Here is a 48,692-nt window from a genome sequence, read left to right as displayed (position 1 = left end):
AATACTCGTATCATCCTGATACTCGCCTCTACGAGGCCATCTTCGCTATGCTCAGATGTTCAAATTTGTTCCAGACAAATTTGTCTGACGCCGTAACAAGACAACAGCATAACCTTGAGTGGCTTTTATAAGTCACTTTTTTATAAAAAACAACGCAAAAACCCCAAAAAATCGGTCAGGAAAGGTATTGATTTTATTGAAGTTTTTTCTTCTCATTTTTTTTGAATATAAACCTCTCCAGACCCTTTTTTTTACGATAATTTAAAATTCAATAAAATCAAAGTATTATAAAACAGCTTAAAAAAAGGGTTTTCAAAGCCAAAATTGTTGTTTATCTTTATATAACAAGATTTATCAAATCTTGAGTTCTACCTTAACGCCGTATAGGTGGTTTAGAAATTGTAACTGCTCGTTTAAGTTCATATAAAGATCCTTAACGCCGTATAGGTGGTTTAGAAATATTTACACGGTAGATGCTCATGTTGTTATAACCTTAACGCCGTATAGGCGGCAATAAAAAATAAAATTAATCACATAATTAAAAAAACAATCGGCTATGCTATCTGTTTTATTTCGGCGTCAGAATGTGCCGACAACAGAGCGAGGTTAGCACGCCAAACAGGACGTTTGGCGAGTTTGTGGTGCGTCGGGAACGCGTCCACAAACGGTGCGTTAAGACCGAGCGACAAATTTGTCTGGAACAAATTTGAACATCTGAGCAAAGCGAAGATGGCCTCGAAGAGGCGAGTATCAGGGATGATGCGAGTAATTGCGGAGGGGCGCCGAAGGCCACATTCTGCAGCCAAAGCGTGGGTTGTCAAGGAATTCGCTTAAATTCCCTTGGCTTGGACGTGTTCACAACAGCTATTTTATTCACAAAAAGTCAAAACGTCCGAAACCACCGCACCCAATTTATTCTATTCACCAAAACAAAAAAAACTAATTTTCCACTAAAAAATCGGTCAGGAAAGGTATTGATTTTATTGAAGTTTTTTCAAGGCATTTTTATCAAACAAAACCACCCCCCAAAAAATCCAAAGCAACGCACTCAACCTTCCAACAAATCTTTACAATAAATTAACAAAAAAAGTGGCAGATTATGCACCATCAAGTTATAATTTTCCTGCTTATTCAAGCAGGGAATCGCTCAAAAATAAAGCGAACGGATAGAAAAATCGATAAAAAACAATAAATTACTTGACAGGGAAATAAAAATGCATTACCATGGTTGGCATCTGGCATCTGGCATCTGGCCTGCCAAACCTATGCCCTAAATCTTATTGATTCGCACAGTGGTCAAAATAGAGCGCCACAGTTATTTTTATCATCGAAGTCATTTCGCGTAGCGAAATCGACGCCGTCATCGGCAAAATCTTCGGCAAAATTATCGCCGATATCCAAGTGGTTATTAAAACCGCCATTGTTATTCAAACCGCCGTTACTATTTAAGTTACCATTATTATCAAAATCGGCATTATTCTTAGCGCCATTGTTGTTATTGTCGTATACGCAGGATACAGAGGCGTTAACGGCTTATACCTCAAGGGCTATCGAGGGGAGTGCGCCGTATTTAACGTTTGATGGAGGGGTAACAAAATTAACGAATACAGACCGTTTATTGTCAATAAAGTTGCAGGATGGAACGGTATACACAAGGTCAACCAACCCATCCACACCAACAAATCCAATCAGGTTGCCATATGTGGGGAGTAACTTAGGTCATATAGAGACGATAGTACCGCCATCAAGGAGTTCAATCACGATGAATGATTTGGTGAGTCAGGGTTATTGGGGTGATGATGATGGAGACGGACAGGGAGTAGGTGGAGTAACGGCATCGGGGAGTATATCGGTGGCGTTTACCGATAAAAACGGTACTACGGTTAATCGTACTGATGCATTAGATATATGTAATGCCCCTTATAAGGTAACTTTAACAAGTACAGGTGGCACATTAAGTACGCAGTATGGGGTGCCAAGGAGTAGTAGTTTTAGTGGCGCTACGGTGGATTATTATATTAATCCAAATGACGATATCCGTATTTGTTCGGTCAGGCCGAATCTAAAGTATGGCACAAGCTACTTTGCAGGCCCATCTAACATATGGAATCCTGATAAGGGGTTTTTAGTTCAGTCAACGAGTCCATCATCTTACGAGTTAAACTTTCCTACTACAGGAGCAGATGGCTTGTATTTTGATTTGGATGTAGGGGGGTTAGATGTAGCTCAGTTAACTTGGTCTCCGGTCACACGTGGTGGAATAACAGCTACAGTATCGGTGGTAGCAGCTAATGATAGTTGGATTCCTAGTGTTGATAGAGGGAAACGGGTAGCACGGGTAAAATTGAGTGGTCCAAGGGCAAGTAGTAGTCAAATAAGCTCAGGTAATCCAGGTCGACTTACACGTCCATCTTTGCCACAGACGTTTGAGTTAGTCGGTAGGGATAGTAATGGTAATGGTAATGAGGTTCGTTACGGCTTTGTGTTAAAGCAGTGGTTCGTCCATCGTAATCAATGGAAACCTTATAATGACCAATTAGCATGGTGTAATAGTTTGGGTTATCGGATACCTAGGGTAAGGGATTTAACCAATGCGAAGTGTGGCGTTAGTCCTTTTTTCCCATGTGTAAATGGCATAGATGGTGCCAGTCCTTCGTCAGGTCAACGGCTCTACAAACGTCACATAGGAGCAGGCTTGCTCGCTGAGTGGGGGGTCATATACGACTACGCTGATGCGGGCTTCAAAGACCATTACTGGACGAGTGCCACTGACGGTCGTAGCCATCAACTTTATGTGTACTCTGCTAATGGTGATGTGCTGAACTCCAGCACCAGCATTTATGCTGTTTGCACCGCACCTTAGCTTTTAGTTCTTAATCCTTAGGGCGCGGAAGGGGGGTACGGTGCCTGAGAGGACAATATAAGAAAGAATAAAGCCCCCGCGTAAGTTGGGGCGTTTCCCTTAGGGTTGCGCCGTTGTGGCAAAGCCACAATAGCGCCGCCCCCCCGCCGCCGACGCAGAAAGCGAAGTTGCTGTTGATATTTTATTCACCCAAAACTAAATGCCCTAAACCAACGCATCTATCCTATTCTATCTACCAAACCTAAAAAAGGACATTATTTTTCTTCAAAAATCGGTCAGAAAAGGTATTGATTTTATTGAGTTTTTTATTTGATGTTTTTTTATAAAAACAAATATTTGCTTTAAAAGCTCTGTTATCGGTAATTACTTAAATAAACAATAAATTTTTACTTTTAGCGTTTTTTTTAATAAAAAAAACGTGATCTGCTTCAAATTTTGAGTATACTATGCGTCTCATAAAACCCTAGTTTTTTTGAGGATGTTAGTTTGAGTACTGATAAACTTGTGGATTCCTATTCCCCCGCACAAATGACACAAATTGCCGAAGACATTGGCAACTACAAAGTAAATAAACACCCATGTAGCACAATTTTATCTGCAATTCTTGCTGGTGTTTTTATCTCTATTGCTTTTGTTTTTTATATTACCGTTACAACTGGCACTGCAACCGTTGCGTTTGGTTTAGCCAAATTAGTTGGTGGTATCTGCTTTTCATTAGGATTAATGCTAGTTGTTTGTTGTGGCGCTGATCTTTTTACTTCAACAGTATTGACTATCTTACCAAGAATGACGCATAAAGTAAGTTGGTTAAAAATGTTCCGTAATTGGATTTTAGTCTATGTTGGTAACTTTATTGGTGCTATACTGTTTGTAATGATTATTTGGCTGTCAGGTCAGTATATGGTAGCTAACGGGCAGTGGGGATTGAATGTATTGCAAACTGCTGATCATAAGTTGCATCATACTTTTATTGAAGCTGTATTCCTTGGTTTTTTAGCTAACTTAATGGTTTGTTTGGCTGCATGGTTAAGTTATGCTGGTCGTAGCTTACTTGATAAGATGTTAATCATGGTTCTTCCTGTCGCTATGTTTGTTGCTAGTGGATTTGAGCATAGCATTGCAAATATGTTTATGATCCCGATGGGTATTATGATTAATAATTTTGCTTCCCCTGAATTTTGGCAAGCTGTTGGCGTAGCGCCAGATACATTTAAATCACTAACTGTTGAACATTTTATATTTAACAATTTAATTCCAGTTACAATCGGGAATATTTTAGGTGGTTTAGCAGTTGCGCTACCTTATTGGGCTTTATATTTACGTAAGCCACATTGATTTTATAATATTTGCCCTAATATGTAAGAGGGTAAATAGATATTTTTGTAAACCTGAGGTGAAAATTATGAGTAATTTAAACGAAGTACAAGCAGCTGCTTGGAAAGGATTTAAAGATGGTGATTGGCAAAGTAATGTCAATGTCCGCGATTTTATTCAAAAGAACTACACGCCATACGAGGGCGATGAGTCTTTCTTAGCTGGCGCAACAGAAGCTACTACTAAGTTATGGGATAAAGTAATGGAAGGCATTAAAATTGAAAATGCTACCCATGCTCCTGTGGATTTTGATACAAGTGTTATTTCGACAATTACTGCTCATGATGCAGGTTATATCGAAAAAGATTTAGAAAAAATTGTTGGTTTACAAACTGAAAAACCACTAAAACGTGCGATTATCCCGTTTGGTGGTATCAAAATGATCGAGAATTCTTGTAAAGCTTATAACAGAACACTTGATCCTTTAGTCAAAAAAATCTTCACTGAATATCGTAAAACTCACAACCAAGGTGTTTTCGATATCTATACTCCTGATATCCTTCGTTGTCGTAAATCTGGTGTTATCACTGGTCTTCCTGATGCTTACGGTCGTGGTCGTATCATTGGTGATTACCGTCGTGTGGCACTTTACGGTATTGATTATTTGATGCAAGACAAATTTGCACAATTCACTTCTTTACAAGCTGATTTTGAAAATGGCGTTGATTTAACTATGACTATGCAACGTCGTGAAGAAATCGCTGAACAACATCGTGCGCTTGGTCAAATTAAAGAAATGGCTGCTAAATATGGCTTTGATATTTCTGGACCAGCAAAAACTGCACAAGAAGCTGTTCAATGGACATATTTTGGTTATTTAGCTGCGGTTAAATCACAAAATGGTGCGGCAATGTCTTTAGGTCGTACTTCAACTTTCTTTGATATCTATTTCCAACGTGATCTTGCTGCAGGTTTAATCACTGAAAAAGACGCGCAAGAAATTGTTGACCATTTCGTGATGAAACTACGTATGGTTCGTTTCTTACGTACTCCTGAATATGATGAGTTATTCTCAGGCGATCCAATTTGGGCAACTGAATCTATCGCAGGTATGGGTGTTGATGGCCGTACATTAGTAACTAAGACTTCTTTCCGTTTCTTAAATACTTTATATACAATGGGTCCTTCACCAGAACCGAATATGACTATCCTTTGGTCTGAACAGTTACCAAGTGGATTTAAAGAGTTCGCATCAAAAGTATCAATCGATACTTCATCATTACAATATGAAAACGATGATTTAATGCGTCCAGACTTTAACAACGATGACTACGCTATCGCATGTTGTGTAAGCCCAATGATCGTTGGTAAACAAATGCAATTCTTTGGTGCGCGTGCTAACCTTGCTAAAACACTTCTATATGCAATCAATGGTGGTGTTGATGAAAAATTAAAAATGCAAGTAGGCCCTAAAGAAGACCCAATCACTGATGAATATTTAGATTTTGATACAGTGTTTGCTCGTTTAGATCACTTTATGGATTGGTTAGCAAAACAATATGTAACTGCATTAAATGCTATTCACTATATGCATGATAAATATAGCTACGAAGCGTCATTAATGGCATTACATGATCGTGATGTTATTCGTACTATGGCATGTGGTATTGCAGGTCTTTCTGTTGCTGCTGACTCACTTTCTGCAATTAAATATGCAAAAGTGAAAACCATTCGTGATGAAGATGGTTTAGCTACTGACTTTGAAATCGAAGGTGAATATCCACAATTCGGTAACAATGATCCACGAGTTGATGATATTGCTGTTGATTTAGTTGAACGTTTTATGAAGAAAATTCAAAAACTTAAAACTTATCGTAATGCTATCCCTACTCAATCAGTACTTACTATTACATCAAATGTTGTATACGGTAAGAAAACAGGTAATACACCTGATGGACGTCGTGCTGGTGCACCATTTGGACCAGGTGCTAACCCAATGCACGGTCGTGACCAAAAAGGTGCAGTTGCGTCATTAACATCTGTTGCAAAACTACCATTTGCTTACGCTAAAGATGGTATTTCATATACTTTCTCTATCGTTCCAAATGCGTTAGGTAAAGATGATGATGTGCGTAAACGTAATTTAGCTGGTTTAATGGATGGTTACTTCCATCACGAAGCGACAATTGAAGGTGGTCAACATCTAAATGTTAATGTGTTAAATCGTGAAACATTATTAGATGCAATGGAACACCCTGAAAAATATCCGCAATTAACCATTCGTGTTTCTGGATATGCAGTACGTTTTAACTCTTTAACTAAAGAGCAACAAAAAGACGTAATTAGTCGTACATTTACACAGTCTATTTAGTTAATTATTTTAACTTTATTGATAAATGGCGTCCTTATGGACGCTATTTTTTTATCATTTTTAATTAATGATAGTTATTGTGATAATAATTTAATTATTATGTGAATTTATTCTGTATAATTAAACAAGTTGAAAGAGATGCCTGATTAATGCAATCGGTGCATAAAAGACATCATTTAAGCTAAAATAAATTCAAAAGCAATGTGAGCAGTGATTAGAGCGTATCTATGGAACAACAAAATATTATTATGACAACAAAGCAGCCCATTAAGGGGCGTATCCATTCTTTTGAATCTTTTGGTACTGTTGATGGTCCAGGGATTCGTTTTATCGTTTTCTTTCAAGGTTGTCTTATGCGTTGTTTGTATTGTCATAATCGGGATACTTGGGACGTGAAAGCAGGGCGCGAAGTCACCGTTGATGAACTGATGAAAGAAATCGTTTCTTACAAAAGTTTTATTATGCCTAATGGTGGTGGTGTGACCGCATCAGGCGGTGAGGCAACATTACAGGCTGAGTTTGTGACAGAATGGTTTAAAGCTTGCCATCAAGAAGGTATTAGTACTTGTTTGGATACCAATGGATATGCAAGACAGTTGGACCATATAGTTGATGAACTTTTGGCTGTGACCGATTTGGTTATGCTTGACTTAAAACAAGTAAATGATGAAATTCATCAAAAATTAGTTGGTGTGCCAAATAAGCGAGTCCTTGAGTTTGCTAAACATTTGCATAAAATTAATAAACGAACATGGATCCGTTATGTTGTCGTTCCCGGTTGGACTGATGATGATAATTCCGCGCATTTGTTAGGTAAATTTATTGAAGGTATGGATAATATTGAGCGTGTAGAGTTGCTACCTTACCATAAATTAGGTGCTTATAAGTGGGATACCCTAGGTGATACATATAAATTGGAAGGGGTCGATGCTCCACCACGCGAAACGCTTGATAAAATACAATCTATTTTAGAAAGTTATGGTCATTATGTGACTTTTAGTAAATAAACCGTATAAATGAATAAATAGGCACTTGGTAAGGTGCCTATTTTTTAGTATCGTATTCGTTTACGTTTTATTGCTCGTAAAACAAAAATAGTCCCCTCTAAAGCGAGTACGCATACAGATAGCCAAATTAGTCCATATGAGGCAATGTATTTAGGAGACACTGTTTCATGCAAAAATAATACTGAAACAATGGTTAACAATACGGGCTCTACATAGCCGAGTAAACCAAATAATCCCAGTGGTAGTAGACGTCTTGCGAAGAAGTATATAGCAAAAGCAATGGCGGTTATAATTCCTAACATTGGAATATAAATAGGGAAATGAATAATATCTCCAATAATTTTGTCCGCATTATAATTTAACGAGAAGTAAAGAAGACAACCTATAAATATAAACAAGAAGTCTGAAAAGGTGCCCGCAATGCCTTCTATTTGCAATTTTCGCCTTGTGATGAAGTAGATGGGGTATCCTAAAGCTATAACGGCTGTTTCCCACGAAAATGCGCCTGTGGTTGCAATTTCGATTATTACGCCTAAAGCAGCTAACCCAACGGCTATTTTTTGTAAAAAACTGAGTTTTTCTTTGTAAAAGATCTGTCCTGAAATAACCATGGTTAATGGCAGTAAAAAATAGCCTAGCGATGCCGATAATCCATGTCCATTAAGTGGTGCCCAGATGAAAATCATCATTTGAATAGTCAGTAAAAAAGAAGAAAACATCAATCCTAATAAATAAAGCGGTTGCTGTTTTATTCGTATAAATAGGGCTGTTATTGCTGACCATTGTTTTTGGACGATAATCAATACAATAATTGCCGGAAATGAGGTTAATAGTCGCCAGCAAAAAATATCGATAACTGATAATGGTTGTAATAGTACAGGGTAGTAATAAAGCAAAGCAAAAAGGCATGATGAAAATATTAAAAGCGTGATGCCTTTTATCATCTCTTTTCCCCTTTTTTTGTTAATAAAAAAATAGCGCTAACTAATAAGTAGCGCTATTAACTACATAGGTCTGATTTCACTTAGCCAATGACTTCAACGCCGTTCATGTAAGGAACTAAAACTGATGGTACTTTAATTGTGCCATCTGCTTGTTGGTAGTTTTCCATAATGGCGACAAGTGTGCGCCCTACAGCTAATCCTGAACCGTTTAGGGTATGGACTAAATAAGTTTTGTTATCTGCTTTATTGCGATAACGAGCTTGCATTCTGCGTGCTTGGAAATCCCACATATTAGAACAAGACGAGATTTCACGATAAGTATTTTGCGCAGGTACCCATACTTCAAGATCATAAGTTTTACATGAACCAAAGCCCATATCCCCCGTACAAAGTACAATTTTACGATAAGGAAGTTCAAGTAGCTGTAGTACCTTTTCTGCATGCGCTGTAAGCTCTTCTAGTGCTTTCATTGATTCTTCTGGTTTAACGATTTGTACCAGTTCTACTTTATCAAACTGATGCATGCGGATTAAGCCTCGAGTATCTTTACCATAAGATCCAGCTTCTGAACGGAAGCATGGGGTATGGGCTGTCATTTTTAATGGTAATACACTTTCATCAAGAATTTCGTCACGCACTAGATTTGTTACAGGAACTTCAGCAGTTGGAATTAAAGCATAATTACTGCTTTCTGCTTCTTCATCTAATGGCTTGGTATGGAACAGATCACCAGCAAACTTAGGTAGTTGCCCTGTACCAAATAGTGTCGCTTGATTGACAAGGTACGGTACATAAATTTCGGCATAACCGTGTTGTTCGGTGTGTAAATCTAACATAAATTGAGTGATTGCTCGATGTAAGCGTGCAATTTGTGATTTCATCACCACAAAGCGTGCACCTGTTAGTTTTACGCCAGCTGCAAAATCAAGACCACCAAAACGTTCACCTAATGCGACATGGTCTTGAATAGGGAAATCAAATGTTCTTGGTGTGCCAAAGCGAGAAACTTCAACATTGTCATTTTCATCTTTACCATCTGGGACAGAGTCATCAGGCATATTAGGGATGGTTGAGGCAATGTCTTTAATTTTGTTTAGTAAGATGTCAAGCTCTGCTTTTGCGCTGTTAAGTTTTTCACCAAGTTTATTTACTTCTTCACGAACAGCGGTAATGTCTTCGCCTCGTGCTTTTGCTTCACCAATCGCTTTTGAACGAGCATTTCGTTCTGCTTGTAGGTTTTCGGTTTCAACTTGTAATACTTTACGTTTTTCTTCAAGATGACGAATAGTTTCAACATCTAATTTAAATCCACGACGAGCTAATTTTTTAGCAACAAGATCTAATTCATTTCGGAGTAAATTCGGGTCCAACATAAATAATGTCCATTATTAATTAGGGTATATCTTTCTACTTTGTCGTTATTCTAATATAGATAATAGAACATATAAATCAAAAAGTAGATTGATTTAGATATTAAATTTTGTGAGCTTAGTATACTAGAATTATATCGGGATTCAACCGAAATGGCGCACCCGAAGGGATTCGAACCCCTGACCGCTCGGTTCGAAGCCGAGTGCTCTATCCAGCTGAGCTACGGATGCGTGTAAGTTCGTTAAAAAGTGGTGCATCCGAAGGGATTCGAACCCCTGACCGCCCGGTTCGTAGCCGGGTACTCTATCCAGCTGAGCTACGGATGCGTTTTGAATTTTTTAAAATGGTGCATCCGAAGGGATTCGAACCCCTGACCGCCCGGTTCGTAGCCGGGTACTCTATCCAGCTGAGCTACGGATGCATATTTTAAATTTTTAAAATGGCGGTGAGAGAGGGATTCGAACCCTCGATGCAGCTTTTGACCGCATACTCCCTTAGCAGGGGAGCGCCTTCAGCCTCTCGGCCATCTCACCAAGACATTATGACTTCTTGAACAACAAAATCATAATGTGTGGCGCACATATTACTTTTTACAAAAAATAAGTCAAACATTTTTTTGCTTATGCGTGCTGGTTGTTTATTTACTGCCCAATATTACCCTTTGGGCTCGGGGAATTCATCATTTGAATCTTGTGTCTGATGAATTCTGTTATATATCTCTTCTCTATGAATAGAAACATCTTTAGGTGCATTAATACCAACTCTGACTTGATTGCCTTTTACGCCTAAGACGGTAATAACTACATCATCCCCAATTATTAGTGTTTCACCTACTCTCCTAGTTAAAATTAACATTAGATCTCCTAATATCAGTTAAGTATATATCCAAACTATTTTAAGATATAGCTTCGTCAGCCTCCATCCATAAGAATGTAAGACGGAATTTACAGAAAAACTCTAATATTTAATTAACAAACACTTGAGTATATATGGCTAACTTGCTTGTAATTTGTTACTGATTTCCTTTTTCACAGAAGACAACGCTTCTGGTAATGCCGAGAGATCCATTCCACCTGCTTGAGCAAAATCAGGCCGCCCACCACCTTTACCACCTATTTTCAATGCTAGCTGAGAAACTAGTTCACCAGCTTTAATATTTTTGATTAAATCATTAGTTACACCGGCAGCTAAATTGATTTTTCCATCGTTGACAGCCGCTAAAATAATTACAGCTGTTTTTAATTGATTTTTAAGATCATCAATCATAGTGCGTAATACTTTTGCTTCAATGTTATCAAGTTTGGCAATAAGTATATTGGTGTTGTTAATTTTTTCGCATTGGTTAAGTAATTGAGCACTTTCTTGACTAGCTTTTTGTGCTTTTAATTGTTCAATTGTTTTCTCAAGTTGTTTAGTTTGATCAAATAATTGTTCAATACGCGCTAAAACTGCAGACTTGTCACTTTTAACAATTTGTCCAATCTGAGTCAATAAATTTGATTCATTATGTATTAGATCCATTGCATTTTGCCCTGAGGTCGCTTCAATACGGCGTACACCAGATGCAATGCTTGATTCTGATACTATTTTAAATAAACCAATATCACCTGTTCTATCTACGTGAGTACCGCCACAAAGTTCGATTGAAAAATCGCCCATAGTAAGCACTCGTACTATATCGTCATATTTTTCACCAAATAGTGCCATAGCACCTTTGTTTTTTGCTTCCTCGATTGGCATAAGTTCAATATCAACCGGTAAATTACGACGAATTTGTCGGTTAACAAGGTTTTCTATTTCAATAATTTGTTCTTGCGTTATCGCTTGGTTATGTGAAAAGTCAAAACGCAGATAGTTATCATTGACTAAAGATCCTTTTTGATGAACATGATTACCTAAAATACGTTGTAATGCAGCTTGTAATAGATGTGTAGCTGAATGATTGCGACGAATTCGTTCACGTAGTTCAATGTCAATTGCCGCTGTAACTGTGTCTCCAACTTTTAAAGAGCCTTTAACGATGTTACCTATATGCCCAATACTTTTACCATATTTTTGGCTATCTAAAACAGTAAATTCAACATTCGCAGTTGTTAATAAGCCTTTATCACCAATTTGGCCACCAGATTCACCATAAAATGGTGTTTTGTCTAGAATGATAATGGCTTCATCGCCAGCATGAATACTTTCAATTTTTTGGCCATTTTTAAATATGGCAATAATTTTTCCTGAAGATTCAGTTGCTTGATAACCTAAAAATTCAGTTTTATCATCAAGTTTTATAACGTTGCTATAATCAACACTAAATGAACTCGATTCACGAGCACGCTTTCTTTGTTCTTCCATGCATTGATTAAAGCCTGCTTCATCAATAGTGATATTTTTTTCACGGCATACATCTGCGGTTAAATCTAGTGGAAAGCCGTAAGTATCATAAAGTTTAAATGCAACATCACCTGGTAATATTTTGTCTGTGATTTTTGTTAACTCTTGATCAAGTAAAAATAATCCACGTTCTAATGTTTTTAAAAATTGCTCTTCTTCTAATTTAAGCGCGTCTTCGACCAATTTACGGTTATTAGCTAATTCAACCGCTGCATTTTCCATTACATCAATTAATGGTTTTACAAGTTTGTAGAAAAATATGCCTTTTGCGCCAAGTATATGTCCATGTCGCACTGCCCGTCGAATTATTCGGCGTAACACATAACCTCGACCTTCGTTTGAAGGTAATACTCCATCCGAAATGAGGAAAGCACAAGAGCGGATATGATCAGCAATAACTCGTAGTGATTTATTTTCTAAATCTTTAGTTTGAATAATGTCTGCTGCATCTTTAATTAATTTCTTAAATAGATCTATTTCATAATTAGAATTAACATGTTGCAAAACAGCCGCAATACGTTCTAGTCCCATTCCTGTATCAACAGATGGTTTAGGTAATGGTTCCATCGTTCCATCAGGATGACGATTAAATTGCATAAAGACGATGTTCCAAATTTCGATAAATCTATCACCATCTTCTTCAGCACTACCTGGGGGCCCTCCCCAAATGTGATCACCATGATCGTAGAAAATTTCGGTACAAGGACCGCAAGGACCTGTATCACCCATTTGCCAGAAGTTATCAGATGCATATGGTGCACCTTTATTATCACCAATACGAATTATACGTTCTTTGGGAATTCCAATTTCTTTTTCCCAAATTGCATATGCTTCGTCATCTGTTTCATAAACAGTGACGGTAAGTTTATCTTTAGGTAGATTAAACCATTCTTTACTAGTTAATAATTCCCACGCAAAATGGATTGCATCACGCTTAAAATAGTCTCCGAAACTAAAGTTTCCTAACATTTCGAAAAAAGTATGATGTCGAGCTGTATAACCAACATTATCTAAATCATTATGTTTACCACCAGCACGGACACAACGTTGTGATGTTGTTGCTCTAGAGTAAGAACGTTTATCAACACCAAGAAATACATCTTTGAATTGATTCATTCCTGCATTAGTAAACAATAGCGTTGGGTCATTGTGTGGAACAAGGGAACTACTTGAGACAACTTCATGTCCTTTGCCACGAAAAAAGTCAAGAAAATTTTGACGAATTTCTGCAGTACTTTTCATTTATGCTTCCATATAAAACGATAGATTTTTAAACATATTAATATACTCGTTACAACTAAAGTTGAAAAGTAAATATTGTTACTATTGGAGTGGATCTAGTTAATTTTACAAGTAATAAGGAAAAATAAAAAAAGAATTAGTGAGCTTTATTTGTAATTATTTTTCTAATTTTTATATACTGCATTTTAGATACTCTCATTATTTAAGTCAATAAATCGTATGCGGTTTTAATATCATCCTGTGTATAACCTCTTGCGATCAGAAACTGAATACCTTTTTGTTTTTTATTATTATTTTGTGGTTTGATTTGTTTTAGCTTTTTTAGCAATTGTTCATGAGCAATACTTCCCCAGTTGATATCAGACATTTGTAATAGTTGATGGCTTAAATCAGTTGGTAAACCGCGTTGTTTAAGTTCTATTGCGATTTTATATTTTCCATAACCTTTATTGGCACGCATAACAATATACTTTTCAATGTATTGTTCATCATTGATCCACTTTTGATTGATACAATACCCAATAACATCTTGTATTTCAGTTTTTAGTTTAGTTAGTTGATCGTGATAATCTTCGTCTAGAGATGATAGTTTTTTAGCAAAAAAAAATGTTATTTTTTGAGATAGTTCATACGAAGAGTGATCACGCTGTGCAAGTAGTTGCACAGCTTTATTTAGAATTGATTTATTAAGGTTTTTATTCATTATTCAAAATTTCATCTTCTGATGAAATATCTTCTTCATCTGCTGCAAAAACAGCAGGGCTATTTAGTAGTAAATCGCGTAGCTTAGTTTCAAGTTCTTTTGCAATTTCAGGATGTTCTTGTAAAAATTTAATTGAATTAGCTTTTCCTTGACCAACTTTTTCACCATTGTAGCTATACCACGCACCAGCTTTGTCTACTAATTTGTTTTTAACTCCTAAATCAATTAGTTCACCTTCTTTCGAAATTCCACAACCATAGAGAATTTGGAATTCGGTTTGTCTAAATGGTGCTGCAACTTTGTTTTTAACTACTTTTACTCGAGTATCACTACCAATAATATCTTCACCTTCTTTGACTGAACCAATACGACGAATATCAAGACGAACAGAGGCATAAAATTTAAGCGCATTACCACCGGTTGTTGTTTCTGGATTGCCAAACATGACACCGATTTTCATACGAATTTGGTTGATAAATACAACTAAACAATTGGCATTTTTAATATTTGCAGTAAGTTTACGTAAAGCTTGTGACATTAAGCGAGCTTGTAATCCCATATGAGAATCGCCCATTTCACCTTCGATTTCAGCTTTTGGTGTTAAAGCTGCAACAGAGTCAACAATAATCACATCAACGGCGCCAGAGCGAACTAATGCATCACAAATTTCAAGTGCTTGTTCTCCTGTGTCAGGTTGTGATACTAATAAGTCATTGACTTGTACACCTAATTTAGCAGCATAAATAGGATCAAGTGCATGTTCAGCATCAATAAATGCGCAAGTTTTACCTTCTTTTTGAGCTTGTGCTATTACTGATAAAGTAAGCGTTGTTTTACCTGATGATTCTGGCCCAAAAATTTCAACGATCCGACCCATTGGTAAGCCACCAATACCTAATGCAATATCTAACCCTAAAGAACCAGTAGATACGGCATCCACATCTAACGTTTGAGTATCTCCCAAACGCATAATTGAACCTTTACCAAATTGTTTCTCGATTTGACTTAATGCAGCTGAAAGTGCGCGTTGTTTGTTTTCGTTCATATTATAAAATTCCAATGAGTGAGGATGTAGAATATTATACTGTATCGTTATACAGTATCAAGTTTTTTTTATATACGATAATCATTTAGTTAGTTATTACAATTTTCTTATGCTTTTTATAACTAACTCAGTTTTTATAATAACTGAAACTAACAAATGGTGATAAAATATTGGTATTCAAGATTAAATCTATTAGATTATCTTATTAATTTTTCAATTATGCTCTTTGACCAGATGTGTTTCTTATTAGTTGTTATTATTCTTCGACTAACTGTTTAAAATAATTTATTAGTTTTTGCGTTTCAATGTTATTCTAACTTGAATATTTTTGTTGATTAAAGATATCGAATAAAGGGAAATAATGGCCATTGATAAGCAACATTATGTTTTATGCTCACACTGTGATTTGGTCGTAGAATTATCTGATATAATGATAGGGCACAAAGCTGTTTGTCCTCGTTGTAATACAACATTAGTCAAAAATAATCATGATATGAAGTTTAGATCTGCCATGTATGCAGTTTGTTCGTTGATTATGATTGTTGTTGCTTTCGGTTTTATCTTTATTGATATTCGTCTTGTGGGTAATTTTATTGGCGTTAGTGTATTAGATATACCTAAAACCCTTTTTTTTGATAAATATGGTTATATTTCTGCACTTTTTATCTTATTTGTTTTGCTTTTTCCTATAGTAAATTTATTAATTATCACCTTACTTTGTTCTAAATTACGATTAACAAAGTACCGAAAGCGAGATTTACTTATTGTTTATGAAAAGTTTCAACATTGGTGTATGCCTGAAATCTTTCTTGTTGGGATTTTAGTCAGTTTTGTTAAATTAATGAGTTATGGCAGCATTGGTGTTACTAACTCGTTTTTTGCATTTTGCTTATTTGTCTTTTTTTATATCAAGTCGTTAGTTATTTTTTCACCAGAAATTATTTGGAACGAAATTCACCGTAATAATTTTTCTTCTAATACGTTAAAAGCAGGTAAAACCGGAATAAGTCAAAATTTAAAATTATGCAATTGTTGTCAGGCTATATTACCTATAAATTATAAAAAGTGTCCTCGGTGTAAACAAAAAAGTAAAATTAGAAATCGAGATAAAATACAATGGACTATAGCGTTATTGGTAACATCATTAATTCTTTATATTCCTGCTAATTTATTTGGTATTATGATAACTGTTGTTTTTGGTGCACCATCAACTTCAACCATTATTGATGGCGTTATTTATATGTGGCAATCAGGTGATGTTCCTGTTGCGCTTATTATTTTTATTGCAAGTGTTGTGATTCCGATTTTAAAAATTATTTCGCTTAGTTGGCTTTGTTATTTTGCACTAGCAGTAAAGCAAAAAAATAAGCGTAATTGCATAAAAATGAAAAAATTATATACTGCTGTTGAATTCATAGGTAAATGGTCAATGATAGATATATTTGTGGTTTCAGTTATTTGTTCTTTAGTTAGAAATCAACAAATGATGGGGGTTTACCCTGATATTGGTGTTACATTTTTTGCAAGTGTCGTTATTATCACAATGATTGCATCACAGAAATTTGATCCTCGTTTAATTTGGGATCGTCCGCAAAATAAAAAAATAGGTCAATAGGAACAATATGGCAACATCAAGTAAATTAGCAAAAATAACCAGAATTAGAGCTATTTCCGCAATATGGATTATTCCCATTGTTACAGCAATTGTCGGTCTTTGGATAATTTACTCTTATTTAGCCGATAGGGGAACCTCTTTCACTTTGCTTGCAAAAGATGCAAGTGGCATCGTTGCAGGGAAAACGACCATTAAAAACCGTAGTGTTGATGTTGGTATCGTTGATGAAGTTACTTTATCTGATGATTACAAGCAAGTGGTAATAAAAGGGCGTATTTATAATGATATGGAACCTCTATTAAAAAATGATTCAATTTTTTGGGTTGTTAAGCCTGAGATTGGGCGAGATGGGGTGACTGGATTAGGAACTATTTTATCAGGCGTTTATATAGAATTAGTTGCCGGAAACGATACGCACAGTTTTCAAAACAAACCTTTTACGCTTTCTGATACCCCACCATTGTCAGATCCAAGTATTAAAGGGATTCGCTTAAATTTAGAAAGTGAACAAAATGGTGTGATCCCAAGAGGAGCTTCTGTCATGTTTCATGGCTATCGTGTAGGTAATGTTGAAACTTCAGAATTTGATGTTGAAGCACGTAAAATGAAATATCAAGTTTTTATTACTAAACCTTACGATGTACTAGTAACACAAAATGTTCGTTTTTGGAAAGAAGGCGGGGTTAATTTAACTCTTTCTCCTCAAGGAGCAAATTTAGACGTTCCTTCTTTAGATGTCTTAATGTCAGGGGGGATTAGTTTTGATTTGCCTGAGGGGTCTAAATTAGGTGCACCTGCAGAACAAAACGCAGTTTATAAATTATATGAAGATAAAAAATCCATTAAAGATTCTCAATATACTGAATATAAAGAATTTCTTGTTATGCTTTCTGATTCAATATCTGGGTTATCAGAAGGCGTTCCTGTTGAATATCATGGTATTAGGCTAGGAACAGTATCTAAAGTGCCATTTTATACAGCTGAGATGTTAGAAAAATCTTCGATTTTAAATAAAAAAGTACCAATATTAATTAGGATTGAACCTGATCGTTTGTCTGAATTAGTTGATGAAAAAGTCGATATTGCGGCATTAATTATGAAAGAGCAAGAAAATGGATTAAGGGCTTCGTTAAAAACCTCAAATATGTTCACTGGTGCAATGTATATAGATCTTGATTTTTATCCTGATTTGAAAAATAAATATGACTCTAAAATGGCAAAACAGTTTGGTTACGACACAATTGAGGCGACTTCAACAGGAATTGCACAAATTCAATCCAAGGTGATGCAATTATTAGATAATTTTAATAGCTTGCCTCTTAACAATACTGTATCACAACTCAATCAATCGCTTGCTTCAAGCCAACATTTAATGGATTCATTAAATCAGGTTATGTCTAGTAAAGAAATGCAGAATATGCCGAAAGATTTACAAAAAACATTACGCTCATTAAATGAAACAATGAAGGGATTACAGCCAGGCTCCGAACTAAACAATCAAATAAAGGAAAGTTTACAAAAAGCCCAGCAAATGATGGACGAATTAACTCCATTACTTAATACACTTAACGATAAGAGTAATGCTTTGATCTTTTCTGCTCCTTCAAAGAAGGATCAAGAACCTAAAGCAAAAGGTAAAAAATAATGAATAAAATACATAGAAAATTGCTTATAGCTGTATTTATACCATTACTTGTTATATTAGTAAGTTGCTCAACTAACACTCCAAGTAAAAGCTATTTTCAACTAACTAGTAATTTACCGACCCCTGTATCGCAAAAAATAAAAACGACTAATGGTTTTATTTGGATTGAATCAGTCGATGTTGCGAGTTTTTTAAGTAAGTCGGGTATAGTATTACAAACAAACAATATTAAATATGAAACGGCAACCCAGCATTTATGGGCTTCAACACTATCTCAGCAACTTCAAGAGAGATTATCGCAAGATTTAACTGTTTTATTGCCTAATTATTTAGTATCAAGCCAGTCAATTACAGCGCCTACACTAACAGTAAAATTATTTATTGATGGTTTTCATGGCAGTTATACTGGCGATGCAGTCATCAAAGGACGATGGGTGATCACTGACTGTAAAAATAATATTGAAACAAAATCATTTGAGCGCTATGTTCCTTTAGAATCCAATGGATATAGTGCTTTAGTTAAAGCACTATCAAAAGGTTGGCAAGATGAAGAACTGGACTTTGCTGGTTCAATAAAACATTAGTGTTATAATCATACTCCGTCAGAATTTTGACGGAGTATTTTAAATCAATTATTTTAATTGCAACTTAAATTGACTAAAAACTTCATCATCAATCGTTATCCATTTGCGAACACTATTGATAAATGCAATTTTATCAGCATTGATAAGATCGTCTTTTAAAATCGTTTTTTCTAACAATTGATTATGATCTAAATAAAATTGCCGCATGGTGCCTGCAAGTAATCCACACTCTTTTTTAGGCGTAATCCATTGATCGTTAATTAGTAGAGCAAGATTACCATTAACAAATTCAGTTATTTCATTGTATTGATTAAAATTAATATATTCTTTTCCAGTAGTTAAATCAGGAAAGTGCTTACGATTTGATGTTTTATGATACAAATAGATATTTTGATTATGAACACACTTTGTTGCTAATCGAATTTCATTAATTTTTATTGATGTGTTAATTATATTCTCGCTAATGGTATATAACCCATTTTTTTGCAGTAACACTCTGACTTTGTAGGTATTTACAATATTTTGAGTGGCTGTATTTGCTAACTTAATAAGTTGTAACTTAATCGCATTAATATCACATTTAAAATCAAAATAATCAGCTGATTGTGCAAGCCGACTTAAATGTTCATTCAATAATAAAAATTGTCCTTTTTCTAGCAATAGCGATTCAATAATATATTTTGGTGAAGAAGTAGTGCGACTTAAAATTGCTATTTTAGCTAAGATTTCGTTATATTCATCTTTTGATGTTGAGTCCCAAGTGATTCCCCCACCAACACCATAACGCATTTTTTGATTATGTATGGTTAATGTGCGAATTGGGATATTAAATACAGCTTTATTCATATATGGTCCAATATAACCAATTGTTCCACAGTAAACACCACGTGGTGAATTTTCAGTATCTGCAATAATTTGCATGGTACTTGTTTTAGGCGCACCAGTGATTGAACCACAAGGAAAAAGAGCTTGAAAAATTTTAAATAAATTAATATCTTCATTTAATTCTCCCTGAATTGTTGACGTTAATTGCCAAACGGTGGGATATTTTTCGGCTGAAAACAGTTTGGGTACAGTCACTGATCCTGGTTTCGAAATTCGACTTAAGTCATTACGTAATAAATCAACAATCATCATGTTTTCAGCTTGGTTTTTTTCAGAAAATAAAAATTTTAATTGTTGCTTATCTTGTTGATTAGTTAAGCCCCGAGCAGTGGTCCCTTTCATTGGTTTTGTGGTAATGATTTTATTATCTAATTTAAAAAATAATTCTGGTGAAATCGATAAAATATAATAATCGTCAAACTCAATGTAGGCGCAATAATCAGCTTGATTATTTTTTTGTAGAAAATAGTAATAATCAATAGCATTTTCATTAAATGGGGCGGTAAATTGAATAGTATAATTAGTTTGATAAGTATTGCCGAGTTCGATTTGTGATCGAATAAAATCAATCTTTTTATTATATTCCTCAATTGATGTATCGCTTATCAAAGCAAAACTTGGTGGTATATAATCACTTATTTCTATCTGTTTTTGTTCAACAATAGAAAATTTATCAAAAATACCAAATAACAATAGTGGCAACTCATGATTTTGTTTTGTTTTATTTTCACTATTGAAGCCCATTGCACTTTCATAAGCCAGATATCCGACTGCATAATAGCCTTGTTGTGTGAATTTTTCTATTTCATCCAATTGTTGTTTAATTGAAGAATAGTCATTTGTAGCAAAAACTTTTATTGGATTGCAAAAACATTTGTGTTGACCTTCAAAGTCGATATGAATTTTCATTTTAGTATTACTCATGGACAAAATTATCAATCATTTGTAAACCAAATTCGGTTTTAATTGCTTCAGGGTGAAATTGAACTGACTCTATAGGTAGCATTTTATGACGTAATCCCATAATCAATCCTTGATTGTTTCTAGCTGTTACAATCAGTTGAGAGTCTTTTGGTAAAAGATTATCACAAGCAATTAATGAATGATAACGAACTACCGAAAGCGGGCTTTTGATTCCTTTAAAAATTCCTTGACCATCATGGGTTATTTCATCGACTTTTCCATGCATAGGTGTTGGTGCTTTGATGATTTTATAACCATAAGATTGAGCAATCGCTTGATGGCCTAAACAAACTCCTAATATTGGGCAAACACGACTAAATTCGGCAATTGTAGCAAGTGATATTCCAGCATTGATTGGAGAGCTAGGACCAGGTGAGATGATAATCTTAGAAAATTCGAGCTTTTTTATTTGTTCAATTGTCATTTCATCATTTTTTATTACTTTTACTTTTGCACCAACTTGGCACAAGTAATCGTTAATATTGAATGTAAAAGAATCATAATTATCTATTAATAATATCAAAATACAGTCCGTTAATTACATAGAGTATTGTTTTAAAAATACTGGCACCTGTAACAGTCAAATTCCAGCCGTAACAGAATGTATTATACCGTCAATGCAATTAAAAGAAGATATTATTGCTAGTTTATGATCTTTTATTTCCTTGTTTATACTAAGACACAGAGTTTTCTTAAATGTTTTTATAAAAAGCCTCTTTTTTTGTGACAGATTTCATAAAAGTATACAACTCTACTTGTATGGTAGTATTTGGATTGTTATTTTGATAACACCAAATTCCACAAAAGAGGTATTGAATGAAAATTGTAAAAGCAGAAGTTTTTGTATGTAGTCCAGGAAGAAACTTTGTCACATTAAAAATTACTACCGATGAAGGAGTATACGGTTTAGGAGATGCAACACTAAATGGGCGTGAATTATCGGTTGCTTCTTATCTAAAAGATCACCTTTGCCCACAGCTAATTGGTCGCGATCCGCAACAAATCGAAGATATCTTCCAGTATTTTTATAAAGGAGCTTATTGGCGCCGCGGTCCTGTTACCATGTCTGCAATTTCGGCAATTGATATGGCACTTTGGGATATTAAAGGTAAGTTAGCAAACATGCCATTATATCAACTACTCGGAGGTGCATCACGAACAGGCGTAATGGTGTATTGCCACACAACTGGTGCCAGTATTGATGAAGCACTTGATGATTACGCTAAACATAAAGAAATGGGTTTTAAAGCTATTCGTGTGCAATGTGGTATTCCCGGTATGAAAACGACTTATGGTCAAAGTAAAGGGAAAAACCTTGCTTATGAACCCGCAACACGGGGAAATTATCCTGAAGAGCAATTTTGGGCAACAGAGAAGTATCTTGATTTTATGCCTAAATTGTTTGAAGCCGTGCGGAATAAATTTGGTTTTAATGAACATTTACTACATGATATGCATCACCGTTTAACACCAATAGAAGCGGCTCGTTTTGGCAAAAGTATTGAAGATTATCGACTATTTTGGATGGAAGATCCAACTCCTGCTGAAAACCAAGAATGTTTCCGTTTAATTCGTCAACATACTGTAACACCAATTGCTGTCGGTGAAGTATTCAATAGTATTTGGGATTGTAAACAACTGATCCAAGAACAATTAATTGATTATATTCGAACCACCATTACCCATGCAGGTGGTATTACCCATATGCGTCGTATTGCAGATTTTGCTGCTCTTTATCAAGTGAGAACAGGTTCTCACGGACCATCTGATTTATCCCCAATCTGCCATGCAGCTGCACTACATTTTGATATGTGGGTGCCTAATTTTGGTGTGCAAGAATTTATGGGGTATTCACAGCAAATGTTGGAAGTTTTTTCTCCGAATTGGACTTTTAACGATGGTTATATGCATCCAAGTGACAAACCAGGATTAGGTATCGATTTTGACGAAAAACTAGCTGAAAAATACCCATACAACCCAGCATATTTACCGATTGCTCGTCTTGAAGATGGCACATTGTGGAATTGGTAAATTTATAGGAGGTTATATAAAAAGTATTGTGGCTAAACAGCAATATGATTAAAAATTTATATTTATTAAATGGTTATATAAAAATGTTTTATGATTTTTAGTCGCAATTCAAAAATTAATATTTGTCTAGAAGAAATTATAAATATTCTAATTTAGGTATATATGGTGTTACCTCATCATGCATAGCTAGAGAGAATATTATTTAATTATAATGAGGTAATAATAAATGTCTTTTATCCATGAAAATTTTCTTTTAAATAACAGGATTGCTCAAAAATTATACCATGAATTTGCCAAATCATTACCTATTATTGATTATCATTGTCACTTGGATCCTAAAGAAATTGCCGAGAATAAAAAATTTGACTCAATATATGATTTATGGTTAGCAGGTGATCATTATAAATGGCGGGCAATGAGAGCAAATGGTGTCGATGAAGCCTTTATTACCGGTAGCGCTTCACCGCTAGAGAAATTTAAAGTATGGAGTGAAACTGTTGAAAATACCATAGGTAACCCTTTATACCATTGGAGTCACCTTGAACTTGCTAACTATTTTGGTATTAAAGATACACTCAATAAAAAAAATTATTATGAAATATGGAATCAATGTAACCATATTTTAAAAGAACAAAACTACACAACTCAACGATTAATTAGTCTTTCTAATGTTGAAATCATTTGTACTACTGATTCGCCTTTAGACTCTCTGCAATATCATGACGAGATAAAACAACAGCATCATTTCAAAACACAAGTTTTACCAACATTTAGACCTGACGAAGCATTAGATGCAGATGGTGAAAAATTTATTTTATTTGTCCAAACTCTTGAGCAAAGTGCATTAATTAAAATCAATAACTTCCATGATTACTTAGCAGCATTGGAAAATCGCGTTGAGTATTTCCATCAAAAAGGTTGTCGATTGTCTGACCATGGGTTAATGAATATTGAGTTTTATCCAAGTGATTTAGCTACCCAGAACATATTATTTGAGAAAAAAATGAATAATATTGTTTTAAATAAAATTGAAGAAATTCAATATAAATCGGCAGTGTTAATTGCATTAGCTGGATTCTATTATAAAAGAAATTGGACAATGCAAATTCATTTTGGCGTTATTCGTAACAACAATAAAGTCATGCTCAATAAAGTTGGTATCAATTCTGGATTTGATTCTATATGCGATCAACAAAATTTAGCCATAAATTTAAATCAATTATTAAATAAGATGAATGAATTAGATTCATTGCCTAACACTATTATCTATAACTTGGATCCAAGTGTTAATGATATTGTTGCATCAACCATTGCTAATTTTCAAAAATCAGGTTTAGTAAAATCCAATATGCAATTTGGAGCAGGTTGGTGGTTTAGTGATACTAAAAGGGGAATGTTAAGGCAGCTTACTACTCTTGCGGATCATGGGCTATTAATAAATTTTGTTGGCATGCTAACTGACTCAAGAAGCTTTGTTTCTTATACCCGCCATGAATACTTCCGACGGATTTTATGTAATTTAATTGGTAAGTGGGTAACTGATGGAGAGATACCTCATGATGATAAATTACTAGAAAAACTTATTACCGGTATTTGTTACAAAAATGCGCTTTCCTACTTCAGATTTTGAGATTGAATCTAGATATTACTTTGTTTAAAAAAATCTAAAGATAGATTTAATTATTAAATTAAGGATACAAAATATGGATACAAAAATAAACAATAAAAGAAAGGTCACACTACCTATCGCAATAGGTTATGGTTTAACAGACATAATGGGAGGAGGTGCCTTTACCATTATTGGTGCGTGGTTACTCTTTTTTTATACTACTTTTGTTGGATTAACACCATTAGAAGCTGCATCTATTGTAGCCATTGCACGTATTGTGGATGCGGTTGTTAGTTTATTTATGGGAAGTTTTACTGATCATTTCTATAAATATAAATTAGGACAAAAATTTGGTAGAAGAAGATTTTTCTTACTAATTGGTTCTCCATTAATGTTACTTTACGTTTTATTATGGGTTACGGGGATGAATTATTGGTTTTATTTAGTTGTATATTTAGTTTTTGAAATTGTAGCCGCAATTGTCCTTATTCCTTGGGAAACACTTCCATCTGAAATGACTAAAGATTATAACGCTCGAACTAAACTATCAACAGGAAGAATGTTTCTTTCTGCTTGTGGTACTTTTTTAGCCACTTTTGTACCTGGCATTTTAATCAATTATTTTGGAGAAAATAATGCATACGCCTATTTTATTAATGGTTTGTTATTTGCGGTTATATTTGCAATCTGTGTATTTATTTCCTATAAAGTCACTTGGGAAAGAGAACCAACTGCTGAAATGTTAGAACACTTGAAAAAAGTATCCGTCAAGAAAACGTTTGCAGAAAAATTAGTTATTATTAAAAAATTATTTTCCGAATACATTTCCACTTTCAACATAAAAGCATTTCGTCGTCATTTGGCTATTTATTTATTTTCTTTTACAGCAAAAGATGTTTTTAATACTGTATTTGTCTTTTTTTGCGTATATTGTTTGGTTGTACCTTCATCTATTGCCGCAGCGCTATTGTCCCTAAGTATTATTGGATTACCAATAACATTAATTGCAGGGTTTGCTATGGTAAAATATGGACCAGGTAAATTATACACATTTTCTTATTCGACAATGATTATGTGTATCGTTGGTTTTTATTGTATTTATATATTTAACCCTGAATCAAAAATTTTGCTACTTTATGTTTTTGCAGTTTGCTATCAAGCTGGACGATGTATTCTTGAATTTACTCCTTGGAACGTATTCCCTTTTATTCCAGATGTGGATGAAATTTTAACTCGACAAAGACGAGAAGGATTGTATGCAGCTGTAATGACATTTGGTAGAAAAACAACTGTCGCTGTCGCAACATTTGTAGTAGGTTTAATTTTACAAAAAGGTGGATTTATCCAAGGAAGTATAGTTCAAAGTGAGCAAGCAATTACCACAATAGGACTATTATTTTTATGTGGTACAGCGGGATTATTATTTATTGCTTTAATTTTTGCACTTACATTTAAATTAAATAAGCAAACTCATGCAATTTTGGTTAATGAAATTGAAAGATTAAAAGATAATGGTTCAAAAGAAGATGTAACTGATGAAACAAGAAGAGTGATTGAAGATTTAACTGGTCACAACTACGAAGATGTGTGGCGAAAAATCTAATTATTAAATTAAATGGAAAATACAATGAAACTATCAGCAAAAACTATATCACAACTACCTAAAGAGGTAGTTGTACCAAACTATGATAGAAATAAGCTTAAAACTAAAATTGTCCATCTTGGTTTTGGTGCATTTCATCGAGCCCATCAAGCGGTTTTTACCGATATTTTAGCGGCTAAATATGGTAGTGATTGGGGATATTGTGAAGTCAATTTAATCGGTGGTGAAAAGCAAATTGAAGATTTAAAACAGCAAGATTGCTTATTTAGTGTTTGTGAAATGGCTTATGACAATTGGTCAACTCGAGTTGTTGGTGTCGCTAAAGAGGCATTGCATGCCGATATAGACGGTATTGCCAAAATACTAGAAGTTATGACACGCCCTGAAATTGCCATTGTGTCAATAACCGTTACCGAAAAAGGTTATTGCTATTTACCAGCAACGGCATCAATTGATACTAATAATACGCTAATTAAACACGATATTGAAAACCCAACTAAACCAAAAACTGTTCCTGGGGTAATTGTTGAAGCATTATACTTACGTAAAGAAAAAGGGTTAAAACCTTTTACTGTTATGTCTTGTGATAATATGCCAGAAAATGGTCATGTAACGCGGAATGTTGTTTTGGCTTTAGCAAAACAGCGTGATCCAAATTTGGCTAATTGGATAGAACAAAATGTAACGTTTCCTTCGACAATGGTTGATCGAATAGTGCCAGCAGTAACTCCTGAAACTATGGTAAAAATACAAAACCAACTCGGAGGTATAGAAGATCCTGCTGGTGTTGCAGGCGAACCTTTTAAGCAATGGGTGATCGAAGACAATTTTGTTGCTGGTCGACCTGATTGGCAAAAAGCTGGCGCTGAACTAGTTAGTGATGTTTTGCCTTATGAAGAAATGAAATTACGGATGTTAAATGGTAGTCACTCATTTCTAGCTTATTTAGGCTATTTAGCTGGATATTTACATATAGACGAATGTATGCAAGATCTTTTTTATGTTAAAGCTGCAAGGCATTTGATGATAAATGAACAGGCAAGCACACTACGAGTAAAAGGTGTTGATTTACAGGCTTATGCCGATTCGTTGCTTGATCGTTACCGTAATACAGGTTTAAAACATCGTACTTGGCAAATAGCCATGGATGGCACTTTAAAGTTACCTCAGCGTATGCTTGATTCAGTCCGTTTTCATTTAGCAAATAATACACCATTTGATTGCTTAGCTTTAGGTATTGCAGCTTGGATGCGGTATGTAAGCGGCACAGATGATGCAGGTAAGGTGATTGAAATAAGTGATCCAATTGCTCATAAGTTAAAAGAGCTAGTAGCAAATAGCCAAGATAATCAAGAACGAGTAAAATCGTTATTGTCATTATCACATGTATTTGGCGATGATCTACCTAACAATCAATATTTTGTTGAGCAGGTGACTAAAGCTTATTTATCTTTGCGGGATATTGGTGCTAAACAGTCAGTAAAACGGTTAGAAAAAATTTTTTAAAGCATTACTAATAAAACTAACATAATTAATAAAAGCAAAGTGTAATTGTCTGCAATGGCGTTACACTTTTCACTTGTACCTCAATTTAGCCCAAACAATCTTTTTTATATTGATAGCCATTTATCAAAAAAACTTTTCTTATATTTAAAAATCCCCTACTATTCTTCATAATTTAATTTTTACCTAAGATGATATATGTTTAAATCTGCCGACTTAAATATTTCAGAACCCGTTAATCAACAAATTTACCGTAAATTAAGAAAAGCTATTATTACTTGTCAAGTATTGCCTGGTGTTTTACTTTCAGAAAAAGAAATTTCTAGCCAATTTAATGTTTCAAGGCAACCGGTCAGAGAAGCATTTATTAAGTTAGCCGAAGCAGGACTTGTACAAATTCTTCCCCAACGAGGAACATTTGTCACTAAAATTTCGGTAAAAAAAGTGATGGATGGGCAATTTATTCGAGATGCTGTTGAGTGTGCAATTATTAGACAAACCGCATTAAAAATTAATGACTCAGATATTTTATTACTGCAAAAAAACATTGATGAACAAAAAGAGGCCAATAAACATAAAAATATTCAATCTTTTCTAGAAAAAGATGATGAATTCCACCAAATTTTAATGAACGTAATAGACTGCCAAATGGCATGGGAAACGGTTGAAAATATTAAAGCTATGATGGATCGCGTAAGATTTCTTTCATTAGAAGAAATTTCGCCTCCCGAAGATCTTGTTAAACAGCATGAAAAAATCTTAGTAGCTTTAAAAAATCATGATCCAGATCTTGCAGTAATAGCTCAACATGAACATTTATCGGCTATTTTGGAGACTATAAAAATAGTATCAAAACAGAAGAATGAATGGTTTGTTGATTAATCTTCATTAACGATCTGAATTATTATTTTGAATATTTTCTGTAACTATGCCACTTGTTATTGTAGTTTACTCAGATGTAGGCAATTATTTATTTTTACGTAAATACCCCAAAACACGAAAGTTATCTATTTTCCAAATTCCATCTTTAAATATGAGAGGATAAGTGGCACGGCTGCTTTTGTTGGGGCCAGGATTTTGTTGAATAATTTCAATTTCGTTATCGCTAACTTTGCTAATAATGGCAACATGACCATATCTTGACCAACCAAAAACAATAATATCTTCAACTTGTGGTTTAGTTGGTGAACCATTATGAAATTGTAATAAATTACGTTTAGGATTAAGTTGACCATCAGGAATTGATTCATCGAAGTAATTTTTAGCATGACCATAACTATCTGGCATTTTATGATTAAAACGCTGATAATAATAGCGCTTAATAAATTCAACGCATTGATATTTTTGCCCTAAATTATAACCGTCTTGAGTTAGATTACGCCCACTCACATTACCAGTACTGCCATTATAATAAACATCAACACCATTGAATTGATCAACAACTGTGCCTATTTTATCTTTATCAACTTGCATATCAAGATACACATATTGATAAAAAGCATAACCACTAAATACAGATAAAATGATGAAGAAAAAAAATAGTGTTTTTTTGTATTTGAATAATATTATATTTTTCATTATTAGAATTTATTTTCCTATTATATTGTTATAAATATTTTCCTATTAAAAACAAAATCATGCTGCTTGAACCTGAGGATCTATTAAGCTATTTTTATTAATCTATGTATTTGGGGATAATATTATTTAATAACTTATTAATTATATTACATTTTACGTAAATAACCTAAAACGCCAAAACCTTCTATTGTCCATTTTCCATCTTTAAAAATTAAAGGAAACGTTGCTCTACTGTTTGCATTTGGTCCCGAATTTTGTTGCACAATTTCAATTTCGTTATCAGTCACGTTACTTACAATGGCAACATGTCCATAACTTGTCCAGTTAAGAACAATGATATCTTCAACTTTTGGTTTTGTTGGGGAACCATTGTGGAATTGTAATAAATTGCGTTGTCGATTAATTTTGCCATCAGCAACTAATGGATCGAAGAAATCTTTTGCATGTCCATAACTATTAGGCATTTTGTGATTGAAGCGTTGATAATAATAACGTTTTATAAATTCAACACATTGATATTTAAGGCCTAAGTTATAGCCGTCTTTAGCAATATTTCTTCCACTTACATTATAAATACTGCCGTTATAATAGACTTTCACCCCATTAAATTCATCGATGACATTTCCAATTTTTTGTTCATTAATTTCAATATTGGCAAAAGTACATGAATTAAGTGTATAGTAGCTTAATACTGACAATAGCCAAATTCCAAAAAAAACTTTTTTATATTTCAACAACATGTTTATTTCCATTACTTTAATTATATATTATTAATTATAATTGTTTATTTTTATTAAAAAATAGAATTTAATCAATAATAAAAACATTATTATTCATATATGTAAAATTAAGCTTACAATTTGAAACAAAAATGGGAATTATAAAGTGATTAAAAAAATTAAAATAGATGTTAGTGGCTTTGTTCAAGGTGTTGGATTTCGATTTTTTACTTATCAACAAGCTCAAAAGCTTGGTTTAGTCGGCTATGTTCGAAATTTAGATAATGGTAATGTTGAAATTATTGCACAAGGTGATAGTTTACAAATAGCGAAGTTAACACAATGGATCGAAAATGGTGGTCCTGTTTCGTCGCGAATTTCATATGTCAATATTTGTGAATTATCGCCACAAAACGATTTAACTTCTTTTAATGTTCGATATTAATTTGACAAAAAATAAAGTAAAATACATAAAATCTTGAACGTTATAAATAATAACATTCTTATTAATGTGATTAACATATGTTATGAATAAAAAAAATCTGATTTGTCTTTTACTTCTTATTATTGTTATCGGTGCTTATTTTAATTATCAAAAGGGAGATGAGCCTGCAAACCTATCTACTCAAAATACATTAGATAAGCCGATTTATCAAAGTGATGATATGTTAACCGATATTTATGACTTATCAGGTGAACTTATTTATAAAATTGATTCTAGTCATGTTAGGCATTTTGATGATTCAGGCAATACTGAATTTGATTTACCCAATTTTACATTTTATGATCAAGAACATTTAGCTACATGGCATATTAAAGCAAAAAAAGCGACGCTAACGAATGATAAACATCTTTATCTTTATCAGGATGTTCAGTTAGATAATTTGACGCAAGACGCTCAATTAAAACAAGTAAAAACAGACAATGCAGTGATAGATTTAACTTCACAGCTAGTTACATCAAAAGATCCTGTCATCATTAACGGGGTGGGATTTTATTCAACAGGTATTGGATTGGCCAGCGATTTGCATACCAAAACGGCTAATATACTTGAAAATGTAAAAACATATTATAATACTGAGGCAAAATAAAACATGGGTTCGTTAAAACAAATTGTTTTTTCATTAATTTTATTATTACCTATCTCTTTGAGTAGTTTTGCGAATGAGCCTTCTAAGCAATCGACAGACACTACTAAAGAAGAACATAAAATATTTGCTGATAATAAGCCTATTACGATTGATGCAAATAACCAACAAATTGATATTGAAAATAATACAATTACATTTATTGGTAATGTTATTATTGTTCAAGACGGGTTAACCATAAATGCTGATAAAGTTGTTATTACCGACATGCAGGATACGGAAAAACAGAAAATTACAGCTTATGGTAATCCTGTAAACTATAAGCAAATTTTGCCAGAAAAAAATAAAATTGTAACGGGTCATTCTGCTCAAGTGATTTACGATGTAAAACAAAATAATGTTGTTTTACAAGGTAATGCAGAGTTATTTCAGCAAGACAACCATATTGTTAGTGAACTGATTACTTATGATGTCAAAAAACAGCAAATACTTGCACAGCCGGGTAAAAATGGGCGAGTAAAAAGCACTATCATCCCAAATCAAGTTAAAGGGATGAACAAATAAAATGTCAATTTTAAAAGCAGAAAACCTAGCCAAAGTATACAAAAAACGACGTGTAGTTGAAGATGTTAGCTTAACAGTTAATTCAGGTGAAATTGTCGGACTCTTAGGACCAAATGGTGCGGGAAAAACCACCACTTTTTATATGGTGGTTGGTATAGTGACATTAAATGCAGGTAAAATTTACCTTGATGATCATGATATCAGCATTTTACCTTTACACGAACGGGCTCAAAAAGGTATTGGTTATTTACCGCAAGAAGCGTCTATTTTTAGAAAACTGTCTGTAATTGATAACATTATGGCAATTTTAGAAACACGCAAAGATATTGATAAAAATGAAAAAATCGATCGTGCTGAAGAATTACTTGAAGAGTTCCATATTACACATATTCGTGACAGTATAGGGCAATCTTTATCGGGGGGTGAAAGACGGCGAGTTGAAATTGCCAGAGCATTAGCGGCTAATCCAAAATTTATTTTGCTTGATGAGCCTTTTGCTGGTGTGGATCCTATTTCAGTCATTGATATCAAAAGTATTATCAAACATTTGCGTGATCGTGGATTGGGTGTATTAATAACAGATCACAATGTGCGTGAAACATTAGATGTTTGTGAACGCGCTTATATTGTCAATAAAGGACATTTAATTGCTGAAGGTTCGCCTAGTGATATCTTAAGTAATGAATATGTAAAACGAGTCTACTTAGGAAATGAATTTAGGTTATGATAAAACCAAGTTTGCAACTGAAAGTTTCGCAACAACTTTCGATGACACCACAATTACAATTGGCGATTCGATTACTCCAGTTGTCAACTTTAGAACTTCAACAAGAGATTCAAACTGCTTTAGAAAATAACCCATTACTTGAAGTTGCCGATCAATATGACGAAATTAACGTTGAACAAAACAATGAAATTGAACATCTTGACACACGTGAAGCTCTAGATAGTCAGGAAATACCCGATAATATTCCACTTGATGCATCGTTAGATGATATTTATACAGCAGGAACTCCCTCTGGAACAAGTTCAGATTACCGTAATGATGAATTACCTATTTATCAAGGTGAAACTCACGAAACATTACATGATTATTTAGAATGGCAATTAGAGCTAACGCCTTTTAGTGATGCAGATAAAGCAATAGCCATTTCAATTATAGAGGCGATTGATGAACGAGGCTATTTGACGGTTTCATTAGATGAAATTTTAGAAGAACAGGGTAATGATGAAATTGAAATTGCCGAAGTTGAAGCTGTATTAAAACGAATTTGGCATTTTGACCCCATTGGTGTTGGTGCAAGATCATTACAAGAATGTTTATCTATTCAAATTCAAAATTTATCCCCTCCACCGCTTGTTAGTCAAATAATTAATCAATATTTAGATTTATTAGCGAGTCGTGATTATAGAACCTTAAAAAAAGTATTAAATGCTAGTGATGAACAGTTAAAAGAAGCGGTCAATTTTATTCAACATTTACACCCTTATCCTGGCGAATCAGTAAATACTACGCCACCAGATTATGTTCTACCTGATGTGTTAGTCAAAAAATTGAATGGAAAATGGATTGTTGAATTGAATAATGACACAATGCCTAATCTACGTATTAATCAGCAGTACGCAGCAATGGAAAAGGTAGTAAATGAAAGTGATAGTCAATATATTCGCTCACATTTGCAAGAGGCCAATTGGTTTATTAAAAGTATCGAAAATCGCAATGAAACCTTATTAAAAGTTAGTCAGTTCATTGTTGAGCATCAACAAGCATTTTTTGAGAATGGTGCAGAACATATGAAGCCGATGATTTTATCTGATGTAGCTACTGCTATTGAAATGCATGAATCGACGATTTCTCGCGTAACAACTCAAAAATATCTACAATGCCCGAATGGAATCTATGAACTTAAATTTTTCTTTTCAAGTCATGTTAATACAGATTCTGGTGGTGAAGCTTCATCTACAGCTATTCGTGCTTTAATTAAAAAATACATATCAACAGAAGATAGTAAAAAGCCTTTAAGTGATAGTAAATTGGTATCAATGCTTGAAGAACAAGGTATTATAATTGCAAGAAGAACTGTCGCTAAATATCGTGAGGCGTTATCCATTCCACCATCAAGCCAACGTAAACAGCTTTAAATGTAAAGCTGTTTATAACAACAGATCATTTTAAATGACTTTTTCAGTTTCAATAATCATCATATCTGTAGTAAAAGAACCATCTGCTTGAAGTTCAAAATATTTTTTTGTATCGTCGGCTGCTGTTTTTTGGTAAATTCGTATTGCCTCGATTAACTGTTCAGGAGTACGCATCCGTTTAACCCATGTATCAAAAGAAAGTGTTAAACGATGGCGGGCTATATTATTAATGACGAAACCGGCTTCAGTTAAAAAAGTTAACCACTCACCGGGAGTATAGTCGCGAACATGTGAGGTGTCACGCATGGCTTCAACGGTTTGTAGCCAAATATCTAATACAGGATGACCTGGTGATACAACATCCATAATAATTAATTTACCGCCAGCTTTAGTTATTCGATGGAGCTGCCGAATACTTTTGCCTACATCATGCCAATGATGAGCAGAATAACGACTGACAACAATATCAAATTGATTATCAGCAAAAGGGGGATATTCAGCATAACCTTGCTTAACGGTTATATTTTGTAAATCACGGTCTTTAGCTGTTTGCGCTACAATCGATAACATTTCATCTGAAAGATCATAGGCTGTAACATGTTTAACATGTTTTGCTGCAATAAAACTGACATGACCTGCACCACATCCCATATCAAGTAGATTTGCTTCTGAATGTGGAATAAGGAAGTTAGATAAATATTCAAGATCTGGACCTTGAGCATGTACTTGACTGGTCAAATAAGCATTGGCTTGTTCACCAAACTGTTGTTTCACATTGTCATGATGTGTTGCCATTGTTGATGTTCCTTATTATCGGACGCAAATATGCGTCCAAAATTTAAAGTTAAGCTAAAAATGAAGGAATTTTATGTTCAAAATTACTAATCGCATCTTCATGTTGTAGAGTTAAGCCAATATTATCTAATCCATTTAACAAACAATGACGCTTAAAAGCATCAATTTTAAATGAATATTGTTTATTACCAGCAATAACGACTTCATTGACCAAATCAATGGTAAATTCAATACCTTCATTGGCTTCAACGATTTTGAATAATTCATCAACATCTTCTTCTGATAAATTGACCAACAATAACTGATTGTTAAATGAGTTATTGTAAAAAATATCGGCAAAGCTTGAACCGATAATCGTTTTAAACCCATAATCAGCAAGCGCCCAAGGGGCATGTTCACGCGATGATCCACAACCAAAATTTTCACGCGTAAGTAAAATGCTAGCACCTTTGTAGCGTGGTTTATTTAAAATAAATTCAGGATTAGGTTGCTCGCCAGCATCATCTAAAAAACGCCATTCATGAAAAGCATGTTTACCAAATCCAGTGCGTGTGACTTTTTGTAAAAACTGTTTTGGAATGATCGCATCTGTATCGACATTAGCCGCATCTAAAGGAACAACTAATCCGGTATGTTTTGTAAATTTAGCCATGACAAGTCTCCTTAAAATGGTTTACGAATATCAGTAAAATGACCAGTAATTGCTGCTGCTGCGGCCATTGCTGGGCTAACTAAATGGGTTCTTGCATCGCGCCCTTGGCGACCTTCAAAGTTACGGTTACTGGTTGAAGCACAGCGATCTCCTGGTGCTAATTTATCATCATTCATCGCAAGGCACATTGAACACCCCGGTAAGCGCCACTCAAAACCTGCTTCGATAAAAATTTTATCTAATCCTTCTGCTTCGGCTTGTTCTTTCACCGGTCCTGAACCTGGAACAACTAAAGCTTGCACACCATCAGCTACTTTACGACCTTTAGCAATTTGTGCTGCAGCTCGTAAATCCTCAATACGTGAATTTGTACATGAACCGATAAATACTTTATTAATTTTAATATCAGACATGTTTGTTCCTGCTGTTAATCCCATATAAGCAAGTGCTCGCTCTGCTGAGTTTTTTTCAATAGGATCAGCAAATTCATTTGGGTTTGGTACTTTTGCATCAATTGATGTAACTTGTCCAGGATTAGTTCCCCAAGTGACTTGTGGGGCGATATCTTTTCCTTCTAGTGTAATAACAGAATCAAACTGGGCACCTTCATCAGTTTTTAGCGTCTTCCAATAGGCAACAGCTTTATCAAAATCTTCACCTTTAGGTGAAAATTGACGACCTTTTAGGTATTCAAACGTAACCTCATCTGGTGCAATAATACCGGCTTTCGCCCCCATTTCAATTGCCATATTACATAATGTCATGCGTCCTTCCATGGATAATGATGTAATAGCATCACCACAAAACTCAACCACATGACCTGTACCACCAGCACTAGTGGTTTTACCAATAATGGCTAATATAATGTCTTTGGCCGTAATACCGTCAGCGACTTGCCCTTTAACTTCAATTTTCATGGTTTTAGCACGACCTTGTTTTAAAGTCTGAGTAGCTAACACATGTTCCACTTCGGAAGTTCCAATACCAAAAGCTAAGGCTCCAAATGCACCATGAGTGGCAGTATGAGAATCACCACATACAATCGTCATGCCCGGTAAAGTCATACCTTGTTCTGGTCCTACAACATGCACAATTCCTCGTAATGGGCTTTGCAAATCATATAACGAAACACCAAACTCTTTGGCATTTTTTGCCAGTTCAGTTAACTGAATTCGTGCCATTTCGCTACATGCGCTAAGATCATTACTTTTTGTTGAAGTGTTATGATCCATGGTTGCAAATGTTTTTTGTGGTTGACGCACTTTACGGTTCATAGCACGTAAACCATCAAACGCTTGAGGTGAAGTTACTTCATGCACTAAATGGCGATCGATATATAAAATAGGCGTCTCGTTTGGCGCTTCATAAACGACATGTGCATCATATAATTTTTGATACAGTGTTTTTGACATTGCATATTCCTTATTATTTTTACAACAAGTACTAAAGACTCAGTTTTATCACATTATTTTATTTTCAGTTATCATTAAACAATGCGCTTAAATCAGTTTACAAATAATATCACCCATTTCATCAGTCGATACGGATTGTTCTTTTTGCGCAAGATCGACAGTGCGATAACCTTGTTCTAATGCTTTATTTACTGCAGTTTCAATGGCGGATGCAATATCGTCACGTTTTAAACTGTAACGGACTAACAACGCCAATGACAAAATTTGCGCAGCAGGATTAGCAATATTTTTACCAGCAATGTCAGGTGCACTACCGCCAGCTGGTTCATATAAACCGAAACCTTGCTCATTAAGGCTAGCAGAAGGTAACATCCCCATAGAGCCAGTTATCATGGCACATTCATCAGACAAAATATCACCAAATAAATTTGAGCATAAGATCACATCAAATTGTGAAGGATCTTTAACAAGTTGCATTGTTGCATTATCAATATACATATGCTCAAGCGCTACATCAGGATAGTTTTTCGCAACTTCTGTCACGACTTCTCGCCATAAAATCGAGGTTTGTAATACATTCGCTTTATCAATTGATGTGACTTTTTTACGACGTAAACGTGCGGCTTCAAAGCCCATTTTGGCGATACGTTCAATTTCAAAACGGTGATACACTTCAGTATCAAATGCCTTTTCTTGAGCACCACTTCCTTCACGTCCTTTTGGCAAACCAAAATAGATACCACCCGTTAACTCGCGCATACATAAAATATCAAAACCACGCCCTGCAATATCGGCACGTAATGGACAAAGATCTTCTAAACCTTGATATAAACGAGCAGGGCGCATATTTGCAAATAATTTGAAGTGTTTACGTAATGGTAATAACGCGCCACGTTCGGGTTGCTTTTCAGGTGGTAGATTTGTCCATTTTGGACCACCAACCGAACCAAATAAAATAGCATCGGCTTTTTCGCATCCTTCTAGTGTTTCTTTTGGTAGTGGACAGCCGTGAATATCAATCGCGGCACCACCAACATCATATTCACTAGTGGTGATTGAAAGTTGATATTTTTGGCGGATAACATCTAATACTTTATAGGCTTGTTTCATTACTTCTGGGCCAATGCCATCGCCGGGTAATACTGCTATATGGTAGTTTTGTGACATTTTTTATTCCTTTACAATCTCATTTAATTTACTTGTTTTGCTATTAAGCGAGCAAAACAAATTATTTTTTAATCTTGGTGTAATTTTTGTTTTTCTTGTGCAACTTGGTTTGCTCGATAGACATTATTTAACACATTAATTAAGGCCAAAGCGGATGAGTGAACAATATCGGTTGCTAGTCCAACGCCATGGAATTTACGGCCTTTATAATCAGCAACAATATCCACTTGCCCTAAAGCGTTTTCACCTTGTCCTTTAGAGGCTAATTGATATTTAACGATCGAAATCGGCTCGCCAGTAATTCGGTTGATTGCTTGATAAACCGCATCAACAGGGCCATTACCGGTTGCGGCATCAGAAAATTTTTCATCTCCAATGATAAGGCTGACTGATGCGGTAGACACAACAGTAGAGCCTGATTGCACATTAAAGTAATCTAAAACATAATGCTCTTTTTCATCTTTTAATTGATTGATAAAGATTAACGCTTCTAGATCATAATCAAACACTTGACCTTTTTTATCTGCAAGCTCTAAAAATGATGCATAGACTTGATCCAAGTTATAGTCTTTATCGTGATAACCAAGTTCTTCTAAACGATGTTTAACAGCAGCACGCCCAGAGCGTGAAGTTAGGTTCAATTGGATTTGATTTAAGCCAATTGATTCAGGTGTCATAATTTCATAGGTTTCACGATTTTTAAGCACACCATCTTGATGGATGCCAGAAGAATGAGCAAAAGCATTGCTACCTATAACGGCTTTATTTGCAGGGATTGGAGTATTCGTGATTTGGCTAACAATTTGGCTAGTACGATAAATTTCTTGATGATTAATATTGGTGTGAACATTTAAGATATTTTGGCGAACTTTTATTGCCATAATGACTTCTTCAAGTGCGGTATTACCCGCACGTTCACCTAAACCATTCATCGCACCTTCAATTTGCCGAGCACCTTCTTGAACCGCGCTAATCGAGTTAGCCACCGACATGCCCAAGTCATCATGGCAATGAACAGAGATAATCGCCTTATCAATGTTCGGGACACGTTCAAATAGGGTATGAATAATGCCACCAAATTGATAAGGGACAGTATAACCGACAGTATCTGGAATATTGATCGTTGTTGCCCCTGCTTTAATTGCTGCTTCAACGATCCGACATAAGTTATCAATTGGGGTACGGCCTGCATCTTCACAAGAAAACTCCACATCATTAGTATAATTACGTGCACGCTTAATACAGTGCACAGCCCGTTCAATGACATCCTCAAATGTCATTTTTAATTTATCTTTAACATGTAATGTTGAGGTCGCCATAAAAGTATGAATACGAAACTGATCGGCCACTCTTAAGGCTTCTGCTGCAACATCAATATCTTTATCAACACAACGAGACAAAGCACAAACACGACTATCTTTAATGGTTTTTGCAATGGTTTGAACCGACTCAAAGTCACCAGGCGATGAAACAGGAAAGCCAACTTCCATCACATCGACTCGCATTCTTTCTAACGCAAGTGCGATTTGTAACTTTTCTTTAACACTTAAACTTGCTTGCAATGCCTGTTCGCCATCACGTAATGTTGTATCAAAAATAATGACTTGATCGCTCATTGTTTTTCCTTTTATATATTTTAGCGCTAGCTCGGTATTTCAAGTTATGAAAACAAAAAAACCCGCACTTTAGCGCGGGTTCTTGATTTGTTGAGATATTTATTAAATAACTTCTTTACTCCACACACAAGCTATCCGCGCAAGTTGATGCGAGGAGGAGGCTGAGGTTAAGTGATAAAAAGCTAATAAACATAATAATCTCTGATTTCGTTTTTATTAAAATAGACTAAACTAGTAATACTTTTACCAAATGATATTATTTATGTCAATGATTATTTCCTTCAATCTTAATACAGCCTAATTTTTTAAGTCATAAAAATTTTTAAATCATAAAAATTAAGTAACAAGCGTAGATAGATTATTTAACAAATCTATTAAAATGATAAGTTGAGATGTAATTTAACCTAATTATAATAATTAAAAGCACAACATCATGAGGGCATAACCATGAATATCGTTGATATTTCACAAAACCGATATACCACCAAACATTACGACGAAACAAAAAAAATTCCTGCCAATCAGTTTGAACAATTGTTAACAGTTTTAAGAAACAGTCCATCGTCTGTAAATTCTCAGCCGTGGCATTTTTATGTTATTGATAATGATGAGGCAAAAAATAAAATTTTACCGGCTATACTTGAATTTAATCAACCAAGAGTGACGGGTGCTTCACATACTATTGTTTTTTGTATTAAAACACCATTAGACGACGCCCATTTAGTTAATCTACTCAATCAAGAAGATAAAGACGGTAGATACCCGTCAGCCGATCTTAAACAAGCACAAGATCAAGGTCGTAGGCACTTTGTAAAGCTCAATAGTACAACCAGTGAATCACAACAATGTTGGGAAAGTAAACAAGCTTATATTGCATTGGGGCAATTGCTTTTTGCTGCAGCGGCAATTGGTATTGACTCAACAGCTATTGAAGGATATGACGCCGAAAAAATGGATGAAATATTAGATCTTAAAAGCAAAGGATTGAAAAGTGTAGTTGTTGTAACATTAGGTTATCGCGCTGAAAATGACGGCAATGCACATCGTCCAAAATCACGCCTACCTAAAGAACAAATTATCACATTTTTATAAAATAAATTGAAATATCCTCCGTATTAATTGTACTAAGATATGGTGGATATTTTTGTTTACTATTCTAACTAAATATACTCGCTGTTATTAAAATAACAGCATAATATTTAAATTTTTATAAATATTTGCAATAATTTTGGGGTTATATAATACTATTTAGTTAAAACTAACTAATTGTTTTTATGAATATAATTTATTAATAATATTTTACCTAATCATTTTAGGAATTTTGTTATGAATTTATCCCAACCGCATAAACCTATACTTTCATTTGGAATGATGCTTTTAATGGCTATTGCTGTTGGCATCACCGTTGCCAGTAATTATTATGCTTTACCATTATTACATTCAATAACCGAAGATTTAAATATTTCTGTTGATCGTGCTGGTTCTATTATGACAACGGCTCAGTTTAGTTATGCTTTAGGTCTATTATTTATTGCACCTTTAGGCGATAAAATTGAGCGTAAAACTTTAATTATTGCTTTAATGTTATTAACAATAGTAGGTTTGTTAATTAGTGGGCTTTCTCATTCATTGACATTATTAATTGTTGGCACGGCAATCACAGGGCTATTTTCGGCAGTAGCACAAGTATTATTGCCATTTGCTGCAACTTTGGCTAAGCCTAGTCATAAAGGTAAAGTTGTAGGTGTGATAATGAGTGGAATGTTATTAGGCATTTTACTTGGACGTACTTTTGCTGGTGCAATTTCTACATTAATGGATTGGCGAATGGTCTATTTAATTGCTGCCAGTTGCATGGTGGTAATTACATTGTTATTTATATATTTACTGCCACGTTATAAAAGTAACAACACTATTGAATATTGGCCGCTTATTGGCTCTATTTTTATGCTTCTATTACGCAATAGTTCTTTGCGAGTTTTCGCCATAATTGGTAGTTTATCTTTTGCTTTATTTTGTTTATTTTGGACGCCATTAACATTTTTATTGAGTCATCCTCCTTATAAGTATTCCGATTTTATTATTGGTCTATTTGGACTAGCAGGTAGTGTAAGTGCATTAGGATCACCCATCGTCGGTAAATTATCAGATAAAGGAAAAGGTAGTTGGTTAATTCTTTCTGGATTAGGAGTACTGTTATTTTCATGGCTACCAATATCCTTCGCCCCATCATCAATCATTGTCTTAATTATTGGTATTATGCTAATCAATTTAGCCGCACAGATAACACATGTATCTTGCTTAAATGCAATTTATCAAAACGATCCACATATGGCGACCAGAATGAACGTAGGTTATATGTTATGTTATTTTATTGGTGGAACAGTAGGGTCATTATGTTCCACTTATTTATTTAACCATTATGGATGGCTCGCTGTGGCTATTGCTGGTGCTTTACTTTCTCTTATAGCAATTTTCATTTGGATATTCTATTTAATCAAAAATAGAGTAAAAGAGTAAATAGATATACATAATATTCCATTAAATCAAACGATAATAAATTATCACTAGATTCGAATAAAAGAATCGTTACAATATCATTCTTATTGTTTTTAAATTACGGAAAATGACATGGCGCAATATGTTTATACTATGAATCGAGTGGGGAAGATTGTTCCTCCTAAACGCTATATTTTAAAAGATATTTCTTTAAGCTTTTTCCCGGGGGCTAAAATTGGTGTGCTAGGTTTAAATGGTGCGGGGAAATCCACTTTACTGCGAATTATGGCAGGGGTTGATACCGAAATCGAAGGCGAAGCACGCCCACAGCCGGGAATTAAAATTGGTTATTTACCCCAAGAACCGAAATTAGATCCTAAACAAACCGTGCGCGAAGCTGTAGAGCAAGCGGTTGGTGATGCTAAAAGAGCGCTAGCTCGATTAGACGAAGTCTATGCTGCTTATGCTGATCCTGATGCTGATTTTGACAAATTAGCCAAGGAACAGGCTGAGCTTGAAGCCATTATTCAAACGCAAGATGCTCATAACCTTGATAACCAATTAGAGCGAGCTGCCGACGCACTACGTTTACCTGATTGGGATGCTAAAATCGAAAACTTATCGGGCGGTGAGCGTCGTCGAGTGGCAATTTGTCAATTATTACTTGAAAAGCCAGATATGTTACTTATTGACGAACCAACTAACCATTTGGATGCCGAATCGGTGGCTTGGCTCGAACGATTCTTACATGATTATGAAGGTACGGTAGTTGCCGTTACCCATGACCGTTACTTTTTAGATAACGTTGCAGGTTGGATTTTAGAGCTAGACCGTGGCGAAGGTATTCCATGGGAAGGTAACTACTCGTCTTGGTTAGAACAAAAAGATCAGCGTCTAGCGCAAGAAGCGGCAACGGAATCAGCTCGTCGTAAATCAATCGAAAAAGAACTTGAATGGGTGCGTCAAAATCCAAAAGGTCGTCAAGCTAAAAGCAAAGCCCGTTTAGCGCGTTTTGAAGAATTAAACAGCAACGATTACCAAAAACGTAACGAAACTAACGAGCTCTTTATTCCACCTGGGCAACGTTTAGGCGATAAAGTGATTGAGGTAAACAACCTGACTAAATCGTATGGCGACCGTGTACTGATTGATAACTTATCTTTTAGTATTCCTAAAGGAGCGATTGTCGGTATTATTGGTCCAAATGGTGCAGGAAAGTCAACGCTATTTAGAATGCTATCAGGCAAAGAACAACCCGATTCAGGTACTATTAGCTTAGGTGACACAGTGCAGCTTGCTTCGGTTGACCAGTTCCGTGACAGTATGGACGACAAAAAAACCGTTTGGGACGAAATTTCAAATGGTCAAGACATTATGCGCATTGGTAATTTTGAAATACCAAGCCGTGCTTATGTAGGGCGTTTTAATTTTAAAGGTGTTGATCAGCAAAAACGAGTGGGTGAGCTATCGGGTGGTGAACGTGGGCGAGTGCATTTAGCTAAATTATTACAAGTGGGCGGTAATGTATTATTACTTGACGAACCGACGAATGATTTAGATGTTGAAACCTTACGAGCACTTGAAAACGCACTCCTTGAATTCCCGGGTTGCGCTTTAGTGATATCACATGACCGTTGGTTCTTAGATCGCATTGCCACACATATTTTAGATTACCAAGACGAAGGGCATGTAGAATTCTTTGAAGGTAACTTTACCGAATATGAAGAATGGAAAAAACGCACGCTTGGTGCTGAAGCGCTTGAACCAAAACGAGCTAAATATAAGCGAATTGCTAAATAGTTCACTTTTATACCATTCCGTCAATTAATCTTGACGGAATGGTTTGATCTTCCTGATATTGATCTCAAAAAATAGCTAAACAAACGCTTTAGACGTTTTAATAATTTTGGCAAAAGTATCCATTAGTAAACGAGGTATAGCGTCTATACCTCGTAATTTGGCATCGTCACAAACAGCAATAGCTAAATCAGGTTTTGAGCTTTTATGGATCGCTTTTTGTATAATTTGGTGTACCGGCAGATCAATATGCTGTGTGGTATTATAAGCAGCAAGTTTATAGACATGACTAAATCCATGCTTAAATAAAAAATTTTCAATATCTCGTGCCGGTAAAACGGTTAAGTGATCATTAGGATTTTTATCTTCGCCACATAACGATTTTACGGTATCGGCATATTTTTTACCTGCCATATCTCCATCGGTAATGACATACCAATGAATACCCATTTTATTGGCATATTTTATAAGCGGTTTTAAACCACACTGAGCAAACTCAATAAGTTGAACACCTTCTGAACTCAAATGATAACCACTCTGTTCCGCCAATTCACGCAATAGCCAAACTTCGGTTTCACCCTCAACTAACAGCCAACAACGGGCAAATAAAGCACTGGCACGACGGTAAAAAATATGGAATAAAATTCGCCGACTATCATCAACGCCAAAAGATTGGGGAGTAATATATTTGGGCACAATTTTATCGGGTAGGCGAATTAATCGATACAGACACTCTAAAGGAAATAACGAAACCAAATCACTCGAATTAGATGTAATGATTTTTTGCGTTGGTAGATGTTTCAACAACCGAAAACCAACCGATAAAATAATCGGATGCAACTGGCTTTCAGGCTCTTCTAAAATTAAAATAGGCACAGCGTGTTGTGAAAGCGTATTATGCCCTTTGGCATTAACAATCGCCCCTAAAATGCCCAGTAATGCGGTACGCAAATAATCGTTATCAAGATCATCTAATACATTATTAATACGCTCCAGCGAATCCCAATCTTCGCTACGTGGTGAGCTGTTTTGGGCTACATGCTTATAATGGTAACGGTGCTCCTGATCGGCAAAATAATACTCCAAAAGTGCTCTTGCAGCTTGCAAACCGCGGTGCAACTCATCAGGTGTTATTTGGGTCGAATAGGCTTTTAATTGCTCACAGAGTTGCGAAGTATAGTATTCCGATAAAGGTTGATTGGTTATGGGTAAGTTTTGTGGACTAATCGAACTTTTCAACGCCATAACAGGATTAAGACCTATTAAATGGGCAATTAATGATTTATGATCAGCAAACGCTAATGCCCTTTGTTGTAAGTCCACCAACGCATGTTGAGTTATAATCTTATTGGTTTGTTTATTTGCGGTAATAAGATAAGTAATTCGGCGCAGTTTATTTTGATCAACAGGGAAAGCCGCAGGTAATAATGGTTGATAAATGGGATTGTTAAGCTCATTAAAATAGGATTCACAATAGGTAATTTTAATCACAATCTTATTGCCATAGACATCGTATTGATCGTGATAAAAATCAGAATCCACAAATTGATAAAACTGATTATCAAGCGACAACAATTGCAACGCACTAATTAAACTTGAACGCCCCCAACGGTTTTCACCCATTAGCACGCTAGCGCTTGGATTCAAGGTTAAAGATAGCGATTTGATACCTTTAAATCCTGAAATATCCATTTGCTCAATAAACATGGTACCTCCTTATTTTTAAAGATGATACTTTTCTGTCCTTTTACGAATTCGTTCAACTTTTCGATGTATGCTTGCCATTAGCTTAGACTCATTGCGCAAAATTGTTTTTAAAGGTTGATTAAAATACACTTTCAAAAAACGCCAAATATCACGATCGATTAGTCCAATATTCATGGCTGAAAAATAAAGTCCAATTAAATCTTTATCACGCCAGCGAACAGGAACCGTTTTACGGATCTGAGCACGGTGTAAATCAATTACTGACAGTTTTATTTGCTGATGATCTTCAAACAGCGGAATATCAAGCAAAAAGTGACACAAATAACAATCACGATGATTCACCCCAGCAGCGTGCATTTGAGCGACCATTTTTGCCAAATAAATCACTAAAGAACGCTTTATATGATAGCTAGGTGGATTAGTTAACCACGGTTTAGTAAAGTCTTCTAAACTGATGGTAGGGTTAAGATCTTTTGTCACAATAAATGAATGACGAGTCAGCGGATTTAGCCCCTTACGACCAAATGCCCGCCCATCCATCGTATTAACGCCCACTTGTGCTAAACGCTCAATCGCATTCCACTCTTGCTTGGCATCTAAAACAGGCAAACGTAACGAAATAAGATTTTTAACAATCTCTTTCACGGTGGTACCGCGATGAATTTTAATAAAATACGATTCGCCACTAAGCTCAAAATTCAACGTCTTACGTTGCTTTACTGCGCGATAGACTTTGCCCGATATTAACTCAACCTCTGCAAAGGGATCTTTATCAGCCCATAACTGCTCAAAAGGCGCTTTTAACTTAATTTCATTCATGATTATCACAACCTAAAATAATCTCTGTGGCACGCTGTGCTAAATGGTATAAATCAGCGGTTTTACCATAATGTATTGCATTTTGATGCCATGTTAATAACTGATCGTGATTTGTTATGGCATTTTGCAAAGCATTGTTTAGCGCCGATTGTACAAAAGGTTCATCAAGCACAACACCAGCATTGGCATCATTAATATGATAAGCATAGCCACAAATGCTTGACACAATCATTGGCACCCCAGCGGCTAATCCCTCAATAAGCACCATACCTGCCGCTTCTTGCCTTGCAGGGTGCAATAGCAAATCAGCCGCAAACAAAAAATCAGGGATATCATTCCGCCCTGCAAAAAAACGTACTTGATGCTCAATGCCGAGTTGCTTAGCCTGTTTTTGATAAGCATCGGGATTATCTTGTCCCACCACTAAAAAAGTCACTTTTTGTTTTAAATTGCAAGGTAGTGCAGCAATGGCGGTTAAAGAACGATCCACACCCTTACGTTTAAAATCCGATCCAATTTGCACAATAACAAAATTGTGCTCATCAATTTGATTGGCTTGCCTAAATTGCTTACCTTTAGCACTTGATTGAGAATGATATTGGCGATCTTGCGCAATGCCTGGTGGCAATAGGTAAAAGCGTGATGGATCAGTATGGTAATAACGTTCAAAGTCACTGATCTGCTGTTTTGTTAGTACCATAACTTTGGTCTGGCTTTGTTGATTAAATACGGCATCTTCAAAAGCTAAATAGTGTTTACAGCGTTTTGACCATTTATACAAAAAGCCCTTGTGTGACACCTTTTCGGCATAACAAGTATCACCCGCAAAATAAACATCCAAATCAGGCATTTTATTAAAGCCAACCACACAATCAACAGGATTTGCTTGTAAATGAGCCTTCACCCAACGGTAATAAGACTGATTACGGCTATGGTTAGACCAGCCTTTTTTAGGCACCAAAACTACATCAAAGTCTGTTGGTTTATCGCCTTGCCATGACATCACATAAATTCGTACATGGTGACCTTGAGCTTGGCAAGCTTTAGCAATTTGCAAAAAATCACGTTGCAAACCACCAAAAGGAAAATATTTATAAATACAAAACGCCAGTTGCATGCAGATTGCCTCAAGTTTTAAAGGGGTATTATATACTTGTTAATAAGCAACGTGCAAAAATAGCGAAAGAAGCCACAAAACGCACAAAAAACAGTCAGGAAAGGTATTGATTTTATTGAAGTTTTTTTTGAGGCGAAAAACGTAATTCAACACACCCAACTTGAAGTCAACTCACTAACTCCGTAAAATACCCAAAACGCTTATTCTGGTCTATTATGCAACTTCATCTTGTGGTTAACACTTTTGGTTCTGATCTCCAACGTCGATACGGTGAAAAGATCTACAAACTTACTCTACACGGCGGTTTTAGCTGCCCTAACCGCGATGGCACGATTGGCGTTGGTGGGTGTACTTTTTGTAATGTAGCATCGATCATTGATGAATCAATACAAGTTAAATCGATTGCCGATCAACTTGTATCGCAAGCTCATCAAATGAAAAAGTCCAAACGCTACCTAGCTTACTTTCAAGCCTATACTAGCACCTATGCCGAAGTTGCCATACTCAAAGACATGTACCAACAGGCACTAAATAGTGCTGATATTGTCGGGCTTTGCGTGGGGACACGCCCTGACTGCGTTCCTAGTGAAGCACTTGAATTACTGGCAAGTTACCAATCGCAAGGTTTTGAAGTATGGTTAGAGCTTGGTTTGCAAACTGCACACGACAAAACGCTACACGACATCAATCGTGGACATACCTTTAATGATTATCACCAAACGGTCCAAAAAGCTCGCAAACTGGGCATAAAAGTATGCACGCACTTAATTATTGGTTTACCCAAAGAAACCAAGCAGGACAATATCATCACCCTTGAACGCGTATTAAATAGCGGAGTGGATGGCTTAAAGTTGCATCCATTACATATTGTTGATGGCAGTATTATGGCAAAGGCATGGCGAGCAGGACGGCTTGAAGTTTTGTCGTTAGCGCAATATGTTGATATTGCTGGCGACATCATCAGACAAACCCCAGCAGATATTGTTTATCACCGTATATCTGCTAACGCCAGAAAGCCAACCTTACTTGCGCCAGAATGGTGTGAAAACCACTGGCAATCAATGAATGCCGTTGATCATAATTTGCGTCAATATGGTGTTCAAGGCAGCGCCATTGGGGATGAGTATTGTTTTAAGGGGTAGGGGAAAGAATTAAAAAAAAGAATAAAAACTTCAATAAAATCAATGCCTTTCCTGACCATTTTTTGGGGTTTTTGCGTTGCTTTTTAACACAAAAACAACTCACAAAAAAGACCTAAGGTTATGTTGTTGTCTTGTTACGGCGTCGGACAAATTTGTCTGGAACAAATTTGAACACCTGAGCATAGCGAAGGTGGC

39 protein-coding genes and 4 tRNA genes are annotated in these 48,692 nt (G+C 35.3%); 21 read left to right on the top strand and 22 right to left on the bottom strand.

What is annotated here, in order from left to right; genetic code table 11:
- Nucleotides 1-1,228 precede the first annotated feature (1,228 nt).
- From GQ596_RS08890 to pflA, 4 genes are all read left to right on the top strand, one after another.
- Nucleotides 1,229-2,863: a hypothetical protein gene (locus GQ596_RS08890; RefSeq protein WP_160401322.1), complete on the top strand. Its 1,635-nt coding sequence runs from the start codon at nt 1,229-1,231 to the stop codon at nt 2,861-2,863.
- A gap of 486 nt (nt 2,864-3,349) precedes the next feature.
- Nucleotides 3,350-4,198 carry a formate transporter FocA gene (focA, locus tag GQ596_RS08885; protein ID WP_237398397.1) on the top strand — a complete coding sequence of 283 codons (849 nt, stop codon included), beginning with the start codon at nt 3,350-3,352 and terminating at the stop codon, nt 4,196-4,198.
- A 67-nt stretch (nt 4,199-4,265) separates the two neighbouring features.
- Nucleotides 4,266-6,548, top strand: coding sequence for a formate C-acetyltransferase (gene pflB, locus GQ596_RS08880; RefSeq protein ID WP_160401321.1), 2,283 nt, complete (start codon nt 4,266-4,268; stop codon nt 6,546-6,548).
- 227 nt (nt 6,549-6,775) lie between these two features.
- Complete coding sequence (gene pflA, locus GQ596_RS08875; protein ID WP_237398396.1) at nt 6,776-7,555, top strand: pyruvate formate lyase 1-activating protein; 780 nt, start codon at nt 6,776-6,778, stop codon at nt 7,553-7,555.
- A 44-nt stretch (nt 7,556-7,599) separates the two neighbouring features.
- Here pflA and rarD read toward each other — a convergent pair whose 3' ends face one another.
- From rarD to recA, 10 genes are all read right to left on the bottom strand, one after another.
- Nucleotides 7,600-8,499: an EamA family transporter RarD gene (rarD, locus tag GQ596_RS08870; protein ID WP_160401320.1), complete on the bottom strand. Its 900-nt coding sequence runs from the start codon at nt 8,497-8,499 to the stop codon at nt 7,600-7,602.
- A gap of 80 nt (nt 8,500-8,579) precedes the next feature.
- The gene (gene serS, locus GQ596_RS08865) at nt 8,580-9,872 is read right to left on the bottom strand and encodes a serine--tRNA ligase (protein ID WP_160401319.1); all 1,293 of its coding nucleotides are present in this window, start codon (nt 9,870-9,872) and stop codon (nt 8,580-8,582) included.
- A gap of 151 nt (nt 9,873-10,023) precedes the next feature.
- Nucleotides 10,024-10,100, bottom strand: a tRNA-Arg gene (locus GQ596_RS08860).
- Between the two features lie 19 nt (nt 10,101-10,119).
- Nucleotides 10,120-10,196: transfer RNA gene (locus GQ596_RS08855), tRNA-Arg, on the bottom strand.
- A gap of 18 nt (nt 10,197-10,214) precedes the next feature.
- Nucleotides 10,215-10,291 (bottom strand) — tRNA-Arg (locus tag GQ596_RS08850).
- Between the two features lie 19 nt (nt 10,292-10,310).
- Nucleotides 10,311-10,403 (bottom strand) — tRNA-Ser (locus tag GQ596_RS08845).
- Nucleotides 10,404-10,524: 121 nt separating this feature from the next.
- The gene (gene csrA, locus GQ596_RS08840; RefSeq protein ID WP_160401318.1) at nt 10,525-10,725 is read right to left on the bottom strand and encodes a carbon storage regulator CsrA; all 201 of its coding nucleotides are present in this window, start codon (nt 10,723-10,725) and stop codon (nt 10,525-10,527) included.
- 138 nt (nt 10,726-10,863) lie between these two features.
- Entirely contained in the window at nt 10,864-13,497 is a 2,634-nt protein-coding gene (gene alaS / locus GQ596_RS08835; protein WP_160401317.1) for an alanine--tRNA ligase, read from the bottom strand.
- A 202-nt stretch (nt 13,498-13,699) separates the two neighbouring features.
- Nucleotides 13,700-14,200 (bottom strand): regulatory protein RecX, encoded by a 501-nt coding sequence (locus tag GQ596_RS08830; RefSeq protein ID WP_160401316.1) that lies wholly within the window; start codon nt 14,198-14,200, stop codon nt 13,700-13,702.
- Nucleotides 14,193-15,245, bottom strand: a complete 1,053-nt coding sequence (recA, locus tag GQ596_RS08825) for a recombinase RecA (protein WP_160401315.1) — start codon at nt 15,243-15,245, stop codon at nt 14,193-14,195. The genes GQ596_RS08830 and recA overlap by 8 nt, the downstream gene beginning before the upstream one ends.
- 361 nt (nt 15,246-15,606) lie before the next feature.
- Between recA and GQ596_RS08820 the strand changes: the two genes are divergently transcribed.
- The 3 genes from GQ596_RS08820 to GQ596_RS08810 are packed head-to-tail and all read left to right on the top strand — an operon-like array spanning nt 15,607 to nt 19,089.
- Nucleotides 15,607-16,860, top strand: a complete 1,254-nt coding sequence (locus tag GQ596_RS08820; RefSeq protein ID WP_160401314.1) for a PqiA/YebS family transporter subunit — start codon at nt 15,607-15,609, stop codon at nt 16,858-16,860.
- Between the two features lie 7 nt (nt 16,861-16,867).
- Nucleotides 16,868-18,505, top strand: coding sequence for an intermembrane transport protein PqiB (gene pqiB / locus GQ596_RS08815; protein ID WP_160401313.1), 1,638 nt, complete (start codon nt 16,868-16,870; stop codon nt 18,503-18,505).
- Nucleotides 18,505-19,089 (top strand): membrane integrity-associated transporter subunit PqiC, encoded by a 585-nt coding sequence (locus GQ596_RS08810; protein ID WP_160401312.1) that lies wholly within the window; start codon nt 18,505-18,507, stop codon nt 19,087-19,089. The genes pqiB and GQ596_RS08810 overlap by 1 nt, the downstream gene beginning before the upstream one ends.
- A gap of 48 nt (nt 19,090-19,137) precedes the next feature.
- On the opposite strand, the gene pabB is transcribed toward GQ596_RS08810, so the two are convergent.
- A complete protein-coding gene (gene pabB, locus GQ596_RS08805) occupies nt 19,138-20,883 on the bottom strand; it encodes an aminodeoxychorismate synthase component I (protein WP_160401311.1) in 1,746 nt (581 codons plus the stop codon).
- Between the two features lie 7 nt (nt 20,884-20,890).
- Nucleotides 20,891-21,460: an aminodeoxychorismate/anthranilate synthase component II gene (locus tag GQ596_RS08800; RefSeq protein WP_160401310.1), complete on the bottom strand. Its 570-nt coding sequence runs from the start codon at nt 21,458-21,460 to the stop codon at nt 20,891-20,893.
- Nucleotides 21,461-21,753: 293 nt separating this feature from the next.
- Between GQ596_RS08800 and manD the strand changes: the two genes are divergently transcribed.
- From manD to GQ596_RS08775, 5 genes are all read left to right on the top strand, one after another.
- The gene (gene manD / locus GQ596_RS08795) at nt 21,754-22,968 is read left to right on the top strand and encodes a D-mannonate dehydratase ManD (RefSeq protein ID WP_160401309.1); all 1,215 of its coding nucleotides are present in this window, start codon (nt 21,754-21,756) and stop codon (nt 22,966-22,968) included.
- A gap of 226 nt (nt 22,969-23,194) precedes the next feature.
- Nucleotides 23,195-24,598: a glucuronate isomerase gene (gene uxaC / locus GQ596_RS08790; protein WP_160401308.1), complete on the top strand. Its 1,404-nt coding sequence runs from the start codon at nt 23,195-23,197 to the stop codon at nt 24,596-24,598.
- Nucleotides 24,599-24,671: 73 nt separating this feature from the next.
- Nucleotides 24,672-26,180 carry an MFS transporter gene (locus GQ596_RS08785; protein ID WP_160401307.1) on the top strand — a complete coding sequence of 503 codons (1,509 nt, stop codon included), beginning with the start codon at nt 24,672-24,674 and terminating at the stop codon, nt 26,178-26,180.
- A 24-nt stretch (nt 26,181-26,204) separates the two neighbouring features.
- A complete protein-coding gene (locus tag GQ596_RS08780; protein WP_160401306.1) occupies nt 26,205-27,686 on the top strand; it encodes a mannitol dehydrogenase family protein in 1,482 nt (493 codons plus the stop codon).
- A 195-nt stretch (nt 27,687-27,881) separates the two neighbouring features.
- Nucleotides 27,882-28,565: a GntR family transcriptional regulator gene (locus GQ596_RS08775; protein WP_160401305.1), complete on the top strand. Its 684-nt coding sequence runs from the start codon at nt 27,882-27,884 to the stop codon at nt 28,563-28,565.
- An 84-nt stretch (nt 28,566-28,649) separates the two neighbouring features.
- On the opposite strand, the gene GQ596_RS08770 is transcribed toward GQ596_RS08775, so the two are convergent.
- Both GQ596_RS08770 and GQ596_RS08765 read right to left on the bottom strand, forming a co-directional pair.
- On the bottom strand, nt 28,650-29,261 hold the full coding sequence (locus GQ596_RS08770) for a CHAP domain-containing protein (protein WP_160401304.1): 612 nt from the start codon (nt 29,259-29,261) through the stop codon (nt 28,650-28,652).
- A gap of 146 nt (nt 29,262-29,407) precedes the next feature.
- Nucleotides 29,408-30,001: a CHAP domain-containing protein gene (locus GQ596_RS08765; protein ID WP_160401303.1), complete on the bottom strand. Its 594-nt coding sequence runs from the start codon at nt 29,999-30,001 to the stop codon at nt 29,408-29,410.
- A gap of 145 nt (nt 30,002-30,146) precedes the next feature.
- On the opposite strand from GQ596_RS08765, the gene yccX reads away from it, so the two are divergent.
- The 5 genes from yccX (at nt 30,147) to GQ596_RS08740 (ending at nt 33,774) form a co-directional block, all read left to right on the top strand.
- A complete protein-coding gene (gene yccX / locus GQ596_RS08760; protein ID WP_160401302.1) occupies nt 30,147-30,425 on the top strand; it encodes an acylphosphatase in 279 nt (92 codons plus the stop codon).
- Nucleotides 30,426-30,507: 82 nt separating this feature from the next.
- On the top strand, nt 30,508-31,071 hold the full coding sequence (gene lptC / locus GQ596_RS08755) for an LPS export ABC transporter periplasmic protein LptC (protein ID WP_160401301.1): 564 nt from the start codon (nt 30,508-30,510) through the stop codon (nt 31,069-31,071).
- A 3-nt stretch (nt 31,072-31,074) separates the two neighbouring features.
- Nucleotides 31,075-31,632: a lipopolysaccharide transport periplasmic protein LptA gene (gene lptA, locus GQ596_RS08750; RefSeq protein ID WP_160401300.1), complete on the top strand. Its 558-nt coding sequence runs from the start codon at nt 31,075-31,077 to the stop codon at nt 31,630-31,632.
- Nucleotide 31,633: 1 nt separating this feature from the next.
- Complete coding sequence (gene lptB / locus GQ596_RS08745) at nt 31,634-32,359, top strand: LPS export ABC transporter ATP-binding protein (protein WP_160401299.1); 726 nt, start codon at nt 31,634-31,636, stop codon at nt 32,357-32,359.
- A complete protein-coding gene (locus GQ596_RS08740) occupies nt 32,359-33,774 on the top strand; it encodes an RNA polymerase factor sigma-54 (RefSeq protein WP_160401323.1) in 1,416 nt (471 codons plus the stop codon). The genes lptB and GQ596_RS08740 overlap by 1 nt, the downstream gene beginning before the upstream one ends.
- A 30-nt stretch (nt 33,775-33,804) precedes the next feature.
- On the opposite strand, the gene GQ596_RS08735 is transcribed toward GQ596_RS08740, so the two are convergent.
- From GQ596_RS08735 to leuA, 5 genes are all read right to left on the bottom strand, one after another.
- A complete protein-coding gene (locus GQ596_RS08735; protein WP_160401298.1) occupies nt 33,805-34,569 on the bottom strand; it encodes a class I SAM-dependent methyltransferase in 765 nt (254 codons plus the stop codon).
- Nucleotides 34,570-34,618: 49 nt separating this feature from the next.
- Complete coding sequence (leuD, locus tag GQ596_RS08730; RefSeq protein ID WP_160401297.1) at nt 34,619-35,221, bottom strand: 3-isopropylmalate dehydratase small subunit; 603 nt, start codon at nt 35,219-35,221, stop codon at nt 34,619-34,621.
- Nucleotides 35,222-35,232: 11 nt separating this feature from the next.
- Nucleotides 35,233-36,633, bottom strand: a complete 1,401-nt coding sequence (gene leuC, locus GQ596_RS08725) for a 3-isopropylmalate dehydratase large subunit (protein WP_160401296.1) — start codon at nt 36,631-36,633, stop codon at nt 35,233-35,235.
- A gap of 87 nt (nt 36,634-36,720) precedes the next feature.
- A complete protein-coding gene (gene leuB, locus GQ596_RS08720; protein WP_160401295.1) occupies nt 36,721-37,800 on the bottom strand; it encodes a 3-isopropylmalate dehydrogenase in 1,080 nt (359 codons plus the stop codon).
- Between the two features lie 68 nt (nt 37,801-37,868).
- Entirely contained in the window at nt 37,869-39,416 is a 1,548-nt protein-coding gene (leuA, locus tag GQ596_RS08715) for a 2-isopropylmalate synthase (protein WP_160401294.1), read from the bottom strand.
- A gap of 447 nt (nt 39,417-39,863) precedes the next feature.
- On the opposite strand from leuA, the gene nfsB reads away from it, so the two are divergent.
- The 3 genes from nfsB to ettA all read left to right on the top strand — a co-directional run bounded on the left by nfsB (nt 39,864) and on the right by ettA (nt 43,715).
- Complete coding sequence (gene nfsB, locus GQ596_RS08710) at nt 39,864-40,508, top strand: oxygen-insensitive NAD(P)H nitroreductase (protein WP_160401293.1); 645 nt, start codon at nt 39,864-39,866, stop codon at nt 40,506-40,508.
- Nucleotides 40,509-40,742: 234 nt separating this feature from the next.
- Complete coding sequence (locus GQ596_RS08705) at nt 40,743-41,936, top strand: MFS transporter (RefSeq protein ID WP_160401292.1); 1,194 nt, start codon at nt 40,743-40,745, stop codon at nt 41,934-41,936.
- Between the two features lie 111 nt (nt 41,937-42,047).
- On the top strand, nt 42,048-43,715 hold the full coding sequence (gene ettA / locus GQ596_RS08700; RefSeq protein ID WP_160401291.1) for an energy-dependent translational throttle protein EttA: 1,668 nt from the start codon (nt 42,048-42,050) through the stop codon (nt 43,713-43,715).
- Between the two features lie 75 nt (nt 43,716-43,790).
- On the opposite strand, the gene GQ596_RS08695 is transcribed toward ettA, so the two are convergent.
- Genes GQ596_RS08695 through GQ596_RS08685 form a run of 3 tightly spaced genes read right to left on the bottom strand, consistent with a single transcriptional unit; the run spans nt 43,791 to nt 47,355 of the window.
- Nucleotides 43,791-45,419, bottom strand: coding sequence for a DUF2813 domain-containing protein (locus GQ596_RS08695; protein ID WP_160401290.1), 1,629 nt, complete (start codon nt 45,417-45,419; stop codon nt 43,791-43,793).
- Between the two features lie 15 nt (nt 45,420-45,434).
- Nucleotides 45,435-46,238: a lipopolysaccharide core heptose(I) kinase RfaP gene (gene rfaP / locus GQ596_RS08690; protein ID WP_160401289.1), complete on the bottom strand. Its 804-nt coding sequence runs from the start codon at nt 46,236-46,238 to the stop codon at nt 45,435-45,437.
- Entirely contained in the window at nt 46,231-47,355 is a 1,125-nt protein-coding gene (locus GQ596_RS08685) for a glycosyltransferase family 4 protein (RefSeq protein ID WP_160401288.1), read from the bottom strand. The genes rfaP and GQ596_RS08685 overlap by 8 nt, the downstream gene beginning before the upstream one ends.
- 215 nt (nt 47,356-47,570) lie before the next feature.
- On the opposite strand from GQ596_RS08685, the gene GQ596_RS08680 reads away from it, so the two are divergent.
- The gene (locus GQ596_RS08680) at nt 47,571-48,497 is read left to right on the top strand and encodes a TIGR01212 family radical SAM protein (protein WP_160401287.1); all 927 of its coding nucleotides are present in this window, start codon (nt 47,571-47,573) and stop codon (nt 48,495-48,497) included.
- The last annotated feature ends 195 nt before the right edge of the window (nt 48,498-48,692 follow it).

The sequence above is a fragment of the Gilliamella sp. Pra-s60 genome (assembly GCF_009795755.1).
Classification (GTDB): Bacteria; Pseudomonadota; Gammaproteobacteria; order Enterobacterales; family Orbaceae; genus Gilliamella.
The sequence above is the reverse complement of the archived record's forward strand: the minus strand, read 5'-3'. Positions and strand labels throughout refer to the sequence as shown.

Bases quoted from the DNA above. Each gene is read 5' to 3' on its own strand.
- pflB (WP_160401321.1), top strand. From the start codon at position 4,266: ATGAGTAATTTAAACGAAGTACAAGCAGCTGCTTGGAAAGGATTTAAA.
- pflA (WP_237398396.1), top strand. From the start codon at position 6,776: ATGGAACAACAAAATATTATTATGACAACAAAGCAGCCCATTAAGGGG.
- rarD (WP_160401320.1), bottom strand. From the start codon at position 8,499: ATGATAAAAGGCATCACGCTTTTAATATTTTCATCATGCCTTTTTGCT.
- serS (WP_160401319.1), bottom strand. From the start codon at position 9,872: ATGTTGGACCCGAATTTACTCCGAAATGAATTAGATCTTGTTGCTAAA.
- csrA (WP_160401318.1), bottom strand. From the start codon at position 10,725: ATGTTAATTTTAACTAGGAGAGTAGGTGAAACACTAATAATTGGGGAT.
- alaS (WP_160401317.1), bottom strand. From the start codon at position 13,497: ATGAAAAGTACTGCAGAAATTCGTCAAAATTTTCTTGACTTTTTTCGT.
- GQ596_RS08830 (WP_160401316.1), bottom strand. From the start codon at position 14,200: ATGAATAAAAACCTTAATAAATCAATTCTAAATAAAGCTGTGCAACTA.
- recA (WP_160401315.1), bottom strand. From the start codon at position 15,245: ATGAACGAAAACAAACAACGCGCACTTTCAGCTGCATTAAGTCAAATC.
- GQ596_RS08820 (WP_160401314.1), top strand. From the start codon at position 15,607: ATGGCCATTGATAAGCAACATTATGTTTTATGCTCACACTGTGATTTG.
- pqiB (WP_160401313.1), top strand. From the start codon at position 16,868: ATGGCAACATCAAGTAAATTAGCAAAAATAACCAGAATTAGAGCTATT.
- GQ596_RS08810 (WP_160401312.1), top strand. From the start codon at position 18,505: ATGAATAAAATACATAGAAAATTGCTTATAGCTGTATTTATACCATTA.
- pabB (WP_160401311.1), bottom strand. From the start codon at position 20,883: ATGAAAATTCATATCGACTTTGAAGGTCAACACAAATGTTTTTGCAAT.
- manD (WP_160401309.1), top strand. From the start codon at position 21,754: ATGAAAATTGTAAAAGCAGAAGTTTTTGTATGTAGTCCAGGAAGAAAC.
- uxaC (WP_160401308.1), top strand. From the start codon at position 23,195: ATGTCTTTTATCCATGAAAATTTTCTTTTAAATAACAGGATTGCTCAA.
- GQ596_RS08785 (WP_160401307.1), top strand. From the start codon at position 24,672: ATGGATACAAAAATAAACAATAAAAGAAAGGTCACACTACCTATCGCA.
- GQ596_RS08780 (WP_160401306.1), top strand. From the start codon at position 26,205: ATGAAACTATCAGCAAAAACTATATCACAACTACCTAAAGAGGTAGTT.
- GQ596_RS08775 (WP_160401305.1), top strand. From the start codon at position 27,882: ATGTTTAAATCTGCCGACTTAAATATTTCAGAACCCGTTAATCAACAA.
- GQ596_RS08770 (WP_160401304.1), bottom strand. From the start codon at position 29,261: ATGAAAAATATAATATTATTCAAATACAAAAAAACACTATTTTTTTTC.
- GQ596_RS08765 (WP_160401303.1), bottom strand. From the start codon at position 30,001: ATGTTGTTGAAATATAAAAAAGTTTTTTTTGGAATTTGGCTATTGTCA.
- lptC (WP_160401301.1), top strand. From the start codon at position 30,508: ATGAATAAAAAAAATCTGATTTGTCTTTTACTTCTTATTATTGTTATC.
- lptA (WP_160401300.1), top strand. From the start codon at position 31,075: ATGGGTTCGTTAAAACAAATTGTTTTTTCATTAATTTTATTATTACCT.
- lptB (WP_160401299.1), top strand. From the start codon at position 31,634: ATGTCAATTTTAAAAGCAGAAAACCTAGCCAAAGTATACAAAAAACGA.
- GQ596_RS08735 (WP_160401298.1), bottom strand. From the start codon at position 34,569: ATGGCAACACATCATGACAATGTGAAACAACAGTTTGGTGAACAAGCC.
- leuD (WP_160401297.1), bottom strand. From the start codon at position 35,221: ATGGCTAAATTTACAAAACATACCGGATTAGTTGTTCCTTTAGATGCG.
- leuC (WP_160401296.1), bottom strand. From the start codon at position 36,633: ATGTCAAAAACACTGTATCAAAAATTATATGATGCACATGTCGTTTAT.
- leuB (WP_160401295.1), bottom strand. From the start codon at position 37,800: ATGTCACAAAACTACCATATAGCAGTATTACCCGGCGATGGCATTGGC.
- leuA (WP_160401294.1), bottom strand. From the start codon at position 39,416: ATGAGCGATCAAGTCATTATTTTTGATACAACATTACGTGATGGCGAA.
- nfsB (WP_160401293.1), top strand. From the start codon at position 39,864: ATGAATATCGTTGATATTTCACAAAACCGATATACCACCAAACATTAC.
- GQ596_RS08705 (WP_160401292.1), top strand. From the start codon at position 40,743: ATGAATTTATCCCAACCGCATAAACCTATACTTTCATTTGGAATGATG.
- ettA (WP_160401291.1), top strand. From the start codon at position 42,048: ATGGCGCAATATGTTTATACTATGAATCGAGTGGGGAAGATTGTTCCT.
- GQ596_RS08695 (WP_160401290.1), bottom strand. From the start codon at position 45,419: ATGTTTATTGAGCAAATGGATATTTCAGGATTTAAAGGTATCAAATCG.
- rfaP (WP_160401289.1), bottom strand. From the start codon at position 46,238: ATGAATGAAATTAAGTTAAAAGCGCCTTTTGAGCAGTTATGGGCTGAT.
- GQ596_RS08685 (WP_160401288.1), bottom strand. From the start codon at position 47,355: ATGCAACTGGCGTTTTGTATTTATAAATATTTTCCTTTTGGTGGTTTG.
- GQ596_RS08680 (WP_160401287.1), top strand. From the start codon at position 47,571: ATGCAACTTCATCTTGTGGTTAACACTTTTGGTTCTGATCTCCAACGT.